General features: G+C 59.6%; 41 protein-coding genes and 3 tRNA genes (1 of these 44 running past the window's edge). 26 read left to right on the forward strand and 18 right to left on the reverse strand.

Annotation, left to right across the window (positions count from 1 at the left end; genetic code table 11):
- Positions 1–211 precede the first annotated feature (211 nt).
- The 3 genes from MWN76_RS13755 to MWN76_RS13765 all read right to left on the reverse strand — a co-directional run bounded on the left by MWN76_RS13755 (position 212) and on the right by MWN76_RS13765 (position 2011).
- A complete protein-coding gene (locus MWN76_RS13755; protein WP_250462049.1) occupies positions 212–550 on the reverse strand; it encodes a hypothetical protein in 339 nt (112 codons plus the stop codon).
- A 169-nt stretch (positions 551–719) separates the two neighbouring features.
- Positions 720–1298 (reverse strand): hypothetical protein, encoded by a 579-nt coding sequence (locus tag MWN76_RS13760; RefSeq protein WP_250462050.1) that lies wholly within the window; start codon positions 1296–1298, stop codon positions 720–722.
- The gene (locus MWN76_RS13765; RefSeq protein WP_250462052.1) at positions 1295–2011 is read right to left on the reverse strand and encodes an AHH domain-containing protein; all 717 of its coding nucleotides are present in this window, start codon (positions 2009–2011) and stop codon (positions 1295–1297) included. Before MWN76_RS13765 ends, MWN76_RS13760 begins: the two co-directional genes overlap by 4 nt.
- 659 nt (positions 2012–2670) lie before the next feature.
- Here MWN76_RS13765 and MWN76_RS13770 point away from each other — a divergent pair.
- From MWN76_RS13770 to MWN76_RS13785, 4 genes are all read left to right on the forward strand, one after another.
- Positions 2671–5052, forward strand: coding sequence for a TonB-dependent receptor (locus MWN76_RS13770; RefSeq protein ID WP_250462054.1), 2382 nt, complete (start codon positions 2671–2673; stop codon positions 5050–5052).
- A gap of 54 nt (positions 5053–5106) precedes the next feature.
- Positions 5107–5811: a response regulator transcription factor gene (locus MWN76_RS13775; protein WP_284500513.1), complete on the forward strand. Its 705-nt coding sequence runs from the start codon at positions 5107–5109 to the stop codon at positions 5809–5811.
- Positions 5811–7064, forward strand: a complete 1254-nt coding sequence (locus tag MWN76_RS13780) for a sensor histidine kinase (protein ID WP_250462056.1) — start codon at positions 5811–5813, stop codon at positions 7062–7064. The genes MWN76_RS13775 and MWN76_RS13780 overlap by 1 nt, the downstream gene beginning before the upstream one ends.
- A gap of 193 nt (positions 7065–7257) precedes the next feature.
- Complete coding sequence (locus MWN76_RS13785) at positions 7258–9633, forward strand: DNA polymerase II (protein ID WP_250462058.1); 2376 nt, start codon at positions 7258–7260, stop codon at positions 9631–9633.
- 175 nt (positions 9634–9808) lie between these two features.
- Here MWN76_RS13785 and MWN76_RS13790 read toward each other — a convergent pair whose 3' ends face one another.
- The 5 genes from MWN76_RS13790 to MWN76_RS13810 form a co-directional block, all read right to left on the reverse strand.
- The gene (locus tag MWN76_RS13790; RefSeq protein ID WP_250462060.1) at positions 9809–11065 is read right to left on the reverse strand and encodes an alpha/beta fold hydrolase; all 1257 of its coding nucleotides are present in this window, start codon (positions 11063–11065) and stop codon (positions 9809–9811) included.
- Between the two features lie 43 nt (positions 11066–11108).
- Positions 11109–11924: a MipA/OmpV family protein gene (locus tag MWN76_RS13795; RefSeq protein ID WP_250462062.1), complete on the reverse strand. Its 816-nt coding sequence runs from the start codon at positions 11922–11924 to the stop codon at positions 11109–11111.
- Positions 11921–15019, reverse strand: coding sequence for an efflux RND transporter permease subunit (locus tag MWN76_RS13800; RefSeq protein WP_250462063.1), 3099 nt, complete (start codon positions 15017–15019; stop codon positions 11921–11923). The genes MWN76_RS13795 and MWN76_RS13800 overlap by 4 nt, the downstream gene beginning before the upstream one ends.
- A complete protein-coding gene (locus tag MWN76_RS13805; protein ID WP_250462064.1) occupies positions 15016–16158 on the reverse strand; it encodes an efflux RND transporter periplasmic adaptor subunit in 1143 nt (380 codons plus the stop codon). The genes MWN76_RS13800 and MWN76_RS13805 overlap by 4 nt, the downstream gene beginning before the upstream one ends.
- Positions 16159–16222: 64 nt before the next feature.
- A complete protein-coding gene (locus MWN76_RS13810) occupies positions 16223–16810 on the reverse strand; it encodes a TetR/AcrR family transcriptional regulator (protein ID WP_250462066.1) in 588 nt (195 codons plus the stop codon).
- 286 nt (positions 16811–17096) lie between these two features.
- Here MWN76_RS13810 and MWN76_RS13815 point away from each other — a divergent pair, with 286 nt between their 5' ends.
- The 9 genes from MWN76_RS13815 to MWN76_RS13855 all read left to right on the forward strand — a co-directional run bounded on the left by MWN76_RS13815 (position 17097) and on the right by MWN76_RS13855 (position 28398).
- Positions 17097–18146, forward strand: a complete 1050-nt coding sequence (locus MWN76_RS13815) for an MBL fold metallo-hydrolase (protein ID WP_250462068.1) — start codon at positions 17097–17099, stop codon at positions 18144–18146.
- Between the two features lie 276 nt (positions 18147–18422).
- Positions 18423–19364, forward strand: a complete 942-nt coding sequence (locus MWN76_RS13820) for a M14 family metallopeptidase (RefSeq protein ID WP_250462070.1) — start codon at positions 18423–18425, stop codon at positions 19362–19364.
- Positions 19365–19402: 38 nt separating this feature from the next.
- A complete protein-coding gene (locus tag MWN76_RS13825; protein WP_250462072.1) occupies positions 19403–20248 on the forward strand; it encodes a PA4780 family RIO1-like protein kinase in 846 nt (281 codons plus the stop codon).
- 83 nt (positions 20249–20331) lie between these two features.
- Positions 20332–21528, forward strand: a complete 1197-nt coding sequence (gene purT / locus MWN76_RS13830; RefSeq protein WP_250462074.1) for a formate-dependent phosphoribosylglycinamide formyltransferase — start codon at positions 20332–20334, stop codon at positions 21526–21528.
- A gap of 383 nt (positions 21529–21911) precedes the next feature.
- Positions 21912–22544, forward strand: coding sequence for a YopT-type cysteine protease domain-containing protein (locus MWN76_RS13835; protein ID WP_250462076.1), 633 nt, complete (start codon positions 21912–21914; stop codon positions 22542–22544).
- Positions 22545–22868: 324 nt separating this feature from the next.
- Positions 22869–24281, forward strand: a complete 1413-nt coding sequence (gene dbpA / locus MWN76_RS13840) for an ATP-dependent RNA helicase DbpA (protein ID WP_250462078.1) — start codon at positions 22869–22871, stop codon at positions 24279–24281.
- A 137-nt stretch (positions 24282–24418) separates the two neighbouring features.
- On the forward strand, positions 24419–26962 hold the full coding sequence (locus tag MWN76_RS13845) for an NHL repeat-containing protein (RefSeq protein ID WP_250462079.1): 2544 nt from the start codon (positions 24419–24421) through the stop codon (positions 26960–26962).
- A gap of 115 nt (positions 26963–27077) precedes the next feature.
- Positions 27078–27551 carry a hypothetical protein gene (locus MWN76_RS13850; RefSeq protein ID WP_250462080.1) on the forward strand — a complete coding sequence of 158 codons (474 nt, stop codon included), beginning with the start codon at positions 27078–27080 and terminating at the stop codon, positions 27549–27551.
- Positions 27493–28398: a PQQ-binding-like beta-propeller repeat protein gene (locus tag MWN76_RS13855; RefSeq protein ID WP_250462081.1), complete on the forward strand. Its 906-nt coding sequence runs from the start codon at positions 27493–27495 to the stop codon at positions 28396–28398. Before MWN76_RS13850 ends, MWN76_RS13855 begins: the two co-directional genes overlap by 59 nt.
- Before the next feature lie 80 nt (positions 28399–28478).
- Here MWN76_RS13855 and MWN76_RS13860 read toward each other — a convergent pair whose 3' ends face one another.
- The 3 genes from MWN76_RS13860 to MWN76_RS13870 form a co-directional block, all read right to left on the reverse strand.
- On the reverse strand, positions 28479–30830 hold the full coding sequence (locus MWN76_RS13860) for an ATP-binding protein (protein WP_250462082.1): 2352 nt from the start codon (positions 30828–30830) through the stop codon (positions 28479–28481).
- 224 nt (positions 30831–31054) lie between these two features.
- Positions 31055–31684, reverse strand: a complete 630-nt coding sequence (locus MWN76_RS13865; protein ID WP_250462083.1) for a hypothetical protein — start codon at positions 31682–31684, stop codon at positions 31055–31057.
- Between the two features lie 419 nt (positions 31685–32103).
- Entirely contained in the window at positions 32104–37212 is a 5109-nt protein-coding gene (locus MWN76_RS13870; RefSeq protein ID WP_250462085.1) for a hypothetical protein, read from the reverse strand.
- A 339-nt stretch (positions 37213–37551) separates the two neighbouring features.
- Between MWN76_RS13870 and MWN76_RS13875 the strand changes: the two genes are divergently transcribed.
- Positions 37552–39036: a bifunctional 2-methylcitrate dehydratase/aconitate hydratase gene (locus MWN76_RS13875; RefSeq protein ID WP_250462086.1), complete on the forward strand. Its 1485-nt coding sequence runs from the start codon at positions 37552–37554 to the stop codon at positions 39034–39036.
- A gap of 179 nt (positions 39037–39215) precedes the next feature.
- Here MWN76_RS13875 and MWN76_RS13880 read toward each other — a convergent pair whose 3' ends face one another.
- Positions 39216–40151 (reverse strand): porin, encoded by a 936-nt coding sequence (locus MWN76_RS13880; protein WP_250462088.1) that lies wholly within the window; start codon positions 40149–40151, stop codon positions 39216–39218.
- A 295-nt stretch (positions 40152–40446) separates the two neighbouring features.
- On the opposite strand from MWN76_RS13880, the gene MWN76_RS13885 reads away from it, so the two are divergent.
- From MWN76_RS13885 to pgsA, 11 genes are all read left to right on the forward strand, one after another.
- Complete coding sequence (locus MWN76_RS13885; RefSeq protein WP_250462091.1) at positions 40447–43011, forward strand: DNA internalization-related competence protein ComEC/Rec2; 2565 nt, start codon at positions 40447–40449, stop codon at positions 43009–43011.
- Positions 43012–43059: 48 nt separating this feature from the next.
- Positions 43060–43680 (forward strand): MotA/TolQ/ExbB proton channel family protein, encoded by a 621-nt coding sequence (locus tag MWN76_RS13890; RefSeq protein WP_250462092.1) that lies wholly within the window; start codon positions 43060–43062, stop codon positions 43678–43680.
- A 14-nt stretch (positions 43681–43694) separates the two neighbouring features.
- Positions 43695–44114 (forward strand): ExbD/TolR family protein, encoded by a 420-nt coding sequence (locus MWN76_RS13895; RefSeq protein WP_250462094.1) that lies wholly within the window; start codon positions 43695–43697, stop codon positions 44112–44114.
- Positions 44115–44263: 149 nt separating this feature from the next.
- Positions 44264–46093 (forward strand): lipid A export permease/ATP-binding protein MsbA, encoded by a 1830-nt coding sequence (gene msbA, locus MWN76_RS13900; RefSeq protein ID WP_250462096.1) that lies wholly within the window; start codon positions 44264–44266, stop codon positions 46091–46093.
- 9 nt (positions 46094–46102) lie between these two features.
- Positions 46103–47134, forward strand: coding sequence for a tetraacyldisaccharide 4'-kinase (gene lpxK / locus MWN76_RS13905; protein WP_250462098.1), 1032 nt, complete (start codon positions 46103–46105; stop codon positions 47132–47134).
- The gene (gene kdsB, locus MWN76_RS13910; protein ID WP_250462099.1) at positions 47127–47897 is read left to right on the forward strand and encodes a 3-deoxy-manno-octulosonate cytidylyltransferase; all 771 of its coding nucleotides are present in this window, start codon (positions 47127–47129) and stop codon (positions 47895–47897) included. The genes lpxK and kdsB overlap by 8 nt, the downstream gene beginning before the upstream one ends.
- Positions 47890–48906: a UDP-N-acetylmuramate dehydrogenase gene (gene murB, locus MWN76_RS13915; RefSeq protein WP_250462102.1), complete on the forward strand. Its 1017-nt coding sequence runs from the start codon at positions 47890–47892 to the stop codon at positions 48904–48906. Before kdsB ends, murB begins: the two co-directional genes overlap by 8 nt.
- Before the next feature lie 7 nt (positions 48907–48913).
- Positions 48914–49546: an alpha-ketoglutarate-dependent dioxygenase AlkB family protein gene (locus tag MWN76_RS13920; RefSeq protein WP_250462104.1), complete on the forward strand. Its 633-nt coding sequence runs from the start codon at positions 48914–48916 to the stop codon at positions 49544–49546.
- Positions 49547–49895: 349 nt separating this feature from the next.
- Positions 49896–50549 (forward strand): UvrY/SirA/GacA family response regulator transcription factor, encoded by a 654-nt coding sequence (gene uvrY / locus MWN76_RS13925; protein ID WP_250462105.1) that lies wholly within the window; start codon positions 49896–49898, stop codon positions 50547–50549.
- A gap of 91 nt (positions 50550–50640) precedes the next feature.
- Positions 50641–52455: an excinuclease ABC subunit UvrC gene (uvrC, locus tag MWN76_RS13930; RefSeq protein ID WP_250462106.1), complete on the forward strand. Its 1815-nt coding sequence runs from the start codon at positions 50641–50643 to the stop codon at positions 52453–52455.
- A gap of 148 nt (positions 52456–52603) precedes the next feature.
- The gene (gene pgsA / locus MWN76_RS13935; RefSeq protein WP_250462108.1) at positions 52604–53173 is read left to right on the forward strand and encodes a CDP-diacylglycerol--glycerol-3-phosphate 3-phosphatidyltransferase; all 570 of its coding nucleotides are present in this window, start codon (positions 52604–52606) and stop codon (positions 53171–53173) included.
- 78 nt (positions 53174–53251) lie between these two features.
- Here the strand turns inward: pgsA and MWN76_RS13940 are convergent, their stop codons facing one another.
- The 6 genes from MWN76_RS13940 to MWN76_RS13965 all read right to left on the reverse strand — a co-directional run bounded on the left by MWN76_RS13940 (position 53252) and on the right by MWN76_RS13965 (position 57032).
- Positions 53252–53449, reverse strand: coding sequence for a hypothetical protein (locus MWN76_RS13940; protein WP_250462110.1), 198 nt, complete (start codon positions 53447–53449; stop codon positions 53252–53254).
- Positions 53450–53664: 215 nt separating this feature from the next.
- A tRNA-Leu gene (locus MWN76_RS13945) sits at positions 53665–53751 on the reverse strand.
- Positions 53752–53845: 94 nt separating this feature from the next.
- Positions 53846–53919 (reverse strand) — tRNA-Cys (locus tag MWN76_RS13950).
- A 607-nt stretch (positions 53920–54526) separates the two neighbouring features.
- Positions 54527–55750, reverse strand: a complete 1224-nt coding sequence (locus MWN76_RS13955) for a hypothetical protein (protein WP_250462111.1) — start codon at positions 55748–55750, stop codon at positions 54527–54529.
- A 197-nt stretch (positions 55751–55947) separates the two neighbouring features.
- Positions 55948–56024, reverse strand: a tRNA-Pro gene (locus MWN76_RS13960).
- Positions 56025–56192: 168 nt separating this feature from the next.
- Positions 56193–57032, reverse strand: coding sequence for an acyl-CoA thioesterase (locus tag MWN76_RS13965; RefSeq protein ID WP_250462112.1), 840 nt, complete (start codon positions 57030–57032; stop codon positions 56193–56195).
- A gap of 328 nt (positions 57033–57360) precedes the next feature.
- On the opposite strand from MWN76_RS13965, the gene MWN76_RS13970 reads away from it, so the two are divergent.
- A protein-coding gene (locus tag MWN76_RS13970) for a TetR/AcrR family transcriptional regulator (RefSeq protein WP_250462114.1) crosses the window boundary here: on the forward strand, positions 57361–57671 show its 5' end (the start). 370 nt of this gene lie beyond the right edge of the window; only the first 311 of its 681 coding nucleotides appear in the window; it begins with the start codon at positions 57361–57363; its stop codon lies beyond the right edge, outside the window.

The following is a 57671-nucleotide window of genomic DNA, read 5'->3' on the forward strand; positions in this document are numbered from 1 at the left end:
AGGGAAGACTGATCACTTACGTGGCGCTAACAGAAAAGTCGGTTCAGGCCGAGGGTGGGGAAGACTGATCACTTACGGAAATCAAAGCTTTAACATTCTCACTGAATGCGCTATTGAAAGCTCCTTGCGTATTCCGGCGAGCGTGAACAGCCATTCTGGAGCTTTCACACCTGCTGCGCGGACGCCGGAACTCGCTATCCTCCTGTAGATGCTACTCGAAACAGGCGGCCTTCTGGAGTTCAGGGGCTTCCTGCTTCAAACAGTTGACCAGGTCGACCAGCTGCCTGGCCGTCTTGCCTTCGATCCTATTCAGCCCAAAATGGGACTCGGTACCGTACCACTCCAATGAGCGGTTGAATTTGGAGAGGTCATCACCCTTAAGCCCGGCTGTGACCTGATCCATGTTTGCTAGGCCCGCTTCAGGATCGAGCTGAATAGTGGGGCTCTGGTCCGGGAGCGTGTTCTCGTAAATGGTGTAGAGCGGGCGCTCTTCCATGCTGCAAGCAGTGAGAAGCAGGCTGCAAATTGCCAGAACAATAACTTGCTTCATATCGTCCTCATGTCACCCAGCCAAAACCAGACATCGGATTCCCTGTGATGGCGGAACCCATTTATTGTTATATTTAGAAAAAATGTTGTTTTACTCAGCACCTGGGTTTTCCCGATATCTGATATCAAATAAAAGGGCGGAAGGTCATGTATTCTAATCCGATAAACGTTTAAAATGGACTTACCAAGTCTCCATCGAATCGCAAACCCTCCAAGCTGAATTCTTTACATAGAGCTTTGAATGAAGATGTACAATAAAGAGTGTTACAGCCTTTCATTTCTGATTTAAATACAAAACGCTGTGCCACGTCATCCTCATCGAAGGCAAGGTGCTCTAATCCAAAATCAGTTCCATTCACATATTTCTTTACCGTAAGCGACTTATCTTCTTTGCCGAACGCTTGGCAATTGAAGATGTGCATTTTTTCTCCATTGGCAGTAATAGGTAGAAACTCTCCCTCATGCTTTAAATACCGATTCAGTGCATTAAATGCTTTTTCATTCAGTACCAAACAGGTTGCATCCCAGAGCGAAATGTCTGGGATTTCAGTGCTGGTTAAAGAGAGCGGCTGAAAGTCATCGGATACTGAATCTTTCCAAATAGAAGAGAGTGGTTCATTTGATGCGGGGAATTGCATCAATGTATCGAGCAATTCTATATCTCCAAGCTGGTCGGCCAATTGAACGACATCTAATTGCAGTGCCATGAATCTTTCTGGAATTTGCTTCAGTTGGTACAGGGTATTCATGATTCTGCCGTCCATTCATAATCTTTTGGCATGGTGATCTTATCTGGGTAGCCGCCAAATTTTAGCATTGTTTTGACTTCTCTAAGGCGACTCGTGACGGTCAGCTCGGTTAAACCGGGCAATGAGAAGAGGTCAGTAATCCAGGTTTCATAGTTGTAGCGGTGAATCTCTTTGTGAGCAGGGGCTTGAGGGCATGCCCAGTGACCTTTGTGTTCGTACTTTCTGGGGAGCCATGCACCATTCTGCGGATCATTGATACCAATGCCATGAATATGCATGTTGAGCCGGGCACGCATCATTCTCGGTTTTCGGTGTCGACCAGTTCCCATTATGATGTGGTGGGCATCATGGTGTTCACTTGGTTTTGGCTCATGAACCGCTGTCAGGTGACTTGCGAGGACATTGGTTGGGTGATGTTTTTCCTTAAGCAGTTCATTTGCAGATTTCGATTTATTGGCCGTTCGATAGAGTTCGAGCTTTGCCTGTAAATCCGCGAGCACTTCTATGTGCCGCCTCTGTTGCTGCAAATGATCCCAGTCCCTTTTCCTGGCTTGCTCTCTCTCCAGAGCCTGTTCTGGAGTTTCATCGGCAGGTGCGCATTCTGCTAACTTGCGGTGGTGCGCTTTAGCTTTCTGCTCTAGCTCATAAATAGCTAGTTCCAGAGGAGATGGGGCTACGGGAGGGGCACCCGGGGCTCTTTCTTGCTTTGGCATACTATCTACCTATGCAGTCCGTTGCTAATGCCGGGAATTCTCTAGTGTCTGCACAGCAGGGTCAATATTGGCGCTGGCTTCATAGGTTGTACCATGATACCAATAAATGGTTCAAATCAACTTTAATGGCGCTAATCCAATTGAGAGTATGTAGGGCCAGAATATTGATCTGATCTTGATTGTTCAAAAGTTGAACGATTTCGCCGTGACGGGCGCCGCCTTGGAGCTTTATTTCGCCTTGGAATCAGGCAGTCGGCGCTTCAGCTACCGCTGGCCAGGCCTGCCCGCATACCCATCCAGCAGGATGGCATACGAAGCTTCCAGGGCTAGAAAGGTACCAATGGGGTGGCCTGGCACTCCTCGTATCAGCAGATAGACCAAATAGACCGTGGCAATCAGATTGCCCGCCAGGGCTGGTTCGCTCAAAATGCTAGATATAGACGACAGTCAGGAAAAATGAGGCGCAAGTGGCGTTTCAAAACGTCCCGCACGCCGCGTTACATAGCGTGGCGCCGGCATTGCCCTTGAGTTGGACCAGCTGTAGCCATCCAGGCTCTGATGCAGCTTTCACATCCCAGCGACTTTTTAGTCACATTGGCGTTGCTAACCTCCCAGCGTTTCATCAAATAAATACGGCAGATCGTTGGAGGGATAGCAACATGAGCAGGCAATTGAGACAGGTATCGTGGTTGACTCTATCGGCGCTCCTGGTTGGGTGTCCACTTTTTACCCACGCAGCAGAGGCGCCCGGTGCGCTGACTTTCATCGTCAGAGATCAGAACACTGACCGGCCACTCTCAGACGTGCAGGTAACGATTGAGGAACGGGATACCAATTCCACGCGATCTGTAGAAACCGACGCACAAGGTCGCATTGTCGTTGAACAGCTCGATCCCGGCCTTTACTCGGTGAGGGTGGCCAAAGGCGGGTTCAATGCATTGTTTGAGCCAAGCGTACGCGTGGTTACGCGCAAAAATATCAAGCTTGAATTCGAACTTGGAGAGCAGGCACTTGAGGAAGTGTCGGTTCTCGGGCAGCAGGCTGAAGTATTATCCGTTAACAGCACCTATCTCGATAGAGAAGCGTTGCGTAGTGCTGTTGGCGGTGGCGCAGATCCGCTCCTGTCGCTGGACGGTTTACCTGGCCTGGCATCCGCCAGCGAATTCGCGAGCTTTAGCGTACGCGGCCGTGGCCCCCGGGATAATTTACTGTTCGTTGATGAATTTCCCTTTGATAAGGCGATACACTTTGATGCGACACTGGGTGAAGAGGAAGATGTTGGTGGTGGCGGCCGTTTCTCGATTTTCGCACCGAACGTGATCAGTGGTGCAGAATTTTCACCGGGTGGGTGGAGTGCGGCTTATGGCGGCCGGGCGGCATCGTTACTCAAACTGGAAGTCGCTGATGGCAATCCAAGCCCTTCAGCAAGTCTGCGCCTCGACCTTGCGGGCTATGAAGTGGGTTACGACGGGCCTTCCGGTGTCACTGAAGACTCTACTTTGCTCGTTTCTGCTCGTCGATTGGACTTCGGCTCATTTTTTGAAACGATCGAGGAACTCGATATTGGAGCTCCTGTCCTGAGAGACGTCATCGTAAAGTCGGTCATGCCAATCAACCAGAACAATACCTTTGAAGTTCTTTTGATCGATACACATGAAGACTATTTTCGCGATGTGAATCATGTTTTTGCGTCGCCCAATTTCGAAGATGCTGCGCTTCAATATTCTGAACAGGATAGCGATTTGTACGGCTTCACATTGCGATCATTGATCGGTGACGAAGCTGTCTGGGCCAACAGGGTTTACTACCGCACAAGCGACAAGATCAGTTCTGAGGGAGAAGCATTTCCCGATCTCGTGCCGGAGGGATCGCCCGCGTCCAGTTTTCCCGTGCGAGAAGACATTATTACCATCGGTGAGGATGAGACAGAGACCGGCTGGCGAAGCGACTTCGAGACAGTGAATCAATGGGGCGCGTTCAGTGCCGGTGCTCGAGTAACGCAAATTGAACTGGACTATAATACCGTCCTTGATGGCGACTGGATCCGATTTGTCTACGACGGCGATGATTTTAGAGAAGACCCAGATCAGCGCTTTATTGTGCTGACTCCCGCGAGCATCAACTCTTCACTGCGTCAGAAAGAAACGAGCTACGCAGGTTACGCAGAACAGGTTTTTGAGCTCGGCGATTGGGATTTTCGCACAGGGGTGCGGTTGGAGCGGGACGGTTTTGCAGATGAGAGTTTCGCATCGCCCAGGTTCAGCATCAATTGGTGGCCGAATAAAACGGTTAGATATTTTGCGACCGCAGGGCTCTTTCATCAGTCGCCACGGTTTTTAGACCTTGCCGCTAACGAGTCGAATGACCTTGAGACCGAAGTAATTACGCACGGTAGTATCGGTTATGAATATTTCCCGAACAACAGCTGGTCGGTGTTGACTGAAGCCTATTATCAAAACCTCGACAACCTGGTGGTAGACCTTGACCGAGCAAGCGGAACCTTTGCAAACATCGGTGATGGTACATCGTACGGTGTCGATATCGTGGCCAACGGTACGATTCGTGAGGGCATTTACGCGACCGCAACCTACTCGTATAACGATGCCACGGTCGACCGGAAAGATGGTCGCGGTGCCGTTGCCGCCGAATTCAGTCGCGAGCATGTGGCGACCCTCGGCCTGACCTGGGAAATCAGCGACCGCTGGAAGGTGGCCGGGCGCTACAAATATCTGTCCGGCAGGCCGGACGACGTGTTTATTATTCACTCAGACGTATTGGGAGCTGGGCAACCTCTACGCTACGCGAAAGAGATCACTGAGCGCAATGTTGGTCGTAAAAGCGGTTCCGGCTTGTTGAACGTTCGCGTTGACTACCGGCGCGCATTCGGCCCCATCGATGTGACAGCCTTTCTCGATGTCATCAACGTAACGGCAGCGTCGTCGAGCGACGACACCGAGTTTGACTACCGCCGAGGTGTTGAAGTGGAAGACGATAGCGAAGCCGAGCCGCTTATTGGTCTGCGGCTGGATTACGCCTGGTGAATAGTGCCTGGTAAATCAGGCCTGGTAAATCGTGCCTGGTAAGGGGGGCAACAGATGGTACATGCGCTTGGTGCGGCGCCGATCAGAGTGTTGATTGTCGAAGACAACCGCGACATTTGCGAGAACATTGCCGCGTATCTTGAAAAGCATCGCTATGTTATGGATTTTGCCTATGACGGTGTAAGCGCGATGCACCTGGCGTTGACGAATCGGTTCGACGTCATTGTTCTGGACCTGATGCTTCCGAGAATGGATGGCCTGAGTTTCTGCCAAAAGCTACGAGCGGATGCCGCAGTGGAAACGCCCGTGCTTATGCTGACGGCGAGAGATACGCTTGATGACAAGCTCAAGGGGTTCGAGGCGGGCGCCGATGACTATCTGGTCAAGCCTTTCGCATTACAAGAGCTCCATGCGCGGCTGCAGGCGCTGTACAAGCGCAGTCACGGAAAGACCGCGAACCTGTTAACGGTAGGTGACCTGACGATGAATCGGTCCACGCTGGAAGTGCATCGCGCGGGGCGGCAGATCGATCTCACCCCTGCGGGCATGAGACTGCTTCAGCGATTGATGGAGACGGCGCCGTCTGTTGTGGCTCGCGATGATCTGGAAACTTTGTTGTGGGCTGACGAGCGCCCCGATGGTGATGCGCTTCGCTCGCATATGTATAAGCTGCGGCAGGCGATCGACAGGCCGTTTGATAGCCCGCTGATTCATACGGTGCATCGCATCGGGTACCGAATTGCAGAGGATGTTCAGTAATGTACCGGTACAGTTTACGCAAGCGTGTCGCCATTGCATTTGCGATGTGTGTTGCTGTACTCAGCGTGGCCTGGGGGTTCGCTTTCTTCTCTGCGATCAGGTTGAGCGAAGACCGTGTGCTGACGCGTCAGCTACAGCATGCCGCCGAAAGCTATCCCTCTCTGGCGATGAACCTTCGCGGATACGATGAGGTTGGTAGCTTGCCGGAATCACTCAGGGAGTGGGCGCAGACAAACCCCGATGAGGGGTTGTACGAATTCCAGGCCGAAGAGTTGCATGTTGCGGTAGTACCTGTCGACAACGAACAGCGAAATGCCTTTGTGGTTTTCGACGTTGCCGGGATTGAGGCTGCGTCATCAGAGGATTGGTGGTGGCTGCTCGTTATCATCGGAGTTGTGGGTACACTCGGTGCTCTTGGTTTCGGGCTGGGAGTTCTTGTGATGCGCAGAGCGGTCGCCCCTGTTGCACAACTCGCCAAAGTGGTCGCGGACATCGACCCGGAAAAACTATCGGCCGAAGATCATAAACGCATAGAGTCCAGCCGGTTTGGCGATGATGAGGTTGGCGTGCTCGCCAGGACTATTGAGAAGACGCTAGAGCGGGTCAGCGCATTTGTTGAAAGGGAGAGATACTTTACCGGTTCAGCCAGTCATGAGTTGCGGACGCCGATCACGGTGATAATAGGCGCGCTTGAGCTGTTGGAGCAAAGCGATCTGTCAGCTACCGATGCGAAAGTGGTTGATCGCGTGAGGCGTGCGACGTTCGAAATGAAAGCCACGATTGAAATGTTCCTGTGCCTCGCGCGTGAAACTGACGATGGCTTGTACGACGATCAGTTTTCAGTGATGCCGCTGGTAAGCCAGGCGATAGATCAACAGCGCCATCTGTTGAACGGCAAGCTCGTCGATGTTGAAATCGACTTGAACGATGTTGAGATTGATGATCTGGACAAGCCCATTGCCTGCGGACATTCACAGGCTTTTTCTATCGCGGTCAATAATCTGGTGCGAAATGCATTCGAGCACACGCTTGACGGGCAGGGACCGATCACGATTCACATCAAAGAGCACGCGCTATTCGTCACCAATCAGGTGAGTAGTGAAGTTGATGAGCGGCACACACCGGTCGAGGCGTCGTTGTCCCATGGGTATGGTCTGGGGCTGGGTATCGTTCAACGGCTGTGTGAACGCAATGGCTGGTCGTTTTCATTACAGGCTGATGAGGCGCGTGTAGCCGCCCGGCTTTCGTGGTGAGGACGGCAGACCTCAATACTGTTGTCTCCTGGGTTCTGCGGACAACTTAGGCTGCTTTCGCTGCGTTTTTCTCCGTTCGGCTTGGTAGGCCGACAGGGACCTCTCGGCCGGTTCTGGCCGTTGCTGATATCTGTGTATTTATCCAGTAGAATGACACAAATCTTCAGCCCAAGCCACAACCCGGAATAGCCTCTTGCCCCAAGGATTTCTCCTCAGCCGCCACAGCTTTGATCAGCGCGGCAGCACCTGTATCCACTACTGGCTGGCCACGCCCGAGGGCCCGGTCAAGCTGGTTATTGAGGGGGAGCGCCCTGTCTTTATGGTGAAGGTGGCGGACCGGGCCCAGGTGATCGAGGCTCTGGCCGGCGTGCCCTGTGATTGGCAACAGCTGGGCTTCCAGACTTTTGGCCGCGAGGAGGCGGCCATGCTGTATTTCCCCACGATCGACGCTCACCGCCGGGCCCAGGCCCTGTTGCAGAATCGCGGTATCGAGGTGCTGGAAGGGGACTTTCGTCTCCACGACCGCTACCTGATGGAACGCTTTGCTCGGGGTGGCCTCTATTTTGAAGGTGTGGCCCAGGCCAAAGACGGCTATACGGAATATCGGAAGGCGCGCCTCAGGGGCGCCGAGGTGCAGCCGGATTTCACAGTGGTTTCTCTGGACGTAGAGTGCTCCGGCCAGGGTGAGCTGTATTCCATCGGTCTCTACGGCGATGGCGTGGAGGAGGTGCTGATGGTGGGCCTGCCTGAAAGTGCTGAAACCACCATTCGCTGGGTGGATGACGAACGGGCCCTGCTTAAAGCCCTGGAGGACAGGTTCAAACAACTGGACCCGGACATCATCATCGGCTGGTCGGTGGTGGACTTCGACTTTCGGCTGCTGCTGAAGAGGGCCGCACGCCATGGCCTGCGCCTGAAGCTTGGCCGCGGCGGCGCTGATGCCCGCTGGCGGGATGGCCGGGAGGGCAGCCAGGGCTTCGTGACGCTGCCGGGCCGGGTGGTACTGGACGGCATCGACGGCCTGAAGAGCGCCACCTACAGCTTCGAAAGCTTCAGCCTGGAGTTCGTGGCACAAACCCTGCTGGGCCGGGGCAAGGACACCGAGGACGTGGACAACCGCCTGGGCGTGATTGAACACGACTTTCGCCACAACAAGCCCAAGCTGGCCGCCTACAACCTGGAAGACTGCCGCCTGGTCTGGGACATATTCCAGCACACCCGGCTGCTGGATTACCTGCGCCTGCGGGCCCAGCTCACCGGCCTGGAGCTCGACCGCAGCGGCGGCTCGGTGGCGGCCTTCACCAATCTCTACCTGCCCAAACTGCACCGCAGCCGCTATGTGGCCCCCAACCTGCCGGCAGACGGCGGCCTGGCGAGCCCGGGCGGCTATGTGATGGACTCCCGGCCGGGCCTGTACGACAACGTGCTGGTGCTGGATTTCAAGAGCCTTTACCCCAGCATTATCCGCACCTTCAAGATCGATCCCATGGGCTTGATTGAGGGATTGGCCGAGGAAGCGGGAGAGGGATCGGAGGAGGGCCGGGTAGATGAAAACAGCATCCCCGGTTTCCGCGGCGCGCGCTTTTCCCGTGACAAGCACTTCCTGCCGGACATCATTACCGATCTCTGGGCCCAGCGGGATATCGCCAAGCGGGAGCAGGATGCCGCCCGTTCCCAGGCCATCAAGATCATCATGAACTCCTTCTACGGCGTGCTGGGTTCCGGGGGCTGCCGTTTCTACGACACGCGCCTGGCCAGCTCCATCACCTTGCGCGGTCACGAGATCATGCAACAGACGGCCCGCTGGATAGAGGAGCTGGGTCACCAGGTCATCTACGGCGACACCGACTCCACCTTTGTCTGGTTGAGCGGCCAAACCAGCGTTGATGAGGCAGACGCGATCGGCAAGCACCTGGCCAGTGAGATCAACACGCGCTGGCGGCACAAGCTCAAGGAAGAGCTGGCGCTGGAGTGCGACCTGGAACTGGAATTCGAAACCCACTACCAGCGCTTTCTGATGCCTACCATTCGCGGCTCGGAGGCCGGCTCCAAGAAGCGCTATGCGGGCCTGGTGGTGAATGGGGATGAGGAAAAACTGGTATTCAAGGGCCTGGAAACCGTGCGCAGCGACTGGACGGCCCTGGCCAAGCAGTTCCAGACCCAGCTCTACGGGATGGTGTTTCACGGTGAAGATCCATCCGAGTATATCCGCGAGATGGTGGAGAAAACCCGGGCAGGGGAGATGGACGAGCAGCTGGTGTATCGCAAGCGGCTCAGGCGCAAGCTGGATCAATACATAAAAAACGTACCACCCCAAGTGCGCGCGGCGCGGCTGGCCGACGATATACGTCGCCAGCAGGGGCTGCCACCCCGGTACCAGAACAAGGGCTGGATTCGGTACCTGATCACCCTCAATGGCCCGGAGCCCGTGGATTACCGCCAGTCACCGATCGATTACCAGCGCTATATCGACAAGCAGCTCAAACCGGTGGCCGATGCCATATTGCCCTTTATCGAGCTGGATTTTGATAGTCTGGTTGATGGTCAACTGGGCCTGTTCGGCGTGTAGAATACTTCCCTTGCTAATCACTGGAGAATATCGGCAGCGGTGTGTTTGATGACGTTGGTCTATGACTCCTGGATGATACGATAAGTGACGAGGGCGAGCCTGGCAGGCAAAACCTCGAGCTCGCCATGGGCTTCATCGTCCACGATGGCTGCGACCTGCCGGGCCTTCTCGAGTTCTAGAGTGCCTGCATTGCAGTTTTTTCGGAATCTCTTGGCTCGATACCGAGTACCTCCAGCATCACCGAAGTCTGCCACTGGAAATAGGGGTTGAAGGTCAGGCGCGCATGTACCTTGCCTTCCTCGCTGTAACCCCAACCAGAAAACCAGACGTCGGCACCGTCTTGGCAGGCTTTTCGTTCATCGCCATCCATGCCGTTCAGGCAGATACGCAAGCTACCTTCGCGGCCGTAGAGCGGGTTTTCTGGAGAAAAGAGCACACCCATATGTGAGAACTGGCTGATGCGGTGTTCCGGGAGGTGATCTTCCCGGATCAATACTCTTTTGTTCTCGGTCAGTTGCTCTGGCTTGTCGCCGTACCAGATCAACCGGCTTTTTGGGTGTGTAAAACGGTCTTGGAAAATATCCAGCAGATAATCCGTATTGAGTACCGAGTCGTGTTCCGCGACGACCATAAATACGGGTTTTTCATAGTTTTGCTCGAGAAGTTTTCGCGCCGCAACGCTCGTGCGGTAAAACTGTGCGTAGCCGTTAGTGGGAACGTTCAAATAGCGTACAGGGGTCTGCGTGGGGATACCCTCGCCGGGTGTGATAATCCAGGGGCGCACTTTCGAGACCAGTGGTGCCAGCCAGTCGAAGGGCATACTCTTGAAACCTGGGGAGAAGAGTACCAGCCCGGCGACTTCGGGGTGTTGGTAGGCGTAATCCAGAATCAGGTTGGCTCCGGTGGAGAACCCGCCCAGATATACTTCACCTTCCACGTCAGATGCCAATGCATGGGCCTGTTGGTAGACCACTTTTTGCCACTGTTCCGCGGTTGCCTCAATCATGTCTGCGGGATCGGTGCCATGGCCTGGTAGCAGGACGGTCCGCACCAGAAACCCCTGCGCGGCCAGCTCTTGACCTACATCATGAAAAGACCAGGGAGAATCCCCAAGTCCGTGCACCAGCAGGATACCACGCTTGGGCTTGTGACCCGGTGCTACTGCCGATGGTTGCCATTCCCGCGGGGCATTCCACCACAACTCGGAGTCATGGCCAGAGTTCTGATAGCGGCGTGCATCGCGCATTTTCTCCAGGGTTTCACTCTGGTATTCGCTGAAGCTCACTCGATAAACCGGGCCTTCAATTTTTCCCATGGGGGAGCAGGCCCCTACGAGCAAGCTTCCGGTAACCACAAGAAAAACAATAACGGAAATAGCGATAAGGCGCCGGCGTATCGACTTGCGGCGTGATCGTTGTACGTATGAATCCATAGATTTTTCCTGCCTGCGAATACTGTGCTGACAAAACTGTCGCTCAGAAGCGGTAAGTGACAAATAGCCCGTAGGAGTATTGGTTTTGCTCGAACACGGCGGGACTGTCCTCGGCGTCATCCGGGAGGTACGTTGTGGTAATACTGGCGCCCAGCCCCCAACGCGGCGTCAATATATAGCGGGTGCCCAGCGAAAGGCGCATCTGTGATGTGCCCGCATCCACTTCGTAGGGAGCATAGCCCGAGTTGATCGCCTGTTGTTCGTTGACACCAAAGAATATCTGCATGTATTCGTCATTCGCCCAGGTAATTTCCGGACTCGCGGTCAGGTGGAAACGGGGGGTGACCTTGTAGGTCGCTGTTGCCCCAAGATTGACCTGGGTGCCCTGGCCGTTGTCACCCACATCTGTGAGTACACTGGCGTTCAGTGACAGCCAATCGGCGGTATAGCTTCCAAACACACCCGCACGGGTAGTGGCCTCGATATCGCCAAGTCCGCGCAGGCGTGCATCATCGGATTCTTCCCGGGGGCCGATCACATCCGGTGACACCACGGCACCCAGGTCCCAGTTATCATTTTCAAAAAGGTAGAAACCGAGCCCACCCTGAATACCGGGCGCACCGCCGAGAAAGAAGCGTTTGTAACGCACATTGATGATCGGGAGTACACGGGTTTGCTGGTCATCGCTGCCCTCAAATTCAGGCATGGATAAAACACCGGCGCCCAGAAAGACCCGCCATGGGCTTTCTTCCGGTGTTGCTTCCTGGTTTTCTGCTTCAGCTCGGGCCTCGAAAGAACACAGCGCGAGCAGCGCGGCCGAGCAGGTAAACCGGCGCGACGTCAGTGGTGTGAGCGTCATGAGGTTATCTCCGTATAGTCATTTTTTGAAGGGTTAAGGGATTTTTCCTGGGTGCGGCGGAAGGTATTTTTCAGCCTGCGTTCAAGGCCGCTCACATAGGTGAATACCACGGGCACTACCAGCAGGCTGAGCGCCGTGGAGGTGAGCAGCCCGCCGATAACGGCCATGGACATGGGGCGGCGGAAACTGGCATCGGAGCCAAAGCCAAGTGCGATGGGCAGCATGCCGGCGATCATGGCGATGGTGGTCATCACGATCGGACGTGCACGCTTATGGCAGGCGTCAAGTAATGCTTCGTGCAACGGCAGCCCGCGCTCGCGCATACCGAGTACGGCGTATTCCACCAGCAGAATGGAGTTCTTGGTGACAATGCCCATCAGCATGACCAGTCCGATCATCGAAGGAACATTGAGCTCGCTATTGGCAACGAGCAGTGCGACAAAGGCGCCACCGATGGAAAGTGGAACCGCCGAGAGAATGGTGATCGGCTGGAAAAAATGCTTGAATAGCAACACCAGCACCGAGAACACACAGAAGAGGCCCATGAGAATGGACATGCCGAACCCCATGGCGAACTCTGCAGCGATTTCCGCATCGCCGGTCTGAATTAGCGCAACACTGGATGGCAAGTTCTGGACGCTCGGCAGTGCCATGGCGGCAGACTGTGCTTCACTGAGTGGTGTGCCACCCAGGTCCGCGGTGACGGTCACGTAGCGTTGGCGATCATAGCGGTCAATCTGCGACGGGCCGCTCTCCACAGACAGGTCTGCAACACTCGACAGAGGCACAAGACCACTGTGTCCGGGCACCTGCAGGTTTGCCAGGGTGTTGATGTCTTCGCGCAGATGGTCGGCCATGCGCGCGCGGATATAAACCTGTCGGTTATCCAGATTCAGGCGCGGTACCTGAGCATCGAAGTCGCCACTGGTGGCAACACGCACCACTTCCGCAATGGCGGCGGTGGTGACGCCGAGTTCCGATGCGCGCTGCACATCCGGGCGCACGACAATTTCCTGGCGCTCAAGGCTGGCGGTGGAGGTGATGTTCGACAGCCTGCCGACGCCACGGAGCTCCCGCTCCAGGGATTGCGCACTGGCTTTCAGCGCCGGTGCATTGTCGCTGGCGAGCAGCAGCTGCAGTTTCTCTCCAGGGCCGCCGCCGCTCATGCTGAACCTCGCACCGGGTACTGCTTCAAGCTCTTTGCGCACCGCATTCTCGATGGCAACCTGCGGTTCCCGCTGATCGCGTGGAGAAAGAATCAGTGTGAGCGTGCCGTTGCGCGTATCGCCGGGCTGGGTTGAACCGGGGCCCGCCTGTTGTGGCTCGCCTACGGTGGTAAACACACGCTCAACACCGGCAACATCGGTCACTGCGGATCGCGCCGCTTCCGCGATAGAAAGGGTATTGCGCAGGGAGCTGCCCGGGGGCAATTCAATATTGACGTTGGTGTAACCACTGTCCGAGGCGGGCACAAAACCCGAAGGGATCATCGGCACCAAGGCAAGGGACCCGACAAAGAAAATCGTCGCACCGAACAGGGTGGTGCGCCGGTGCGTCAGGCACCAGTGTGCCGCCGTCATATACCAGCGCATGATGGCACCATCTTCGTGGGGCTTGGCCGGTGCCCCCTTGAGCATATACACGGCCATCATCGGGGTTAGCAGGCGGGCCACCAGCAGCGATGCGAGAACGGCAATGACGGCGGTCCAGCCAAATTGCCGGAACATCATGCCGGGAATACCAGACATCATTGCGGTGGGCATAAATACGGCCACCAGACACATGGTGGTGGCGATGACTGCGAGCGCAATTTCATTGACCGCATCTTCCGCCGCCTGGCGAATCGGCTTGCCCATCTGTCGGTGCCGCTCGATATTTTCCACCTCCACAATCGCGTCATCCACGAGCAAGCCGATGATCACGGCGAGTGCGAGCAGGGTGACGGTATTGAGGGAATAGCCGAGCAATGCCATGGCGGCAAACGCCGGCAGGATCGACAGAGGCAGTGCGGTGGCCGAGATGATCGTTGCGCGCCAGTTGCGCAGGAAAAACCACACTACCAGGATCGCCAGAATGGCGCCTTCGTAGAGCATGGTCATCGAGCCCTGGTACTGCTCCAGGGTGTGATCGACCGAACCGGAAATAAATGTCAGCTCAAGGGTCGGGTCTTCTTTCTGGAGTTGCGTCAGCGCTTCGCGTACGCCTTCGGCGATGCGCACTTCGTCGAACCCGCGGGCGCGGTACACACTGAACCCCACCACCGGTTTGCCATCGAGCAGGGCGGCCTGGGTGTGTTCGGCGGTACCGTCGGTGACGGTGGCCACCTGGTCCAGGCGCAGGCTGCGCCCACCGGACAGGGAAATGCGCATAGCGGCCAACTGCGATGCCTGTTCCACCGTGGCAATGACACGGACGGACTGCTCCTCGCCGCCGAGCTGGCTGCGGCCTCCCGACGACTGCTGCTGCACCTGACGCAGGGCCCGGGAAACATCCGCTGCGGTTACTCCGAGCGCGGCCATGCGCACCGGGTCGACTTCGATCTGTACTTCGCGCTGGACACCGCCCACGCGATCAAACCGGCCGACACCGGGCACCGACAGCACGGTTTTCGCCAATGTATTATCGATGTACCAGGACAGCGCTTCCTCATCCAGACGGGATGAGGCCACGGCGTAAGTCAGTACTGCATCGCCGACACTGCTGCGGGCGCTCACGGTGGGTTCCTGCAATTCGGTGGGTAAATCCGAGCGGATGCTGTCCACCGCGTTCTTGGTTTCAATCAATGCATCGGAGAGGTTTTTTTCCAGATTGAATTCCACCTGTACCGACACCAACCCATCGGTGACCGAGGTGCGCAGGTGGCGCAGACCGTTTAAGGGCGCGAGGGCATCTTCCACCTTGCGCGCGACTTCGGTTTCGAGCTGTGCCGGAGCGGCACCGGGCTGCATCAGCGCCACGGTGACCATGGGCAAGTCGAGATCTGGCAGATCCTGCGTCGGCAGGCTGCGGAAGCCCCACAGACCGGCAAAGGTCAGCAGGACAAACAGCAGAATGGCAGGGATCGGGTTGCGGATGGACCAGGTGGCAAAATTCATAATTGCGCTGCTCCCCCGGCCGGTGCGTTCGGGGCTACCCGTACCACATCGCCGTCAGACAGAAAGCCCGCACCATCGACCACCACATGTCTGTCGGCATCGAGCCCTTCCGTGATTTCCACTTCCTGGCCGTAGCGGCGCCCGACAGCGATCGGTTGCAAGGCCACTTGCGGAGTATCGTCCTGCGCCGACAGGGTAAGCACATAGCTGCGCCCGTCGCGGATCACTACACTTTTCGCCGGTACCACCAGCGCTCTGGTGTTCCCGAGTTGGATTTTGCCCGCCACGTACATTCCGGCCCGCGCACTGCTGCCCGGCTGGATATCCGCATAGACGGTGGCGAGGCGCGAGGCTTGGTCGAACAGGGGAGAGGCCTGGCGAATGGTCGCGCTCGCCAGCGTGTTATCGGGCAACTGCAGGGTGACATCCTGCCCGGACTCGATCTGTGCAAGTTGCGTTGCAGTGACTTCACCGCGCCACTCCTGACGGCCCTGGCGAATCATCCGGAAGAGTTCCTGCCCCAGCGGTATGGTGGCGCCGAGGGTTGCTGTGCGCGCACTGATGACGCCGTCATCTGGAGCGAGCACCTCGGTGTACTTCACTTGCAATTGATTTTTTGCGAGCGCCGCGTCAGCCACTTTGGACTGGGTGACCGCCTGCAGGACATCCTGCTTGCTGATGGCATTGCTGCTCTGCAGTGCCCGGGCGCGATCGCGGTTGGCCGCTGCCTGGTCGGCGCTGGCCTGGAGTTCGGCCTGCTCGGCCAGCAGCAATGCGGGGTCAAAGCGCGCAAGGACCTGCCCCTTCTTGACCGGGTCACCCACATTGACCAGCACATCGACGAGCTGGTAACCGCCGATCTGTGCACCGATGCTGGCCTCTTCCCAGGGGGCAATCGTGCCATAGGCTTCCAGAGTGACAGGCCAGGTTACCTCCCGTGGGCGGGCACTGGTTACCGTCAGCGCCGCGGCGGCTGTCGCCGGCGGAACGATGTCCGCGGTCGCGGCGCTGTCCGGCTCGCGGAGTGTAAAAAGCAGCACCGTGGCGATCACGGAGATACCGCCGAGGGCATATCCGGCTCGCTTGATCCAGGCTGGGCGACGAACGGAGGCGTCAGTGTGCGTGGCGTCAGAGTTCATTGAATACCTCGATATTACCGGTGCGAGCAGCGCGCGTTATTGCTTCGTACCGACCGGATTGCGGCTATTGACCGGCGATGGAAAACGCCTTCTTCACGATGGGGCGGAGCTTGGATTTGCCTCCGCCCTCGTACCATTCATCCAGTGCGGCCTGCCACGCGATCAATGCTGTGCCGACGATGATCCTGGCCTTCAGCGGCGTGATTTTGTTTTTGCCTTCCCGTTCAATCAGTGCCGCCGCGAGGGCCTGTTCCCGGGTCAGCCTTTTCTCGAATCCTTTGCCCATCAATTCCGGGTTTTCGTTGAGCAGGCAGACCAGTGACCAGGCCCAATCGGGATTGACGTCGTACAGGTCCAGTTGCGTAGAGAGGGCTTTGCACACGGCCTCATAGGGCGATTCGTCCTTTGGCCGGTTCTTCAGTTCGCGGACCAGGGTGGGGGTCTTGTCTTCGTAAAAGTCGAAGACCAGGTCCTCTTTCGCCTTGAAGTAGCGAAAGAAGGTGCGCTTGGCGATCCCCAGGGGTTCGACTATCTGGTCAACCGTGGTGTTGGCGAAGCCATTCTCAAAAAACAGCAACAAACCCATGCGGATGAGCTCATTGCGGGTGGCGGCTTTTTGCTGCTCACGGAGGCTGGGTGATTTTTCTGTCATGGGAGTTTCAATAAAGCTTTACTTGCGAATTGGGTGGCACTGAGTGTATAAGTGGCACTCGATGACAATGTGTCACCTGGTGACATATTTAGCCCTAAGCAACAGGGTCAGTCAAGGTCATTTGCTGATTTTTATCCGGTTCAAGATGGTAAGAGCGGAATCCAGAGACAGGCCGAGTGTGACAACGGTGAAGGTTGTAAGCCAGGCCTCGAGAGGAATGTATTTGCCGCCGTCGATTTGTCTAATGACCAAGAAGTCATTTTATGGCACAACCTGGGAGTAGAGCGTGATAAACGGTATGCGAAAAATGATGATGCAGGCACTTGGCCTGCTACCCATGACCGGTTGTGATTCCTCCGCGGAGCGCAAGGTTTCGGATCACTTTGATGGCAAGAAGTTTTTTAATCCAACTCTCCGGAATCAGTTCTCGCCGAGCTTTTCGGATATCGTCCGGATGATACGGGAGGGCCGGGTCAAGTGGCCTGAGTCGGTTGATAACAGCAGCGTTCCAAGGCTGAATGAATCGCTTGGCCCCGATGACATCAGTCTCACGTTTGTAAATCACGCCACGTTTCTGGTGCAGCTGCCAGGGCTTAATATTCTCACCGACCCGGTGTGGTCCGAGCGTGCGAGCCCTTTTAGGTGGATCGGACCAAAACGCGTACGCGCACCAGGGTTGGCGCTGGATGAGCTTCCAGAAATTGATGTGGTAATCATCAGTCACAATCATTATGACCATCTGGACACCGATACATTAAAAAAAATCATTGCACGTTTTTCGCCTCTGGTGCTGGTTCCGTTGGGTGACAAAGCGTTGGTCGAATCCATCGGGGCGACAAATGTGCGTGAGCTCGATTGGTGGGAGGGCGTTGCAATCGATGTGGATACACAGGTTACGTTTACTCCTACACAACACTCTTCGGCGCGTGGGCTCTTTGATCGGGACAGGAGCCTGTGGGGAAGTTACTTCATTCGATACAGGGGCCGCAGCGTCTACTTTGGCGGCGACGCCGGCTACTCAGCGCACTTCGCAGAAACGAAAAAACGCCTTGGTCCTCCTGAGATCGCATTGCTTGGCATAGGCGCTTACGCGCCTCGATTCTTTATGAAGCCAATACATATGGCGCCGGATGAGGCGGTGCTGGCGCACAGGGATCTTGGTGCAAAGCTGAGTGTGGGTATGCATTTTGGTACCTTCCAGCTCGCCTCAGAAGGGTTTGATCAACCTTTGGAAGATCTCAAAATCGCTATGGAAAAACAAAACGTTTCGCAGAGTGAATTCATCACCTTATTGGAAGGGGAGGAAAGGTTGTTTCGAGATACCTGGTTGCAGTAGCTGGAGTAGGCTAGTGGGCCGTTTGTAAAGTTCGGTAACAAGGGAGCACAGCCAAATCGTCCAGATCAAGGCGAGAAAGCGCTGGAATAGCAGCGTTATTTCAAGCTCTCTCTATGTAGAGCTGGGCGCTTTGGCGCAGCGAACTGTTTGCGAACTTCCCGTACTGCACACGAAGGGTGCCGCGGTCTAAAGCCCGACCTGATTGTGAGCTCCGCAATATCATCGCCAGGTGCTAGAATGCCCGCCTGTCTCGGTCATCTCTGGAGAACAATTGCTATGAACACGGCCCCTGCAGCCTATCCAATCGGTACCCCCGGAACACCCTGGGGCGACGCGGAGCGCGCCGAGTGGCTGTCGCGCCAGGCCCGTCAACGCAGCTACGAGTCCGAGGTATTGAGCGCGATTGAGCGCCTGCGCCCGCGCTTCGATGTGGAGGAGTACGGCCGCCTGGATTATGGCCCCGAGAGCTATCCGCGATTGGCGATCCGCAGCCGCGACTGGCGCGATGACCTGCCTGTCGTACTGGTGACGGGCGGTGTGCACGGCTACGAAACCAGCGGCGTACACGGTGCGCTGGAGTTCGTCGATCAGCATGCCGCGGATTACGCCGGCCGCGTCAACCTGCTGGTCGCGCCCTGTGTCAGCCCCTGGGGCTACGAACGCATCCATCGCTGGAATCCGCACGCGATCGACCCGAACCGCTCCTTTCGCGAGGACAGCCCGGCTGGGGAGTCGGCGGCGCTGATGCGGCTGGTGGCGCCCATCCGCGATCGTGCGCTAATGCATATCGACCTGCACGAGATCACCGATACCGACGAAACCGAGTTCCGCCCCGCGCTGGCCGCCCGCGATGGCAAGCCGTTCGAGCCGGGCGGGATTCCCGATGGCTTCTACCTGGTGGACGACAGCGAGAGCCCGCAGCCGGAATTCCAGCAGGCGGTGATCGCGGCGGTGGAGAAAGTCACCCATATCGCCCCGGCGGATGACAACAACGAGATCATCGGCTCGCCGGTGGTCGCGCACGGCGTGATACAGTACCCGCTCAAGCAGCTCGCGCTTTGCGCGGGCATCACCAGCGCTCCCTACAAGACCACCACCGAGGTCTACCCCGACAGCCCCCGCGCGACGCCGGAGCAGTGCAATACCGCGCAGGCCGTCGCGGTGTGTGCGGCGATCGACTACGCGCTGGTACACCGGGAAGAGCGGCAGCTATCTTGAAAACTCCAGAGGCGCGAGAGGGCTGATTACCAGGAATCATGAAAGTACCCAAGAGATTACAACCGCTGGTCGACGACGGCCTGATCGACGAGGTTATCGCCCAGTTGATGAGCGGCAAGGAAGCGCAGGTGTATGTGGTGCGCTGCGGAGATAGTCTGCGCTGTGCCAAGGTCTTCAAGGAGGCCAAACAGCGCAGCTTCAAGCAGGCGGTGCAATACCAGGAAGGCCGCAAGATGCGCAACAGCCGCCGCGCCCGGGCCATGTCAAAGAAGACCCGCTACGGGCAGAAAGAGCAGGAACAGGCCTGGCTGAGCGCCGAGGTCGATGCCCTGTACCGGCTGGCATCGGCCGGCGTGCGCGTGCCCCAGCCACACGGCTTTGTCGATGGCGTGCTGCTGATGGAGCTGGTGGCGGACGATGAGGGCTACGCCGCCCCGCGGCTGGACGATGTCACGCTGACCGCGGAGCAGGCCCGCGATTACCACGGCCAGGTGATGGCCGATGTCGTGCGCATGTTGTGTGCCGGGCTGGTCCATGGCGACCTCTCCGAGTTCAACGTGCTGCTGGACCGCCACGGCCCGGTGATCATCGATTTGCCCCAGGCGGTGGATGCGGCCGGCAACAACAACGCGGCCGCGATGCTGGAGCGCGATGTCAACAATATGCGCGCTTATTTTGGCCGCTTCGCGCCGGAGCTCCTGACCACCGATTACGGCAAGGAAATCTGGGCGCTTTATGAGGCGGCTGAGCTGCATCCGGACAGCGCCCTTACCGGAGTTTTCGAGCATGACACATCCAGCGTTGACGTTGGCGACTTGATGGCCGTTATCGATGACGTCCGTGAAGAGCAGGCCGAGCGCATGGCGCCGGACTGGGACGAGTAGGGCGATGAATTGTGGCCAGTTCGAGCGGATATTCGGCCGCTGAAGGTATTCCCGCGCAACATTCACAAAAAGGCAGAAATTCTATGGCTACCCTGGGTACCCCTTTTTCTTCCACCGCCACCCGCGTCCTGCTCTGTGGCGCCGGTGAATTGGGCAAGGAAGTTGTGATCGAGCTGCAGCGTCTCGGTTGCGAAGTCATCGCGGTGGACCGCTATGCCAACGCCCCGGCGATGCAGGTGGCCGACCGCAGCCATGTGGTCAATATGCTCGACGGCGACGCCCTGCGGGGGGTGATCGCGCAGGAGCAGCCGCAATTGGTGGTGCCGGAGATCGAGGCTATCGCCACCGATACCCTGGCGGAGCTGGAAGGGGAGGGGGTCAATATTGTCCCCACCGCGCGGGCCACCCAACTGACCATGAATCGCGAGGGCATTCGTCGCCTGGCGGCGGAAACCCTGGGGCTCCCTACCTCCCGCTACCGTTTTGCCGCCGGCGAGACGGAATTCAAGGCGGCTATCGACGAGATCGGTCTTCCCTGCCTGGTCAAACCGATCATGAGCTCCTCGGGCAAGGGCCAGAGCCTGGTGCGCGATGCCTCACAGGTTGGGCAGGCCTGGGCCTACGCACAGGAGGGCGGCCGCGCCGGCAAGGGCAAGGTGATTGTCGAGGGCTTTGTCGACTTCGATTACGAAATCACCCTGCTCACCATTCGCCACAACGACGGCAGTGGCAACACCGTCACCAGCTTCTGTGCGCCCATTGGTCACCGCCAGGCGGATGGGGATTACCAGGAGTCTTGGCAGCCGCAGGCCATGTCGGCAGCGGCGCTGAGTCGCGCGCAGGAGATAGCCAGGGCGGTGACCGACAACCTCGGCGGTCGCGGCCTGTTCGGTGTGGAACTGTTTATCAAGGGCGACGATGCGATCTTCAGCGAGGTCTCGCCGCGGCCCCACGATACCGGCCTGGTGACCCTGGTCTCCCAGGATCTCTCCGAGTTCGCCCTGCACGCCCGCGCTATTCTCGGGCTGCCGATTCCCAATATCCAGTTGCACCGCGCTTCGGCCTCGTCGGTGCTGTTGGTGGAGGGCAACTCCACCCGGATGCAGTTTGGCAACCTCAGCGCCGCACTCTCCCGCCCCGATACCCAGCTGCGCCTGTTCGGCAAACCGGAAGTCGCCGGCAAGCGCCGCCTGGGTGTCGCCCTGGCGCGGGCCGATGATGTCGAAAGTGCGCGCGATATTGCCAATGCAGTGATTGCCGATATCGAGGTGACACTGTAGAGGCCATTCCCGGCCATCCCATCATCCCGGATCCAGTGAAAGTGCCCCGGCGGTCTGTATTCCGAGGTAAGCCCGGAATGACGATTGTGGTTGTGCTCCTTTGTCGCAGGACTTCATGCTCGGTCCGCTAGCAGCCGGAACCGTCCATGCCTACCCGACATCTGTCGGGTGGCGAATCCATAGCTTTACATATAATGTCTCACGGTCAGGTTGGTCAGAGCTGTTTTTGAAAGCAACGGCGTGATCGAGAGGCTGCCACGGCATTGGCTTCGCGTTACTTGGCCGGCTACCCGATTTGGCTATCCAGCGTCGCGCCCTCGAAGTGATTCGGTGCCCCAAAACACAGGGGATCGATATGTAGAAATGAGTATGGAGATTCAATAATGGCTGATTCGCATTATGCAGCACATATCAAAGTGCTGAATGCCGCCACCAAAAATAACGGAAAACTTGGCTGGCGTTTTCATCAGAACATGCCTGAATGTCGACCAATCGTTGGGAGGGGCGTCTGCTGGGCGATCTCGCTCGAGTATTTGAAGCTTATTCGAAGGGGGTTTGACCCGGGCCAGTACTATGGCGTGCATACGAGCAGGCGAAACGGCCGGTATGTCTATCGTACCGTCAATACTGATGCATTGAGGACCCTGGTCAATCGAAACCGCAGTTTGAATACTGAGGTGAATTATTTTGATCAGGAGTTACAGAGTCAGGTAGATTTTATCGTTCTCAGTCGTCAGTACGATGTTGATTTGAACCCTGTCGAGATACTCTCCCACGGCAATCGAATGGCAAACGGCGACATCAATCGTAATGTTTTGGTGTATATATTTGGGCCAAATGGCGGGCACGCAATGGCTTACCGGGTGTTTTCCGGTCGGGTTCGTTTCTTTGATCCGAATTTTGGTGAGTACCTGTTTAACTCGCCAGCGAATTTTATGGATTTCTTCACCTACTTTTTGCCGACCATGTACGAAGATGACTACGATACTTTTTCGTATGTTGATCTGTCCGCTTGAAGTGCATTCTCAAATGCATTGCGTTGGTCGGGTTTAAGGTGCCAAGTGGCTGCTTCTTGGCGAATAACTGCGGCGTAGGGCCCCACAGCTTGGAGCCAGCACCTGGAATGATGATGACAGTTTCAGTTTTCCCAGGTTTATCAATTTCAATAGCGGTTCTTCCAAGCCATAATGTCACCTGAGACTGCTACGCAAGGGTGGCTGGACAGCCACCTCTGCGCGACGCCTGCTTGTGGTGATCGATATGGCTATTGGTTGTTTCAATAGGAAATTGGCCCGAACTTACCTACAATAGGCCGGTTTTTCTACGATCGAGCCCCCGCTGTGACCACTTCCGATGCCCCCGATACCCATACCCCGCGCGATTTCCAGTCTCTGCCTCTTCGGCAGCCCCTGCTCAGGAACCTTGAGGACCTCGGCTACACCCGCCTGACAGAAATCCAGGCCGCCGCACTGCCGGCGATTGTGGCCGGGAAGGATGTTATCGGCCAGGCCAAAACCGGCTCCGGCAAGACGGTAGCCTTTGGTCTTGGCCTGCTGCACAAGCTGCGGGTAGGGCAGTTCCGGGTGCAGTCGCTGGTGTTGTGTCCTACCCGGGAGTTGGCGGACCAGGTGGCGCGGGAGCTGCGCAAGCTGGCGCGGGCGATTCATAACATCAAGATCCTGACACTGTGCGGGGGTATGCCGTTCGGCCCGCAAATTGGCTCGCTCAAACACGGTGCGCACATTGTGGTAGGTACCCCGGGCCGTATTGAAGATCACCTGCGCAAGGGCAATCTCGACCTGGGCACTGTGGAGACCCTGGTGTTGGATGAGGCTGACCGCATGCTGGATATGGGATTCCAGGCGGTGCTGGACCAGATCCTGGCGGAGCTGCCCCGGCAGCGGCAGACACTGTTGTTCTCCGCCACCTACCCCCAAACCATCGATGCCCTAGCAGACCGGGTGCTGCGCGATCCGGTGAAGGTGGAGGTGGCTGCGGCGCACACCCGGAATACCATCGAGCAGCGTTACTATCGGGTGGAAAACAACGAGGCGAGGCCCGCGGCGCTCTACCAGCTGTTGGCCGATTGCGACGCTTCCTCTGCACTGGTCTTCTGCAATACCAGAAAGGAGACCGAGGAGGCTGCCCAGACGCTGAAGCGCGCCGGCTTTGCTGCACTGGCGCTCCACGGCGATATGGAACAGAAAGACCGCGATCGTACGCTGGCCCTGTTCGCCAACGGCAGCGCCTCCATCCTGGTAGCGACGGATGTGGCAGCGCGCGGGCTGGATATCGAAGAGCTGCCGCTGGTGGTGAACTACCACCTGTCCCGCGATCCGGAGGTGCATGTACACCGGATCGGCCGCACCGGGCGGGCAGGGCAGAAGGGCGCGGCGCTGTCTCTGGTCGGCAAGAAAGAGATCTACAAACTGGAGCGGCTGGAAGCGTTGATGCAGCAGCCGATTACGCTACGGGAGGTTCCGTCCCTACCTGGCGGTTTTGCTCCTCCTCGCCCTGTGATGACGACCCTGCAGATCGACGGCGGCAAGAAGCAGAAGGTCCGTGCCGGTGATGTGGTGGGCGCGTTGACCGGGGAGGGCGGTATCGATGGATCGCAGATCGGCAAGATCCAGTTGTTCGATTTTTCCACCTTTGTCGCGGTAGAGCGGGTGGTGGCCAAAAAGGCCCTGGGTAAGCTCGCCCATGGAAAGTTGAAAGGCCGAAAGTTCCGCGCGCGCATTGTGGGTGTCTGAGCGCGGGTCAGGTTCCCAACAATACAACCCGACATCTGTCGGGTACCCGAAAGTCTGTGTAATCCGTAGAGTTCGCCCGATAACTTGCATTGTAATTGGGCAACAGGATGAGAATGTCACAGGGGACTCTTGGAGAGATGGCGCGCAGGCTGCTTGCAGCTTGCCTGGTGATACTGTTACTTGGGACCCTGACCGCCTGCGGTGGCGGTAGCAGTAGCGAAAACACTGAGCAACCCTCTGATGAGGTACCGTCTGATACACCTCCGGAAACTGAAGATCCGCCGGAAACCGAAGAACCGCCCGGGCCTGACACTGCGCCGGATGCATTCTCTTTCGAGGCGCAGTCGGATGTCGCATTCAGCGAAGTGATCGATTCCAACGTTATTGTTGTTACTGGTACCGATTCGTCGGCGCCGATCAGTGTGGTGGGCGGTGAATATGCCATTGACGGTGGCGACTTCACCAGTGCTGAAGGCACCGTGGAACCCGCTCAAAGCGTACAGCTGAGGCTGCTCTCTGGCGACTCATTCGGTGTAGTCACCACCATGACACTGACCATCGGTGGTATTAGCGCTGAATTTACGGTAACCACTTTGCCGGATTCTGTAGCTCCGCAAGCCAGTGTGCATTTCCCGCTGCCGATCTCTTCCACTACCAGCCAGACCATCATCGTGCGTGGAACCGCCGTGGACGAGGAAGAGAGTGAAATTGTCAGCGTTCTGGTCGAAGACGTTGCTGCAACCAGTGACGACGGCTTCGCCACCTGGCAGGCCGAAGTGCCTGTGCCGCTGGGGAGAACGACCCTGCATGTCAGCACCGAAGACAGTGCCGGCAATATTGATGAGGATGCAGCCCATTTCCAGCTGACATCCGGGACCCAGGCCGGTGCCTTTGCCTCGCCGACAGCGATTGAGTTTGATGCGGAAAACAACCGCGCCCTTGTCGTTGATGCCGGGTTGGATGCGTTGATTGCCGTGGACCTCACCACCCGCGTACGCACGATTATCTCTGCTGAAAATGTCGGCAGTGGTCAACCTTTCAGTCAGCCGGAATCGCTGGCATTTGATGCGATCAACAACCGTGTTCTGGTGATCGACAAGGCCGCTGGCGGTGTCTTGTTCTCTGTGAATCCGGCCACGGGTGATCGCACTGTGCTTTCCAGCAGCACGGTGGGCGGCGGCGATGTGAGTTTCAGTTTTCCGTCTGCGGTAGCCCTGGACACTGACCGCAACCGCGTCCTGGTACTAAACAACCAGTTTGAAAACGCCAGCCAGTGGACTGTGTACGCGGTGGATCTGGAAACCGGTTTTCGCAGCCGTGTAGACACCGGTGGCGTGCTGTTTGGAGACCCGGAAGATATTACCGTTGATGCGTTCAATAGCCGCGCGCTGATCGTGGACTCCGGCAGGCGCTCGGTGATCGCCATTGATTTTGCCACCGGTGCGCGCACCAACCTGTCCGGGTATACCCAGGGCGGAAGCCTTATCGCCGGGGGGGACAACATCTTCGATTCGCCGGTGTCCATCAGTATGGATGCGGCCAACAACCGGGCGCTGGTAATGGACGCCACTGTTGATGACAACGGGGCCCTGTTCGGTGTGGACCTGACCTCCGGTTTTCGTAAAGTGCTCGCCGGTCCCCGTACAGGTGGCGGTTTTGTCGGCTCCAATAGTCCCGCGTTTAAAACGCCGGTTTCAGTGGTGCTCAATAGCAATAGCAGCCGTGCCCTGATTCTGGATGATGACACCGACATTATTCTCAATGTAGCCACAGACGGGAGCGGAACACGTCGCCTGATCGGCAATCCGGGGACCAACGCACTGATTCAGAATGCGACTGGTATGGGCATCAACGCCGAGCAGCGTGCCGTGTATATCGCCGATATGACCCGCGGCGCCCTGATCGCAGTGAACCTGCGTACCGGTGCGAAAACCTTCGTGTCCATCGGTACGCTGGAGAGCCAGGGGCCGGCATTCGACTTGCCCTCGGGTGTCGTGATCGATGACGAAAATAATCGTGCCCTGGTCTCCGATGTCGCCATGGGCGTTCTGGCGGTGGATCTGGACAGTGGTCTGAGAACCCGTCTTGCGGGTGGCGGCGCTGGTTCCGGGGCTGCGCTGGAGCAGCCTACGTCCATCGCCCTGGACGCGGTCAATGGGCGTGCCCTGGTGGGAACCTCCTCACTGGATCCGCTTATTGCTTTCATGGATCTGTCGACTGGCCATCGCACGCGGCTAACCGGCAACGGCGCTGGCAGTGGTGTGGAACTCAATGGGGCACGCGACATTATTCTGGATGCGGAAAATCACCGGGCCCTGGTGATGGACCGCGACAGCTCTATCCTCGCCGTTGACCTGACCACTGGTGAGCGCACCACTCTCTCCGGCAACGGGGTGGGTGAAGGCGCGGCTCTCGATGGGCTACAGAGCGCCGTGCTCGATAAAACGAATAACCGGTTGCTCGTGGCGGACTTCATCGCAGAAACCGTCGTTGCGGTGGACCTGGTCAGCGGTGACAGGACCGTGCTTTCCGGTGCTGGCGTTGGCAGTGGTGCCAGTCTGGACTTCCCCACTGGCATTCAATTACTGGATAACGACATCGCGGTGGTGCTGGATCCCACTGTTCATGAAGTGTTTGCCGTGGACCTGATCACGGGAACGCGCACAACCGTGACGCCCTGAGCCGGGTAACCGGAAAAGGGCTTGGCTACCGGGTGCCCGACCTTGTCGGGTGCCCGTTTGTCTGTGTAATTCATAAGGTCGACGCAATAAATTGCATTGCAGTAAGGGCAGCAGGATGGGTATTTCCGTAGAGATAGGGCGCTGGTTGTTGGCAGCCAGTCTGGTGGTTTGGTTGACCGGTTGCGGTGGCGGTTCCGGAGGTTCTGGTGATCCCGTAGCAGAGAACCCGGTGCCTTCCGAGCCGGCCCCCTCCACGCCGGAAGAAGACGACGATTCCACACCACCCGAAGAAGCGGCGAATGAGCCGCCGGTAGCCTCCATTCAATTCCCGCTTTCCGGCAGCCGGACCACCGGCGCATCCATCGGTGTGCGCGGCACGGCCAGTGATCCGGATGGTGATGCCATTACTTCCGTCACGGTGAATGGTGTGTTGGCCGACACCGACGACGGCTTTGCCAGCTGGCGGGTTCCCAGCCTTTCTCTGCCGGCAGGTACCGACGCGCTGGAAGGTCTCGTCCAGGATGCTCGCGGTGACGCCCGGCAGCACTCTTGGCGACCGCGTGCTGCTGTCTGGCTTCGATGCGGATAACCCCAACCAGATTCGCGGTTCCGGTCCGGAATTGAGCTCGCCGGAAGATCTGCTGGTAGAGGCGGACGGGCGCATGCTCGTACTGGATGATGAAACGGCGATCGTGGCAGTGGATGCGCAAAGCGGCGACCGCTCGATCCTGTCCGGTGAGAATGCGGTCGGGGACCTTATCGGCGCTGGGCCCGCATTCAATGGTATTCAATCCCTGGCGCTGGACGCTGCCAACAATCGGCTGTTCGCTGTCCAGTATAACGCGCTGTTGGCGGTGGATCTGGACACCGGAGACCGCACCCTGATCTCGGCGGGAGCCGGCGAGGATCCGGCAACGGATATCGGTTCGGGGCCGGCATTGACTGACCCGCTCTCGTTGGCGCTGGATGCGGATAACAATCGCCTGCTGTTGCTGAACGGCTCTTATTATCCGGGCAGCGGGAAACTGATGAGTGTGGATCTGGCGACTGGCAACCGTTCGGTAATTGCCGACCCGGATACTGGCGCCGGCGATATGCCGCAGAACCCGGTGACGGTTTCTCTGGATGCGGCCAATAACCGCGCCCTGGTGTTGGACGCATTGTCCGGCAAACCCGGCATTGTTGCCGTGGATCTCGATACTGGCAACCGCAGCGTGATTTCCGGCTACGACCTGGGCCCGGATGGAGAGCGCAACAGTGGCGATGAGCAACTGTTTGGCAGCGGCAGTCCTTTTAACACCGAAGCGGACCTGACCGATGCGGTACTGGATGCCGGGCGGCGGATACTGTACGTCACCGACAATGCCTGCGGCAGCCTGATCGCAGTGGATATCGACAGCGGCGACCGGGTGCTGGTATCCGGGTTCGCGTTCTGATCCAAGACCGACACCTGCAGAGCGCGGGTGTCGATGAAGTGAACCCCGGGGTGAAACGTATTTTCAATCACCGGGCCCAGTCATGATACCGGTACTGATACTGGTATATCTGGGCTCAGGTTCATGGTGGCTCCCTGTTGCCGCAGTGCGGTGTTGAGCAGGGCCCGAAGCTGGGCGGCAGGAGGGTTGGCTGGCAGCCTTATCCATGATGCAGGAAGAGGTTGCATGCCATCGCCGACAGAGGCGCAAACCAGTCGTCCGGTCAGTTGCGCCTGTGTATCGGCACACAGTGACGTCTGTGCCAGGAAGCGGGGCTCGCAGAGCAGCAGCGATAACGGCTCGGAACTTTCGCTGGCCGCCGCCAGTGAGCGAAATGATACCACCTTGCAGGACCATTTCCGAAAGCGGGTCGACAGGCGGGCTTGCAGTGTTTCATCGTCAATCACCAGGGCGATAACGGTCGGTTTCTGCCGTGACGGCTCGAGGGCTTCCGGGCTGGCGACAGCCTGGCCTCGTCTGGGAAGGGTAACGGTAAAGCAGCTGCCCCGGTCAGGAATGGATGCGACCGTTACCGGGTGCTCCAGTAATTCGGCAATATGTCGGACGATGGACAGGCCAATACCGGCTCCTGGTGTTGTTGCAGCGTTTGTTCCCGAGCGCTGATAAATATCAAAAATCTGCTCCCGGGCGGTGTCATCAATGCCGCAACCGGTATCCAACACCTGAATGGCCACGTGGCTGCCGCGTCGCCGACAACCGACCAGGACCGAGCCTTCGTTGGTGTATTTCACGGCGTTGGAAATCAGGTTCCTCAGCATGCGGCTGAGTAGAACCGGGTCGCTGGATACGCTAAGAGAAGAGAGCTGGAAGCGGATTTTTATACCCTTCTCTTTCGCCAGTACCTGGTATTCGTTCTGCAGGCGGGAAAACATGTCGCTGATAGAGACAGCCTGGTATTCCGGCGTGATGGCGCCCGATTCCAGCTTTCCAAGATCCATGATGGCTTGGAAAGAGTCCCTCATCTGCCGATGGGTGCTCTTCATGCGGTGAAAGATTTTCTTGCCATCCTGGTTGTGGATGTGCGGCTGCAAATGCTCCAGGAAAATACTCATGGAGTTCAGTGGCTGGCTCAAATCGTGACTGCTGTGGGCAATGAACTGGGATTTGGCCAGGCTCATGAACTCGGCCTTCAGCTTTTCCTCACGCAGGGAGCGAAGGCGAAGAATCAGGGCTGCAGCGTGCAGAAACAAGTGAACAATATGGATATAAAGCACATGGATCATCTTGTGGGATTCGGTCACGACCTGCGTATTTTGTGCTGGCCCGTGGATGACCACAAGTACCTGGATCAGGGAGAGCACCATCGGAAACCAGCCAAGCAGATAAATGATGTAATAACTGCCTTCACTGCGAACCCTGGAAATACCGGAACCAAGAATGCAAACGGAGATAAGCAGATAATTCACTGCAAATACGCGTGCAGTGGTAGCGAGGGTAAGCAGTGGACTGAGAAACAATATGGTGACAGAGGTGGCTGCGGCGACAATGAAGAAATAAAACCAGAATCTGTCGCGACGTTGAATCTTCAGGAAGCTGGCGGCAAAGGCCAGTTGCCCGAGACAGGTTGCGGATGCCAGCATCCAGAAAGGCGGGCCTATATGGTAATCCCATTGCCAGAGAATGACAGGAATGCTGCTGTGTTCCAGGTAGTAGAGTAGCATCAGCAACGCAGCGAGAGAGGCCCAGAAAAAGGGGGCTTCGCGAGTGATCGTCCAGCAAATCAGGCCCAGTAGAATAAAGCCGAGCGTAATGCCAATAGCGAGGTTATAGGTAAGGCTGAGCCACCTTGCCCAGCTGTCGTATTCCTGGGCGCTCATCAGGGCCATGTAGGGGAGCCAGGTGTTGTGACTTGCTTTCACCTCTGCTACCAGCAGAAAAGATTCCCCGGGTTGCAGGTTGATGGCGGTTGCTCGCCCGATCGGGTTGACATCGGTTCCGTCAACAAAACCGGTATTTTTCAGTGTATGGACAATCCGCCCATGGTCGCCCTGAATCATTACCCTGGGCTGTTGAAAGCCAAAGTTGCTGATGTGGAAAACCCAATTGCTGTTTTTCGTATGATTAACGACGCGGGTATAGAGCCAGTAGCGCTCGTGCTGCCTGAAATCCGGTTTCAGTGAAGCGGAGGACACTCGGGGGATATGCTCTGCCGCCTGCTCCAGAGTCATGCCGTGTGGGGCGGGGATGAAACCGGGTGAATGTTCCAGTGATACCAGAGGGTAGCGGGTAGCGGTATCTGCGAGGAGAATGGGAGGGAGGCCATTGTCTGCTTGCGCGGTGTGCATCCCCATCAATAATGTCATCATCAGGCAGCTGTGGATTATACCGCTGATCCCGGTCCACTTCGTCAGGCGCCATCGTTGATGTTTCATGCTGTTTCCCGCTGCTTATGGGCAGCTGTCCCCTTCTATGAGCCGGGCATCGTGCCGGGCACCCCGAATGAAGTCAATGATGCCACTGAATCCGCTTTGAGTGTACCGCGACATCTGCCGGGTGCACGCGGTCCCGGCCAGAAATTATGGTAGTGGTATTATCCAGGGCAACGGGAAAGTATGATGATGCTTCAAAAAGAGTTCTCGATTTGCAGGCAGCCGGGCTAACTGAAAAGTGCTTCGTCAATCAGGCCCTGTGATCCCCCCAGGCCAAACGAACTCTGTTGTGTATCGTATTGTAACCAGTTCGCTAAAGGTGCATAGGGGCAGGCGACAACACCATGGTAAGGGTCGAGAAAAACGATCTCGGGGCGGAAAGGGCGTTTGCCCAGGCAGAGGGCCACGTGCTTACCCCCATTGTGATTCCAGTCGATTGAAACGATTGCAGGCCTCTGCGGCGTACAGCTCGCGAGCTGTAAAGGGATGGCGGCTGACCCAGGACCGGGCATCATCCAGAGCCAGCGATGTTGCGGCAAGTTCCGTCGCAAGGAATAGAAAACCTCTCCGACAGAAGCGCCGCCGCGACCACCACCCCAGCGCCATGCATTGTTGTGCACTGCGGGTCTCTGAAGCGGTAGTCCATTTGCGTACCTTATGATGTCGGCGTCCCCCAATTGCTGGGATTGCCTGATCCAGAGTTGCGCTATTCCTTGCGCAAGGTTCCTGTCAAGGACATATTTAACCAGCATGATCATGCAGGAGACAGTGCAGTCATTGGGAAGGTTCTGTCGATAGACGTCGTAAGTATAGTTTTGACCGTTGTAGGCAAGATTGGAGTTTTGGACCCAGGCCATGATTCCTGCTCCCTGGAAAGAGAATTGAACGAAAACGGATTTTCCTGAATGTATGCCCGATTTTTCCCGTGCCTCCCGGAGGGGCCGGGCAAGAACTTTTAACCGGAGATTGACATTAGATCAGGTGGTAAATGCAAACAACCCGACAAATGTCGGGGGTGTGTCTGGTGCAGCTTATTTGCCAGGACAGGCGGCTGAAGAGGGTTTTTTCGCCAAATGTTGTCGTTGTTAGAGGGGATGACGGCCTTTGGCTTTTGCCGATTTTCCGGGGTCAGACGTTTTCTGTGCCGGAGCGTTCCATGCTTTCGCTGTTCGCAGCGGCAGCTCGCTATACCTGCATTGCCACGCACCGGCCCCGGGTTCAGCTGCGGGCTTCAGGCCGGTGCGCAGAGGCTTCTATACCGTTTACGGATACCCCTCTAGAACTTCCTGAAATGGTCCTCCACATCCCCCAGTATCCAAAGATCCCCAGGCAGATAGGCGGAATCCTTTTCCAGCTTGAGTACTTTGGCACCCGGAAAGAGCAGGTTGCTCACCGCAAATAGCGACAGGCTGCCAAGATCGACGGTAACGGTGGGCAACTTATCGAGAATCTTGTGCTTCATTTTTTCACCTTCCTGATCGAGGTCGATCAACCGTGCGATAATTTCACCAAACTTTCTCCAGGAAGACGACTCGGTATAGGTTATCTCCGGTCTCAGCTGCAGTTGCGGGATCCTCAGGGAGGGCTTTCCGTTGATGTGGGTGACTTGCAGTTTGCTGCGCGCATTCAGGTTGAGCTGGAAATCCACTTTGGCAACATCCGCAGCTCCAAAACCCTGGTTGTTGTAGTAGGCGAACTCCTGGGGCCAGTCCTGTCGCCATTCAATCAGCAGGTCCTGCATGACCCCTTTCACTGAGAAGCCATTCATGGGGACAATGGTGTCGCGTTTTTTATGATCCCACAGCCAATCGCTTGCTGTTTGCTCGATAAATATTTCACCGGTTCCCACAAGGTGTACGGCCTTGCCGTCTGTCAATGCCGGTACAATGGCTGCCGTATGGCCTCCTTCGGAACCTCCCCACTGTTTCTGCAGTTGTGGATAGATGAGGTCATTGAATATCACGTGGCTGGATATGATCAGCGATGCGGTGGTGTCCCTGGCCAGCAGCTGGTCATTGTCCAGGTCGATGTCTTTGCGCGCGGGGGGTTCGCTGGAAGAGGAGTCGGTATTGATGAGCAGGATCAATACGCCTTTCGGGTTTTCCGGTGTGGAGCCGTCGAAAACACGAGTGGTAAACTCAAACTTTTTGGGCCTGAGCGGTTTTGGTGTGTTGGGGAGATCCCACTTGGCAACACCGAGGCAGTAGTCATACTGCGATTCCAGCGCGGCGAAGTACTTTTTGAGCTCGCTGGTGACAATGGCCGCGATGGGGCCGTCCATGGCGACACTGGTTTCAAAGGTCCCTTCACCCAACTGCACGACGATCCGATGGTCGGACTCTGAAATATTCAGGGCCGGGTTGGCCTTGCCGCGCAATTTGGTCAGGTTGACGTCGCAGCGTATGGCATTTTTCCCGCGTTCTATCGTTTGTTCGCGGTCTTTGGTGACCTCCCATTCGCCCCACGCGTCGTCCTCTGACTGGCGCTCGCGCTCGTAGCGCCGTTTGCGAATCTTTCCGTCGAGCACGTCCATATAGACAGAGGCGCGAATCGAGCCGTCGCCCAGTAGCTGGAACTTTGGCGGGCCGACCTGCATGGAGACATCCGCGCGGTTCTCTTCCTCCTCCAGTGGGAAATGGTCGCTGGTGTAGACAAACTGTGGCAGGGTGATTTCCCTGACCATGGTTTGGTCGCCGCTCTCCATTTCCTGCTGATAGCGCTCGGCAAAGAGATTATTGATTTTGGCGATATCCAGGATGCAGGCTGCATCCCAGTTGTTGGTGACGCTTCGACCATTCATTTCACCCATCAACTCGGCTTTACCGGGCCTGCTGGCGGCACTGGCCAGCAGGGCTTTGCGCTGTATCGGGCCGTTCTCTGCCTTGAGGCTTGGCCCGGTGCGGTAGCCGGAGTAGATGGCGTTGACGTAGAACTCGAGCCTGATATCGCAGGTCTCTGCATCAAATTCGATGCCCGCGTTGTCCCCTCCCTCTGGCAGGGTCAGCGTCCACCGGGTAAAGGGTGTCATGCTGTTGTAGTTGCCTTCCTGGTCCGGGGAGATGCGGTTGGTTGTATGGGGAATATCCTTTTTGACGTCGTGTACATAATTGAAAACAAATGGCACTGATTCAAAATCCAGTGCCTCGCGGTTCAGGCCGCGGTCGTAGAAGGGGCTGTTTTGGCTTATCAGCCTGCCGAAGTAGCGGCCGGTCTTCGGGCTGCGCAGGCCCGAGATATGGATGCGGATCTCCAGTGTGCGCACCCGGCCGTAACCGGAAAACGCCGGGTGATTGAGGCCCAGCTCGAAGCTCAATCCCTCTGCGGACAGCAGCTCTGCAACCGAGGAGCGCGGCAGTGTGACCAGAAGCGGCTCTTTTACGTCGGTGGGGCGGTATTCCGCGGGTGAGAATCCCCGCAGGGCCGCCGAGGCGCGGTCTATCATGGCCTTGCGCAGCGAGGTGAGGTCGTAGCGTGTCACCGGTTGGGCCCTATACAGATAGTAATACTGCAGTGCCGCGTCATGCTCGGCGAGGGTACGGGCGAGGCTCAGGCGCAGCGTGCTGGATTGCCCTTCGAGATAGGCGCTGATACCGAACAGGTCGATGTTGGCTCTTTCGCGCTCGTCCAGGGTTTTGGTCTTCATGGTTTTGGCGAGTGCGTCCATGCGCTCCCGGTGCTTGTCCGAAACCTCCTGTTTCCATTTGAGGCGCGTTACCTCGAGCCCGATCTCGGTTATTTTCCCGCGTGTGGAGGAAATGGCCTTGGCCGCATTCGACATGCGCTTGGCCTCGGCGATCAGTTTGGCTTTTTCGGTGGCGACGTCTGATGGCAGGCCACTGGTCACTACGCCCAGCTCGATTTCGAAGTCCGACCAGTCGTCGTTGGTGGGGATGACCGATTTGCCATCTCTCATGGCATAGGCTTCGACGATGGTATGCAGCTCGCTGTAGTCGGCGTTCACGAGTCCATTGATATCCCGGCAGTCCTCGATAATGTCCATCAAGGACTTGAAAACTTTGATAAAGCTTTCGATCTTTTGCAGTATATTGACAATTTTCTTGAACTTGTCCGGCGCATCCCTGACGGTTTTTGCCAGTTTTCCGGAAAAATCGGCCATGCCGCCCAGGTTGACCATCAGCGATCCGACACCGACACTCAGGTCGATGATCGTCATCACCATCTGCTCGACGGCGTAGCGCTCGAGCGCGTCCTTCAGCGTTTGCTGTGCTTCGGCGAAGGCTTCCTGCTTGAGTTTCAGGGTCTCCAGCTGTTCAGGCAACCGTTTGTTCAGCTTGGTCAGCGTCTCCTGCTTCTCTTCTTCCAGCTTGGTGAGCTCTGCACTGACATCCGCCTCGCGCTCGCCCAGGGATTCGGTCTGCCGCGCGAGAAAATCGCCGATCGCACGCAGGTTCTCGTTCATCGTGACTTCCGAGGCCCTTCTCTCCTGGGCGTCGAGCTCGGCGCGAATGGCCTGGTCGACGGCCTGTTTCCGCTGCTCGTAGTCGGCGATCACGGCGAGCAGTGCCTGGATCTTGGGCCTGTAGGCGGAAAAGGAAAAGGGCGGTACAAATAGCGGGCTATCGGCCTGGTCGTTCAGGACCGCGGTTTGCGCCCGCAGTTGCAGCGACTTGTAGGCGGGGTCCAGGGGAGTGTCGAGGCCCTGCGCATCGAGGGACAGGATGCGGCTTATCCATGTGGCGTAGGCCCGCGCCACCTGTCGCGGCTCACCCGAGGCGAAGCCGAGAATGGTCTCCGCCGACAGCAGCCCGAACTCCAGGCCCTCGAGCAGGTTGTCGGCGTGCCAGTTGTCACCGGCCTTGAGCAGTGTTGCCGGCAGGGGGTCGTCGATACGGCCGCTCACCTGCACCGAGACAGTCTCTCCGTCGCCTGTGGTTTCCACGATCTCGCCGTCTGCCAGAGTTTTGTGGCGCGGCTGCTCCCGATTGAAAACAGACAGGGTTCCGGTCATCTCGCCCGCATGCAGTGTGAGCCCGCTGTAGGCCTGTGCCGATAATCGCAGGCTGGGCGCGGTATTGCCCTCGTTGCCGCAGACGAGCCGGTGGCAGATCAGGGTGATATTCCGGCCCGGGAGGGCCAGGTTTTTCCGGTTCACCTGGATGACATCGGCAACGACGATCAGGTCTTCCACTGCATCGCGATAAAGGGGGAACTCGGACTCGAGCGTATCGAGATTGATATAGGGTCTTTTTACCGACATTTTCGCCGTGCAGGCCCGGCTGACCGGCGCTGGCTGGAAGTCCCGGTAGATCGCCGCGTAGTCCGGCCAGGATTTCTTGTCGAACTGGGGCGCGCCGTCGGGGCCGTAGCGGTGGAAGCGGGCATTGGCTTCGGACAGCCAGCCCTGTGCGGCGACCTTTGCCGGGTGGGGCGTGTCTTTCCCGGCGGGCACCGCGACAGGGGCGCTCGCAGTAAGCGGGGCTACCAGGGCGGCGAGGTCGAGTTGGTTGCCGACCGTTAGCGGCGGCCGTATCTGATCGACGATGGGGACCAGATCGAAACCCGTCGAGGTAATCGACTCGATGTCGTAGAGGGCTCTGCTGAGGTCCGCTTTTCGGCTGACCTGGAAAATGCTTTCCGCGAGCAGGTTGACGGGGTCGTCACTGGCCGCGGCAATCTCCCCCAGGGCCGGATCTTCACTGGCGAGCCACAGGCGGCCGGCTTCCCTGACATGGCCGGAGTGATGTTTCTCATCGCGCAGCTGGGTAAAGTTGCGGAAGAAACCGGATTCCTCGCCGCTGCGCTGGTCTTCCGGGAAATTGCCGGCAACTTCCTCGAAGTGCTTTTTGTCATAGACGAAAACCTGGCCGAGTATATCGCCCCAGGTGATACGGCCCAGCACATGGGTGCCGTTGCGGTTGAAATAGTCCAGCATCGCCTTGTGGCTGCCCGCGCACCCGGCGATCGCGTCCAGTAGTGCTTCGCTGCCCTGCAACGGGCCGGACGGCACCTGGACAAGCGTTTCCTTGCGTTTGCGAACCAGCGCAAAGCCACAGCCGCTGTCGTCGTGGGCGACTTGCTCAGACAGGCCGAGCCACTGGATAAAATTCGCGGTAGCGGCGGAATCGGGGCGCTGCAGTGCATAGACATGGGCGCTGCCTCTGCCGCCCGTGGTCATATCGGAGAAGAAAGCCCGGACAAATGCGCTCCAGTTCTCGCACAGGGTAACCTGCTGGTATTTCTCCCAGCGGCTGTGTTCCAGCGGCGGTACCTCTTCCGTGGAGATCTGCTGGCCGTCCAGCGGGGCAATGGCGGGAGACTGGCTGGAACCAGCCCACCAGGAGGGCAGCAGGCCCTCGATCAGGTTGCATTGCTGGCCGACCCGACAGCGGGATTTCACTTTAACCTTGACTGCTTCAGTAAACATAAATGGGGCTTTCCTTATCCGTTTTCCGATGGTGGTCGATGCGCTCACTGGTCGGGCGCCATTGCGTCCGGGTGTTTTGCCGAAGATTGCCCCGCTTTGGTTGGAACCGGGAGCGGAGTGGCACTTACGTGCTATATGTTTCTTGCGCCTGTTCTGAAAGCTATCAATGCCGGCCGATTTGCACTACCACCTAAATAGGGAATAAAGGTCCCGGCGTCGCTTCCCATCGGGCGCCCGCGCGGCGGTTGGTTTACCCTGAAAGCCGGGGTTGCGTCTCGGTCGCGCTGTTCGGGATGTGGGGCGGGGGCGTCCTGCGGGAATACTGGAGAGGATCGGGTTATGAACGACAATGTCGAGCAGAATATCCGCCCGGATTACGACCGGGTAATCCAGGATATCGCCGATTATGTGCTGGATTGCGAAATAGAATCCCCCGAAGCCTGGGACACGGCACGCAATTGCCTGATGGATACCCTGGGCTGCGGCCTGCTGGCGCTGCGTTTTCCGGAATGTACCAAGCACCTGGGGCCGATCGTGGAGGGTACGTTGGTGCCAAACGGTGCGCGGGTGCCGGGGACGCGGTTTCGGCTGGACCCGGTCAAGGCCGCCTGGGATATCGGCTGTATCGTGCGCTGGCTGGACTACAACGACACCTGGCTGGCGGCGGAGTGGGGGCATCCGTCCGACAACCTCGGCGCGATCCTGGCGGTGGCCGACCACCTGTCGCAGAAGAGTCTCGCACAGGGCAGGGCGCCGCTGGTGATGCGCGATGTGCTGGAGGCGATGATCCGCGCCCACGAGATCCAGGGCGTACTGGCGCTGGAGAACAGCTTCAATCGCGTGGGGCTGGATCACGTGTTGCTGGTGCGCGTGGCCTCGACGGCAGTGGCGGCGAAACTGATGGGCGCGGATCGGGCGCAATTGATGGCGGCGATTTCCCATGCCTGGGTGGATGGCAGCGCGCTGCGCGCCTATCGCCACGCGCCGAATGCCGGCTCGCGCAAGTCCTGGGCAGCGGGGGACGCCACCTCTCGCGGTGTGCGCCTGGCGGATATCGCCATGCGCGGCGAGATGGGCATTCCGGGTGCGCTGACCGCAGGGCAATGGGGTTTCTACGACGTCTGTTTCAGTGTGACCAACGCGGATCTGAAACTGAAACCGGAGGGCGAGCGCGCGTTCCGGTTTCCGCGGCCCTATGGCAGCTATGTGATGGAAAATATCCTGTTCAAGATCTCCTTTCCGGCCGAGTTCCACGCACAGACCGCCTGCGAGGCGGCGGTGACGCTGCACCCACAGGTAAAGGGGCGTATCGGGGAGATCGACAGGGTGGTGATCACCACGCACGAGTCGGCGATCCGTATCATTTCCAAGCAGGGCCCGCTGGCCAATGCGGCGGACCGGGATCACTGCCTGCAGTATATGGCCGCGGTCTCGCTGTTGTTCGGTGAACTGTCGGCAGAGCATTACGAGGACGCATTTCACAGGGCGCACCCGGAGATCGACGAGCTGCGCCGCAAAATGGAAGTGGTCGAAGACCAACGCTACTCGCGCGAGTACCTGGACCCGGACAGACGCTCCATTGCCAATGCGTTGCAGGTGTTTTTTACGGACGGCTCATCGACCGACAGGGTCGAGGTCGAGTATCCGATCGGGCATCGCCGGCGGCGGGGGGAGGGGATTCCCCTGTTGGAAGAAAAATTCCGATCCAACCTGGCGACGCGGTTTCCGGCCGCGCGCTGCGAGGGAATCTACGCGTTGTGCAAAGACCGGAAAAGGCTGGAACAGATGCCGGTATGCGAATTTATGGATCTGTGGGTGATTTGAGTGCGATCGAGGCCACGGGCCGCTCCTGCGATATGGGCCGCCAGGGTGCGCCAACAAATAGGGCGTAGCCTGGATGGAGCGCAGCGGAATCCGGGTTTCCCGCTCCCGGCAATCCCCGGATTCCGGCGCTGCGCGCCTGCATCCGGGCTACGCCCCGTGGGCCGAGTGCGGCGGCTCCCTCAGAACTTGAACTCGGTACCCACACCCACATAGCTGCGCTCGTAACCATCCGCCGCGGTTTCGTCGGTGTAGAAACTGAACACCCTGGCTGCGCTGGACAGCTTGTAGTCCAGGCCCAGGCTGTAGGTTTCGGCATCGGTCACCACTATATCGGACTGGCCGTACTGGGCTTTCATGGTCCAGCGGTTGATCGTGTAGGCGGCGGAGGTCATCCAGCCGTCCTGGGTCGTGCCGTCGTCTTTCTCCTGTTCTTCATACAGGGCGCCGAGCTGGAACGGGCCGACATTGTACTGGCCCGCCAGCCGCTGCACCTGCCAGTCGTGGGCCTCGACACCCTGGTCAAAGCCGTAGGCCAGGTAGATGCCGTTGCGGTCGTAGGCCAGGGACACCGAGGTGCCGTTGTCGCGGGTGATTTCCTCGCCGAACTGGTCTTCGCCGATCACTTCGTCGCTGTGGCTGATATGTGCGGCGGTGGCGGTAAAGCCGGCGAAAGATGGCGTGGTGTACTGCACGCTGCTGGATTCGCGGTTTTCACTCTTGGTGATGACACTGCCGATATCGCCTTCCAGGTCGTTGAACAGGTCCACCTTCTTCTGTGCGAGTCGCAGGGGGGTATCGAAGCGGCCGCCGATGACCTGGCCGAAACCGCCTTCGAGCCCGGCATACACATTGCGCCGCTTGAGCGTCTCTTCCGAATCGCCGTCGATATCGACCCCGTACTCCATCTTGTAGATACCCTTGACGCCGTTGTCGAACGGCAGCTCGCCCTTGACGCCGAGGCGCGAGGCGTTGCTCTGGATATCGGTCACGGCCCCATCGCCTTCGTCGGCGGACTGGAAATCGACATTGGCCTTGCCGTAGAACTCAAAGGCATCGGCATTCGCCAGGGTGGGCAGTACGGCGGCAATCGCCAGTGAGATAGCAGTCTTTTTCATCGAAGGTCTCGCACAGTTATCGTGTCGCAGCAGCCCGGAATTGGCTTGGGCTGCACCTCAAGTTGGTGCGAATTCTGGCGTCCAAATATTACAAACAGGTTAAACCTTTCATTTTTCTTACTAAATTGTGACTGGCAAGTGCCGGCTTATACAGTTAAGGCATATTTGGGAGTGTTGGGTCGGTGATAAATTGGTCACTGCTGTCAGGTTGTCGCTATCCCGCCTTTACAGCTGGCGGTGGCGTCTGGCACAAGAGTGATTGAAATCGCGGTTGGCCGGGGAGGGTGAGGCAGGGATGCTGGAGGGCACGTTCGATGGCGTTTCGCGGCGCCGCTCAGCCCTGCGCCGTGCGGGTCTCCTTTCCGCGGGCCTGCAACCGCTGCTGTGGTGCTACTGCGGCGGTATTGTTGTCGCTGGCTGCCTGCCGGCGCTGCCGACGCTGGAACTCACCGGGATATTGGCCGCGATGCTGCTACCCGCCGCCGCCGTGGCCCCGGCGCGACGGTCGTTGCTGCCGTTGTGCCTGGCGTTGTTATTGGGCTTTTCCTGGGCCCTCTGGCAGAACACCGTCGCGCTGTCGGAGCGGTTGCCACTGGCGCGGCACGGCGCCGATATCCATTTGCCGCTGCAGGTCACTTCGCTGCCGGAAAGACGCCCCAGCCGCGCGCGCTACGGTGAGTCGACGGAGGCCGTGGATATCCGTTTCAGCGCCCGGATCCTGGAGCCCCGGGGCACGCCGCAACCACCGGGCTGGACCGGGCAAAAACTCTACCTCACCTGGTACCGGGCGCCGCAAGCCGCGGCGGCAGACCTGCGCGCGGGCAGCCGCTGGTTGCTGCCGGTGCGGCTCAAGCGCCCGCGCGGCAGCGTCAATCCGCACGGTTTCGATTACGAGGGCTGGTTGCTGCGGCGCGGTGTCTTCGCCACTGGCTATGTGCGCCCCGGGGACGGGGAAGTGCAGTTGCTGGGGCAGGGGATGGGGCTGCCGGCATTGAGGCACTGGCTGCGGGATCGCCTGTCCGCCAGCTCGCCGCCGAGGCCGGAGCTGCTGAACGCCCTGTTGCTGGGCGACAGATCGGGGCTTTCGCGCGCGGACAAGGCGTTGTTGCGGGATACCGGCACCGCGCACCTGCTGGCCATCTCCGGCCTGCACGTGGGCATGGTGGCCGGTTTCTGCCTGCTGCTCGGCGGGCTCTTGGGCCGCGCTGTCGGTGCCCTCGCCGGTGTCGCGTTGCCTTCACTGGCGACGCTGCTGGCCCTGGCGGGCACGGCGACCTACACATTGCTCGCCGGAGCGCCGCTGTCGGCCCAGCGGGCGCTGGTGATGACCTGGGTGCTGTTGCTGGCGTGGCGCTGGCGGCGCCGGGTATCCGCGGCGTTTGCCTTTGCCCTGGCAATGGCCGCGGTGTTGACCCTGCAGCCGCTGGCTTTTTACGGCGCGGGTTTCTGGTTGTCGTTTGTCGCCGTCGCGGCGCTGCTGCTCGGTTTCAGCCAGCGCCTGCGCCTGGGGCGTCGCGATCCGGCGGGGGGCGAAGGCCCGGATTCGTCTGCGACCGGCGGGTGGCGGCTGCTGCCGTGGTTCGCGGGCCTGCTGCGCAGCCAGTGGATCATCTGCCTGGCGCTGTTGCTGCCATCGCTGTTCTTTTTCTCCGGGTTCAGTATCGGCGGCTTCCTGTTGAACCTGGTGGCCATTCCCTGGATGGGACTGGGGATACTGCCGACGCTGATGGCCGGGGCCCTGCTGAGCGGTACCGCGGTCGGCCAATGGTGCCTGCAACTGGCCGGCTGGCAGCTGCAGCAACTGATGCATTTGCTGGAGGTGGCGCGCGGGCTGCTGGCGGCCTGGCAGCCGATGGGCGCGCCGCCGGGTATCGGGGGCCTGGTGCTGGCCGGCGCCTGCCTGGGCGTGTTGCTACTGCCCGCCGGGCTGCCGGGCCGGCGTCTGTGCTGGCTGGTGCTATTGCCGCTGTCGTTGCCTTTCTGGCCGCAGGGCTGGGCCGGGCCGCCACCCGGCGACGAGTCGCTGCGGGTGACGGTGCTCGACGTGGGGCAGGGGCTTGCGGTGGCGGTGCGCTCGCCCGGGTACCAGTTCGTCTACGACACGGGGCCGCTGTCGGCGTCGGGCTGGAGTGCCGGCAGCCAGATAGTGGCACCCTACCTGCTGGGGGAAGGGGTGCGTCGCCTGGACAGTGTTGTCGTCAGCCACGGCGACAGCGATCACGCCGGCGGCCTGCAGGGATTGCTGGAATCGCTGCAGGTTGCCGAACTGGCGGCGCCGGGAACGCTTTCCCGGCGGCTGGCACCCGCTGCGGGTATCGATACCGCCGCCTGTGTCGCCGGCCGGTCGCGGCGGTGGGGCGAACTGGAGCTGCAGTGGCTGTGGCCGGACGGCACCGCATTGGACGGCGGGGAAAACGATCATAGCTGCGTTGCGTTGCTGCGCTGGCGGGGCCGCCGGATCCTGCTGACGGGGGATATTTCCAGTGCCGTGGAGCAGAGCCTGGTGGAGCGCTTTGCGGATATCGGACCGGTGGACCTGCTGGTGGCGCCGCATCACGGTTCGCGCTCGTCGTCTTCGCCGGCGTTTATCCGCTGGGCGCGGCCGCAGCGGGTGGTGTTCAGCGCCGGCTTCCGCCATCACTTTGGCCACCCGGACCCGCAGGTGGTGGCACGCTATGTCCACAGTGGTGCACGGGTGTTCAATACGGCCACCAGCGGTGCGCTGGAATTTACCTGGCGCGCCGACGGCCGCCCGCCCGCGATCTCCCGGGCCCGGGAGGCGCCGCGGTTTTGGTATGCGGATCACAATGATGAAACAGACGCCGGCAGGAGACTTAGCCGCCGCGGCCAGCTGTGGTAGAGTCTGTCCCCGATTGAACACCCCTTCCGCAGTCTGGGATCTAGAAACGTGTTAGAGATAATAAAATCCGGCGGCTGGCTGATGCTGCCGATCCTGCTTTGTTCTGTCGCCGTTATCGCCATCTGCATCGAGCGCCTGTGGACCCTGAATCCGCGCCGCATCGCGCCGCGCACGCTGCTGGGCGAAGTCTGGAACTGGCTTAAAAACAACCAGATCGACGGCGAGAAAATCAAGGAACTGCGCGATTCCTCCCACCTGGGCCGCATTTTTGCCGCCGGCCTGTCCAACTCGCGCCACGGTCGCGACGTCATGAAGGACAGCATCGAAGAGGCCGCCAGCCAGGTGATCCACGAACTGGAACGCTTTCTCGGCGCGCTGGGCACCATTGCCGCGGTGGCGCCGTTGATTGGCCTGCTGGGCACCGTTGTCGGCATGATCCAGGTGTTCACCGCCATCATGCTCGAGGGCACCGGCAACGCCGGCGTGCTGGCGGGCGGCATCAGCCAGGCGCTGATCACCACGGCCGCGGGCCTGACCGTGGCGATCCCGGCCCTGCTGGCGCACCGCTACTTCCAGCGCCGGTTGGACGGTATCGTCGTCACCATGGAGCAGGAGGCGGTGAAGCTGGTAGACGCGTTGCACAGTGACCGCCGTATCGAAGCGGCCTGAGCGGAGAGCGTAAGATGCAATTTCGCCGCCAGGCCAAAGAGCAGGACGGGGTCAACCTGACGCCGCTGATCGATGTGGTGTTCCTGCTGCTGATCTTTTTTATGGTCTCCACCACCTTCACCAAGGAGAGCCACCTGAAGCTGAACTTGCCGGAAGCGGCGGGGCCCGAGGCGCAGGAGGAACCGCGCGCGGTGGAGGTGTTGATCAACGCGGACGGCTCCTATTCCGTGGACGGCCGCGCCCTGATCAACAAAAAACTGACTACCCTGAAATCGGCGCTGTCGGAAGTTTCCGCAGGCGAGTACAATCGCCCCCTGGTCATTACCGCCGACGCCACTGCCCAACACCAGGCTGTGGTGCGCGCCATGGATGCCGCCGGGCAGCTGGGGTTCGTCAACCTCAGCATTACCACGCGGCAGCCGGAAGAAAACTAACCGCTTGCGATGCCCGCACGGTTCCCCTGGCAACCGTAGGATGGGCAAAGGAGCGAAGCGACGTGCCCATCGCGGTATGCCCGGTGGACACTCTGCGCTTGGCCCGTCCTGCCGCCGGTTTTGCAGGGTGGGCACAGATATGAATTTGTATGGATAGAGTCGATACGCCCCCGAGCAAACCGCAGCGCGGGGCGAAAACCTACCGCCGCCTGCTTTCCTACGCCCTGCCACACTGGCCGATCTTCGCCCTCGCGGTGTTCGGTTTCCTGTTGTTCTCGGTCATGGGCGTCAGCCTGATTGCGGTGACCGAGCTGCTGCTCGACACCGTCGGCTCGGGTATCCAGGAAAGCCGCGGTTTTCTCGCCAAGTATGTGGCCGCCTGGTTCCCCGGCGGGGTCATGCCGCAGGAGACCGCGCGCTGGCTGATACCGCTGGCGATGCTGGTGATCATCGTCCTGCGCGCCTGCGGCAATTTTATCGGCAGTTACGGTCTCGCCTATGTGGCGCGCTCGGTGATTCACAGCCTGCGCACGGAACTGTTTGCGAAAATCGGCCAGTTGCCCAGCGCCTATTTCGATCGCTACACCGGCGCCTACCTGATTTCCAAGGTGTCCTACAATATCGAGCAGGTCACCAACTCCATCACCAAGGCGGTAAGGACCCTGATCCGGGAATCCTTTACCACCATCGGGCTGCTGGTTTACCTGCTGCTGGTCAACTGGAAACTCACACTGACGTTTTTCGTGTTTGCGCCCATTATCGCTTTTATTGTCCGTACCGTGGGCAAGCGATTCCGCAAGCTGAGCCACCGTATCCAGAACACCATGGGCGATGTTACCCATGTGACCCAGGAGGCGATCAACGGCTACCAGGTGGTGCGCATGTACGGCGGGCAGAAGTACGAGAACGATCGCTTCCGCTCCGCCAGCGACAACAACCGCCAGCAGTTCATGAAACTGGTGGTCGCGAACAACGGCAGTGTTTCCGTGATCCAGATCCTGGTGGGGCTCTCCACCGCCACCATCGTCTGGCTGGCGCTGGCGCCGGGCATGGTGGAGTCGATGACCGCCGGTGTCTTCGCCGCCTATATCGGTGCCGCCGCCTCGCTGGCCAAACCGGTGCGCAGCCTGTCGGAAGTGTTTGCCGATATCCAGAAAGGTATCGCCGCGGCGGAGAGTATTTTCGAGGTGTTCGACGCCCCCGGCGAACCGGAGGGCGGCACTGCCGAGTTGCCGCAGCCGGTGCGCGGCGCGGTGACTTTCGAGAACCTGGGTTTCCGCTACGACGAGTCGGCACCGGCGGTGCTGTCGGATATCAACTTCGCGGTGGAGCCGGGGCAGACGGTGGCCCTGGTGGGCGCCTCCGGTTCCGGCAAGAGTACGCTGGTGAGCCTGCTGGCGCGCTTCTACGAGCCGACCGGCGGCCGTATCCTGCTCGACGGCGTGGATATCGGCGAGGTTTCACTGTTGTCGCTGCGCCACCAGATCAGCATGGTGTCGCAGAACATCGTGTTGTTTAACGATACCGTCTACCGCAATATCGCCTACGGTGAGCTGGAAGAGTCCACGCCGGAGCAGGTGCGGCGGGCCATCGAGCTGGCCCATGCCGGCGATTTCGTCGGCGAGTTGCCAAACGGCCTGGACACGGTGCTCGGCGACAATGCGCAGATGCTGTCGGGCGGCCAGCGCCAGCGGCTGGCGATTGCGCGGGCGCTGTTGAAGGACGCCCCGATACTGATTCTTGACGAGGCCACTTCGGCGCTGGACAACGAATCCGAACGCGCCATCCAGGCCGCGCTGACCGAGGTGATGAAAAACCGCACCACTTTCGTGATCGCCCACCGCCTCAGCACCATCGAGAGCGCCGACCGCATCCTGGTGATGGAGCAGGGCAGTATTATCGAGAGTGGCAACCACACCGAGCTGCTCGAACAGGGCGGCCGCTACGCGACTCTGTTACAACAGCAAACCACGGGATAGGCCGTCGCGATGTCACTGGAAGACTGGTTCAACCGCCGCTGGTACCCCGAGGGGCACAGGCGATCCTCGCTGCCACTGCTGGCCCCCTTGTCGTCGCTGTACCGCTGGGTCAGTGGCCGGCGCCGCCGACAGAGCCGGGAGAATCCGCCGGCGCCGCTGCCGGTGCCGGTGATTGTTATCGGCAATATCACGGTCGGCGGTGCCGGCAAGACCCCGCTGGTCGCGGAGCTGGCGCGCTGGCTCCGGGAGCGCGGGATGAACCCCGGTATCGTCAGCCGCGGTTACGGCGGCCGCGCCAGGCATTATCCCTACCAGGTTACCGCCCAGTCCCACCCGCTGGAATCCGGTGACGAGCCGCTGATGCTGCACCTGATTACCGGCCTGCCGGTGATGGTGTCACCGGACCGCAGCGAGGCGGCGCGGGCGCTGATCGACTATCACAACTGTGACGTGATCATCTCCGACGACGGGCTCCAGCACTACGCACTCTGGCGCAGCCTGGAAATCTGCGTGGTCGATGGCCACCGCGGCCTGGGCAATGGCCGCATGCTGCCGCGGGGCCCGCTGCGGGAACCGGCGGAACGCCTCGACAGTGTCGACCTGGTGGTCGTCAACGGCGAGCCGCAACCGCAGGTGCGGGAGCAGTGCGGCGATCGCCTGGAATTCACCATGACCCTGGAACCGTCCAGCTGGCACCAGTTCAACCTGGACCAGACCTCGACGGTGAAGCTGGAGTCGGGGCCGGAGCCTGGCCCCTGTCACGGCGTCGCGGCCATCGGCAATCCCCAGCGTTTCTTCCGCGAACTGCGGCAGCTCGGCTTCGAGGTGACGGAGCAGGCCTATGCCGACCACCACCAGTACTGCCAGCAGGAGCTGCAGTTCGACGGCGAGACACCGGTGATCATGACCATGAAAGACGCGGTCAAGTGCCGCGATTTCTGGCAGGGCCACTGGTGGGCGCTGGAAGTGCGCGCCAAGCTGCCGGACCTGTTTTACCAGAGTGTCCATCAACATCTGCACAAGTCATCCGAACATGCCTGAAACCACAAGCTTCGATGTGATCATCCCCGCCCGCTATGCCTCCAGCCGCCTGCCGGGCAAGCCGCTGGCGGATATCGGCGGCCGGCCGATGGTGCAGCGCGTCTACGAGCGCGCGCGCCAGAGCAGTGCCGAGCGGGTGATCGTGGCCACCGACGATATGCGTGTGGCCGAGGCGGTTGGCGCTTTCGGCGGCGAGGTGTGCATGACCTCCGCCGAGCACGCCTCCGGTACCGACCGGTTGCAGGAGGTGGCCGCCAACCTGGGGCTGGCCGCCGATCGTATCCTGGTCAATGTGCAGGGCGACGAGCCGCTGATTCCGCCGGCGGTCATCGACCAGGTGGCCGGCAACCTGGCCGCGACACCGGCCGCGGGGGTGGCCACGCTGGCGGAGCCGATCCGCAACTTGGCGGATTTCCGCAACCCGAATATCGTCAAGGTGGTGGCGGCGGAGTCCGGCCTGGCCCGCTACTTTTCCCGCGCCCCGATCCCCTGGCCGCGGGACGCCTTTGCCGCGGAGCTGGATTCCCTGCCCGCGGGGCTGGAACCCCGCCGGCATATCGGTATCTATGCTTACCGGGTGGCGCTGCTGGACCGCTTCGTCGGCTGGCCGGTGGCGCCGCTGGAACAGTTTGAATCACTGGAGCAGCTGCGCTTCCTCTACCACGACGAGCACATCCACGTGGCGGATGCCACTGAAGAGGTGCCGGGCGGCGTGGATACCGAGGCCGACCTGCATCGCATGCGCGAGTTGTTGAATGATTGAAACCCATGTCGACCTGCAGCCACTCAATACCCTCGCCATTGCGGCGCGGGCCGAGTTCTTTGCGCGGGTGGAAAACCTCGAGCAGCTGCGCGAGGCACTGCAGTTTGCGCGGAACAGGAAACTGCCAATCCTGCCGCTGGGCGGCGGCAGCAATATCGTACTGACCGGCCATTACCCCGGCCTGGTAATTCACCAGGACATGCGCGGCCTGGAACTGGAGCGGCTCGGCGGCGCCACGCAGCTGACCGCGGCGGCCGGCGAGAACTGGCACCGCCTCGTCATGCACACCGTCGAGCGGGATCTCGGCGGGCTGGAAAACCTGGCCCTGATTCCCGGACGCATCGGCGCCGCGCCGATCCAGAATATCGGCGCCTACGGCGTGGAGCTGCGCGATACCTTCCACGATCTGCAGGCGGTGCATATCCCCACCGGCGAGCTGCGCGAATTCTCCGCGGACGACTGTCGTTTCGGCTACCGCGACAGCGTGTTCAAGGGGGCGGCGCGGGACCAGTACATCATCACCCGTGTGCGCCTGCGGCTGCCGGACGACTGGCGTGCGCGGGTGGACTATCCGGCGCTGAAACAGTACCTGGACGAGCATCACGAGGGGGCGGGGGGCCTGACCCCGGCGGAAATTGCCCGGGCGGTGATCGCGGTGCGCAACAGCAAACTGCCGGACCCGCAGCAGATCCCCAATGCCGGCAGCTTTTTCAAGAACCCGCTGGTGGATGCGGAAACCTACCGCAGGCTCAAGGGCGAGCACCCGGAACTGGTGGCATTCGCGGTCGGCGACAACTGGAAACTGGCCGCCGGCTGGTTGATAGACCGCGCCGGCTGGCGTGGCCGCCGCTGCGACGGGGTGGGGGTGCACGATCGCCAGGCGCTGGTGCTGGTCAACCCCGGCCGCGGCACCGGTGCCCAGGTCACCGGTCTGGCGCGGCAGATCGCCGACGATATCCGCACCAGGTTTGGTGTGGAGCTGGAGCCGGAACCGCGCTACTACCCGTGACCGGGCCATGAACGAAAGCACCTTCACCGATAGCGCCACCGCGCTGGCCGCACCCTTTCCCCGGGCCGAGTGGCCGGATCTGTCCCCCGGCCGTGCACTGCTGGTGCCCGCTTGGCTGACGGCGGAGGAATCCCGTGCGTTGCTGCGCGACTGCCTCGACCGGCTCCCCTGGGAGACTCCCAGAATCCGACTGTTCGGCAGGGAACACCCGATTCCGCGCCGCCACGCGTTTGTCGGCGATCCGGATGTGACCTATCGCTGGTCGGGCCTGGAGCAGCAGCCATCCCCCTGGACCCGGGCCCTGGAGACGCTGCGCCAGCGTTTGTCGGCATCGGGTTTTGAATTCAACTCCGCGCTGGTGAACCACTACCGCGGCGGCGCCGACAGTATGGGGTGGCACGCCGACAACGAGCGGGAGCTGGGCGACAATCCGGTCGTGGCAACCCTAAGCCTGGGGCAGGAACGCAAGCTCGCCTTCAAGCGGCGCGATGGGGAAGGGCGCCTGTCGCTGCCACTGCCGGATGGCTCGCTGTTGCTGACATCCGGTGCGGTGCAGTACCACTGGCTGCACCAGGTCGCCAAAAGCGCCCGCCAACTGGAGCAGAGGATCAGCCTAACTTTTCGTTATATATACCCCTGAAAGTCCACAATTTCTGTCTTGTTGGCCAGCTTTGCACATTGGGGTTTGTCTGGTATGTTCCTTCAAGGCTCTGTGGATGGATCTTGCGAGGTGTCACCTCGCGGGTCTGGATAGTGTAGGTTTCCGGAGGTCGTACCGGGATTTTTGTAGATTGCGTACAGGCGGCTGCAGCTGTAGCCGAAAAAATATACCCAATATGCAGAAATCGGGCTGATTTGCGACCCGGGGTGCGATATCCGGGCTCAGGCAATAACAAGAATTGCAGTTAACAGTGCAACGTAATAGCGCTGATGCGCGCGGTCCGGGAAACCGCGATGCAGCCACTGCATTATCCGTAGTTGGGGCAAATTTGATCAAAGTCTTAGTGGTGGACGATCACGACCTGGTGCGCATGGGTATTTCACGCATGCTGGGTGACGTCAGTGGTATGCAAGTCGTGGGTGAGGCCAACAGCGGCGAAGAGGCATTGGCCTTTGCGCGCCAGTCGGAAGTCGATGTCATCCTGATGGATGTCAAGATGCCGGGCATGGGAGGGCTGGAAGCGACGCGCAAATTGCTCGCTCGCTGCCCCCAGGTCAAGGTGGTCGCCGTCAGCGCGCTCGATGACGACCTCTTCCCGGGCCGCCTGATGCAGGCCGGCGCCAGCGGCTATGTCACCAAGGGTGCGGACCTGGAGGAGATGGTCAAGGCCATCCGTACCGTTGTGGCCGGCGATGTCTATATCAGCAGTTCCATGGCCACCAAGATGGCGTTGCGCAATGTCAGCGGCAAGACCGACAAGGCCTCCCCATTCGATGACCTTTCCGAGCGCGAGCTGCAGACGGCGGTGATGATCGTCAACGGCAGCAAGGTGGCGGAAATTGCCGACACCCTGTCGGTGAGTCCCAAGACGGTCAACAGCTATCGCTACCGTATCTTCGAGAAATTGGATATCCACAGCGATGTCGAACTGACGCTTTTGGCGGTAAAATACCAGCTTCTGGACCCCGAGGCCGCCTTGTAGGGGACCGGACCGCCGGGTGGGCAAAGCGCAGCGTGCCCATCACTTGCCTCTGATGGGCGCGCTGCGCTTTGCCCATCCCAGCAGTTTATCGATGTTCGACAGCAAGCGTTTCCTGCCCACCGTTACCCGAAAGCCCGGTGTCTACCAGATGTTTGACGCCGATGGCAGGATTCTCTATGTCGGCAAGGCCAAGAATCTCCGCAACCGTCTCTCGAGTTATTTCCGCGCTTCGGGCCTGACCGCCAAGACCATGGCGCTGGTGCAGCGCATCCACGAGATCGAGGTGACGGTCACCCGCAGCGAGACCGAGGCGCTGGTGCTGGAGCAGGGCCTGATCAAATCCCAGCGGCCGCCCTACAATGTCATGCTCAAGGATGACAAGGGGTATCCGTATATTTTCCTGTCCAGCCGCGATACCTTTCCGCGCATTGCATTCCACCGCGGTGCCAAGCGCAGGAAGGGGCAGTATTTCGGGCCTTTTCCCAATGCGTCCTCGGTGCGCGACAGCCTCAACTTCCTGCAGAAGACGTTCCGTATTCGCTCCTGTGAAGACAGCGTTTTCCGCAACCGCTCGCGGCCCTGCCTGCAGTACCAGATCCAGCGCTGCACCGCGCCCTGTGTCGACTTTATCAGCGAGGAGGATTACGGCCAGGATGTCCGCCACGCGGAGATGTTCCTGTCCGGCAAAAGCGACACCATCCTGCGCGAACTGGCGGACGAGATGGACCGGGCCTCAAAGGCGCTGGAATTCGAGCGGGCCGCCCACCTGCGCGACCAGATTTCGGCACTGCGCCGGCTGCAGGCGGACCAGGTGGCGGAGCGCTCCAGCGGCGATGTGGATGTGCTCGGTGTCGCCAGTATCGGCGGTTCCAGCTGTGTGCATATCCTGTTTATCCGCCAGGGGCGGATTCTCGGCAGCCGCAGTTATTTCCCCGACGAACGGCTGGGGTTGTCCAGTGCGGAACTGCTGTCGGCCTTCATTCCCCAGTTCTACCTCGGCAGCCAGCGCGAGGTGCCGCGGGAGATACTGACTTCCGAGCCCATCGACGATATGGCGGTGTTGCAGCAAGCGTTGAAGGAGCAGTGCGGGCGCGAGGTGTCTGTGGTCCACCGCCTGCGCGGCAACCGAGCCACCTGGGTCACCATGGCCCAGCAGGCCGCGGAGCAGAATCTGGGCAGCCGCACCGCTGCCCAACAGAAACTGCAGAACCGTTTCGAGGCCCTGCAGGAAGTACTGGAAATGGAGCAACTGCCGGAGCGCCTGGAGTGCTTCGATATCAGCCATTCCAGCGGCGAGGCGACGGTGGCCTCCTGCGTGGTCTTCGATACCGGCGGGCCGGTCAAGTCCGATTACCGGCGCTTCAATATCGAGAATATCCAGGCCGGCGACGACTACGCGGCCATGGGCCAGGCGCTGAAGCGCCGCTATACGCGGCTGTCGAGCGGTGAGGGCAAGTTTCCCAATATCCTGCTGATCGACGGCGGCAAGGGGCAGGTGCGCCAGGCGGTGGAGAGCCTGAACGAGCTGGGCGTGGTCGGTGTGCAGATCATCGGTGTCGCCAAGGGGACGACACGCAAGGCGGGCTTCGAAGTGTTGCACGTGGTATCCAGCAACAGGGAGCTGGTACTGGCTGCGGACTCCCCGGCGCTGCACCTGATTCAGCAGGTGCGCGACGAGGCGCACCGCTTCGCGATCACCGGCCACCGCCAGCGGCGCGACAAGAAGCGCCGCGAATCGCCGTTGGAGGGGATTGCCGGCGTCGGCCCGGCCCGCCGGCGCGCGCTACTGCGCCATTTCGGTGGCCTGCAGGAAATCCGGCGCGCATCGGTGGACGACCTGGCCGGTGTGGAAGGGGTCAGCCGCAAGTTGGCACAGGATATCTATTCGACGCTGCACAGCGAATAGTTTCCTGCCGGCAGCGAGCCTGACCCGTCGGCGCGTCCGGGAACGGCTGTTTCGCGCCGTTTCAATGTTTCATTTTTCCCGGTAGCTTGCTAAGTTACGCCCAGATGTAGGAGCCTGCACGCAGGCGAAAAAAGGACCCGCACTCCGCATGACACTAGCCAATCAATTGACCCTCCTCCGAGTCGCGCTGATCCCTGTATTCGTGCTGGTCTTCTACCTTCCCTACCAATGGAGCTACATGGCCTCCGCGATCATTTTCGCGGCGGCCGCCGCCACCGACTGGCTGGATGGCTACCTGGCGCGCAAACTCAACCAGAGCACACCGTTCGGCGCCTTTCTCGATCCCGTTGCCGACAAACTGATGGTGGCCACCGCGCTGGTGCTGTTGGTGGGGCTGCACAAGAGCGCCTGGTTTACCATCGCTGCGGCCGTCATCATCGGCCGTGAAATTGCCGTGTCGGCACTGCGGGAATGGATGGCGGAACTGGGCAAGCGCGGCAGCGTGGCCGTCTCCTACATCGGCAAAATCAAAACCACCGCGCAGATAGCGGCAATCATCGTGTTGCTGGCGTTCGATGTGCGGGAGTATCCACTGATGGAAACCGTCGGCTATATTCTGCTTTATATCGCCGCGGCATTGACCCTGTGGAGCATGGTGATGTACCTGCGCGCCGCCTGGCCCACGCTGATGGGTGAAGAGGGCAGCGGCAAGTCCTGAAGTCGATGGCGGGCGCTGGGGAATTGCGGCGCTGCCGGTTCCCCGCTGATTTCTGGAAAGACGCCGGCCGGCTGCGCCTCAGAGAGTATCCTCAATCCGCAGTGGATACATTTTCCCTTCGCAATACTCCGCGGCGCAGCGAAACAGTTGTTCGCCGTTGTCAAAGTTTTCCCTCAGTTGGCGGATAAGCGCTTTTGCCGCAATGTCATCCCCGACATCAATCGGCTTGTGACTCTCGCTGCCGCACTTCAGGCACGCCCAGGTGATAGTCGCCATAGTTTCCCACTCCGGTTCCCACGCATTCCGGTTACAGCTGCAGGGGCTGATATTTCGAGTATAGGAGCCGGGGGCGCTGCCTAAAAAATATCCGGCAGTAGGATCTTCATGCGCTGGGCCGGGTGAGCTGCGAGCCATTGATTAACAGTCAATGCGTCTTTAATGCAGTGAGGACGTGTCAAATGCGGGCAGGGAATGGATCGGGTTTGGAATGGTGGTGCCCGGGGCCGGACTTGAACCGGCACGGCCGTAAGGCCGGGAGATTTTAAGTCTCCTGTGTCTACCGATTCCACCACCCGGGCAGGGAGGTGAGCGGGGCCATTCTGGATGAGCCCGGTGCCGGGCTTGGCCTCGCTGGTCGTCGACTTCACAGGGGCAAGCCGGCGATGGGGAAAATGGAGGCTAGGGTCGGAATCGAACCGGCGTACACGGAGTTGCAGTCCGCTGCATAACCACTCTGCCACCTAGCCTTAACATCAAATTCAGAGCTTTCGCTCCGCCGGTTCGATGTCACCGGCACTTTATCTTCCGTATCATGCGGAAGTGAAAACGCCGCGGAGTTTAGCGGATTGGAACGAAAAATCCCAGCGTTTTCTTATACTTACGTACCCCGAGGCGTGTAAGAAGGCGCTATTCTAGGGGCTCGCCGGGATTAGTCAAGCGTTGTGAGGTTCGCCGTTGCGAGTTGTTGGTGAGGGGTACCTGTGTGGCCAGGTCGTGATCAATAAAAGTGCAGGGTGCGGTCGCTTGTTCGATGGCGCTGTTTTTTTGTACAGACGAAGGCAACTAATAACTTTTTGCTTTAGTTGGGCTCAAACTATTTCCAATTGTTCTAAATTTCCGCTGGTGGCCGGCTGGAAATCTCCCGGGCGTGTTCGATACTTCTCTGTAACTGGCTAACACATCTCCCCCAAGCGTGTTTAGTAATGCCGGTAGGGCGCTCCGCTAAGGTACTCGCCCGCTGTGTAGTAAGGATGAAATCCTCCAAGTTTCACTCCTAATGGTCTTGGCCCTGACGCTCTCCCCCCCCCGTCGTCAGGGCTTTTTTTTGCCTGTCTGCTTTGTGCGCGCTCCCGGTCAGCCGGGTTCGTCGCCGAGGTTGTCCCTGTCCAGGGCTTTTACCGGACCGCCGGCGGCTTGCTCGGCCAGCCGGCGAAACTTGGCCAGTGTGACCTCTCCCCGGTCTTCCGCAAGGCCGCGGGCCACATTGTCGATATTGGCCTTGCCGCCACTGGCATCCCGGATCTCCTCGTCGACCTGCCGCATGATGCCCACGGCGCGCGCGGTGATGGGGCCGGAGGAGCGGCGTTCGAACAGGTTCGGTGCCTCGCGGCCCCATTCGGCCAGTTCATCCATGGCCTGGTCGTAGCGCCGCTGGCTGATGCCGCCGGAACGGCGCAGTGTCTCCAGGGAGTAGAACTCGGCGATACCCTCCACGATCCAGTCGCTCTCGTCATCGCCGTGGATGCCGGTGGCCACGTGCACCAGCTCGTGGATCATGCTGCTGGTGCGGTTGCCGCTGATCAGGGGGCGGTCGGCGTGCATGAACAGGGAGCGGGTACCGGACAGGCCGCCGCGCCACATCGGGTCGCCGGCGCTGACCACCAGCAACTGGTCCGGGAAATCGGGGAAGACTTTCTTGAGTTCCGGCAGGTTCCAGCCCAGGAAGGCGAGGGTGTCCTGGCGGTGTATATCTTCACCCAGCGGTGCGGCGATCTTCGCATCGACGTCGGCGATGAAATCCTGGCGGCTGCCGATACGCCCGACGATCATCCAGCCCTTGGGGCGGACAAAGCGGCGGCCGGGATCTTTCAGCCGGTAGTGGTGGTCCTGTCCCAGCTCCGCATAGGGCAGGGCGGAAGACCAGCCCTCCGGCAGCTCCAGGTGAAGCTCGGCTTCCGAGCGCAGTCCCCGCTCTGCCGTCACCGATATGGGCGGGATCAGCTTGTCGCTGCGCAGGATGGCCCAGTCGTCGGTGATGCGGGAGTCGTAGCTTCCGCTGCCTTTTTGCTCGTCGATCTCAAACAGGTAGCTGAGGCTGGCGCTAGGGGCCGAGGGTTGCCAGATGGCCCGGTCGCCATCGAGCTCCAGTGGCTGTTCGCTTTCCAGTTGGGTGTAGCGGCCGGACGACAGGTTGAGATCCAGTTCGCTGGGGAGGGTGTCGCCCTCCAGGCGGATTTCGACCCGGGCCTTGCCGGTATCCGGGTCGATCGCCGCGCGGTAGAGGAGGTCATAGGTCTCGGCGGCAGCCGTCAGGGGCAGCGCCAGGGTCAGCAGGGCAGTGAAAACCAATCGCAACATAGAAACGCCGTATCCGATTTGTTGAATTCGTTGGACAGCGCGAAATCCTAAGGGTGCCCCGAGTGTCGATTCAAGCTCGAGCGCGGCGGATGGTCCGGTTTGGGATGGAGTCTGCGAAAATGTGGTGGAGCGGGATCAATTCAGGCGGCTGCTTGAGCCCGGGAATGTCTGAATTATAAAGAGGGCAGATAAGAAAATGGTCGGTGAGAGAGGATTCGAACCTCCGACCCCTTCCTCCCGAAGGAAGTGCGCTACCAGGCTGCGCTACTCACCGACTTGTGTGCTTCTCGTCGAAAGCGGGGCGCATTATAACAGTGAATTTCCCTCTGTAAACCACTGATTTACATGAAGAAGCAGAAAATTTGCCGCGGCCGTGTGCGGGGGCCGGAATATCGGTGCCGGGCCCCGTGGTTGCTTGCATCGACGCCCGCGGCAAATATCTTCAGATTTTGCGGATCAGGCCTTCCTGGGTTGTGGAAGCCACCAGTACGCCGTCCCGGGTAAAGACCTGTCCGCGGCAGTAGCCGCGTGCGCCACTGGCCGAGGGGCTGTCGGTCACGTACAGCAGCCATTCGTCGGCGCGGAAGTCGCGGTGGAACCACATGGCGTGATCCAGGCTCGCCGGCATGATATGCGGGTCGAACAGGGAGGTCGGGTGCGGTTGCAGGCTGGTGCCCAGCAGCCCCATGTCCGAGGCGTAGGAGAGAGCGCAGCGGTGTTCCACCGGATCGTCGCCCAGCTCACCTTCCACACGCAGCCACATCATGCTGTGGGGCGGGTGCACCTTGTTGTCGTAGTGGCTCTCCGGATCCACCGGGCGAAAATCCACCATGTAGCGGCGCTGGTCGTGCTGTGGCGTGTTGAGGCCGGCCTCCTCGGCCAACTGCTGGGTGCTCTTGAGGCTCTCCGGCGCCGGGATGTCGCCGGTGGGCCTATCGCACTGGTGGTCGAAGCCCGGTTCCCGGATCTGGAAGGAGGCGGACATATTGAAGATGGCGCGGCCGCGCTGCTTGGCCACTACGCGGCGGGTGGTGAAGCTGCCGCCATCGCGGATCGGGTCCACGTCGTAGATCACCGGCATTTCGCTGCTGCCGGGGCGCAGGAAGTAGGCGTGCAGGGAGTGTGGCAACCGGTCTTCGACGGTGCGGGTGGCGGCCATCAGCGCCTGCCCCAGCACCTGGCCGCCGAACAGGATCTTGCGGTAGTTCTCCACGTGCTGCCGGCTGCGGAACAGATTGCTGTCGAGTTCCTCGACATCCAGAAGTTTGCTCAACTTGTCCATATTAAAGGTTACTGCCTGTCACTACAGAATGAGTATGTTCTATCGCGGCGGGACCTGCCGCATGCGAGCGCGGATGATATCAGTCACGGCGCCGCCGGGCATTGTCCGGACGCCTGTAGCGGGGTGATACAAGCCGCCAGCGGGGCGCCGGAGTCCGCGAGCGGGGCAGATGATCCCCCAGATTGGGCAGCTGTGGCCGGAAAACACGCATCAGACCGCTCATCCACTTTCCCAAGTTGGACGAATTGCCTATCATTCATGAATGAATAGTCAATTTCAGTCTCCCAATCCCGGGCAGGCAAACAGACGGGCAGAGAAGGTCGGAAGTATGGACAAGGCAAAAGAGAAGGTGCAGCGCTTCCGCGCGCGCGAGCAGCGGATCCTGGATGCCGCTCTGGAGCTGCTGCTGGAGCACGGTGAGGAGAAGGTCACCGTAGAGCAGATCGCCGAGCGCGTGGATATCGGCAAAGGGACTATCTACAAGCACTTCATCTCCAAAACAGAGATTTACATGCGCCTGTTGATGGACTATGAGAAGTCCCTGACCGAGCGCCTGAAAACCGCAGTGGCCGCCGCCGAACAGGGCGATATCACCGCGCCGGCGCGGGCCTACTTCGAGTCGCGGATGGCCGATCCGTC

It is taken from the genome of Microbulbifer litoralis, from assembly GCF_023634065.1.
Taxonomy (GTDB): domain Bacteria; phylum Pseudomonadota; class Gammaproteobacteria; order Pseudomonadales; family Cellvibrionaceae; genus Microbulbifer; species Microbulbifer litoralis.

Coding starts and splice junctions, on each gene's coding strand:
- MWN76_RS13755 (WP_250462049.1), bottom strand. CDS start 550: ATGAAGCAAGTTATTGTTCTGGCAATTTGCAGCCTGCTTCTCACTGCT.
- MWN76_RS13760 (WP_250462050.1), bottom strand. CDS start 1,298: ATGAATACCCTGTACCAACTGAAGCAAATTCCAGAAAGATTCATGGCA.
- MWN76_RS13765 (WP_250462052.1), bottom strand. CDS start 2,011: ATGCCAAAGCAAGAAAGAGCCCCGGGTGCCCCTCCCGTAGCCCCATCT.
- MWN76_RS13770 (WP_250462054.1), top strand. CDS start 2,671: ATGAGCAGGCAATTGAGACAGGTATCGTGGTTGACTCTATCGGCGCTC.
- MWN76_RS13775 (WP_284500513.1), top strand. CDS start 5,107: ATGGTACATGCGCTTGGTGCGGCGCCGATCAGAGTGTTGATTGTCGAA.
- MWN76_RS13780 (WP_250462056.1), top strand. CDS start 5,811: ATGTACCGGTACAGTTTACGCAAGCGTGTCGCCATTGCATTTGCGATG.
- MWN76_RS13790 (WP_250462060.1), bottom strand. CDS start 11,065: ATGGATTCATACGTACAACGATCACGCCGCAAGTCGATACGCCGGCGC.
- MWN76_RS13795 (WP_250462062.1), bottom strand. CDS start 11,924: ATGACGCTCACACCACTGACGTCGCGCCGGTTTACCTGCTCGGCCGCG.
- MWN76_RS13800 (WP_250462063.1), bottom strand. CDS start 15,019: ATGAATTTTGCCACCTGGTCCATCCGCAACCCGATCCCTGCCATTCTG.
- MWN76_RS13805 (WP_250462064.1), bottom strand. CDS start 16,158: ATGAACTCTGACGCCACGCACACTGACGCCTCCGTTCGTCGCCCAGCC.
- MWN76_RS13810 (WP_250462066.1), bottom strand. CDS start 16,810: ATGACAGAAAAATCACCCAGCCTCCGTGAGCAGCAAAAAGCCGCCACC.
- MWN76_RS13820 (WP_250462070.1), top strand. CDS start 18,423: ATGAACACGGCCCCTGCAGCCTATCCAATCGGTACCCCCGGAACACCC.
- MWN76_RS13825 (WP_250462072.1), top strand. CDS start 19,403: ATGAAAGTACCCAAGAGATTACAACCGCTGGTCGACGACGGCCTGATC.
- purT (WP_250462074.1), top strand. CDS start 20,332: ATGGCTACCCTGGGTACCCCTTTTTCTTCCACCGCCACCCGCGTCCTG.
- MWN76_RS13835 (WP_250462076.1), top strand. CDS start 21,912: ATGGCTGATTCGCATTATGCAGCACATATCAAAGTGCTGAATGCCGCC.
- MWN76_RS13845 (WP_250462079.1), top strand. CDS start 24,419: ATGGCGCGCAGGCTGCTTGCAGCTTGCCTGGTGATACTGTTACTTGGG.
- MWN76_RS13850 (WP_250462080.1), top strand. CDS start 27,078: ATGGGTATTTCCGTAGAGATAGGGCGCTGGTTGTTGGCAGCCAGTCTG.
- MWN76_RS13860 (WP_250462082.1), bottom strand. CDS start 30,830: ATGAAACATCAACGATGGCGCCTGACGAAGTGGACCGGGATCAGCGGT.
- MWN76_RS13865 (WP_250462083.1), bottom strand. CDS start 31,684: ATGGCCTGGGTCCAAAACTCCAATCTTGCCTACAACGGTCAAAACTAT.
- MWN76_RS13870 (WP_250462085.1), bottom strand. CDS start 37,212: ATGTTTACTGAAGCAGTCAAGGTTAAAGTGAAATCCCGCTGTCGGGTC.
- MWN76_RS13875 (WP_250462086.1), top strand. CDS start 37,552: ATGAACGACAATGTCGAGCAGAATATCCGCCCGGATTACGACCGGGTA.
- MWN76_RS13880 (WP_250462088.1), bottom strand. CDS start 40,151: ATGAAAAAGACTGCTATCTCACTGGCGATTGCCGCCGTACTGCCCACC.
- MWN76_RS13885 (WP_250462091.1), top strand. CDS start 40,447: ATGCTGGAGGGCACGTTCGATGGCGTTTCGCGGCGCCGCTCAGCCCTG.
- MWN76_RS13895 (WP_250462094.1), top strand. CDS start 43,695: ATGCAATTTCGCCGCCAGGCCAAAGAGCAGGACGGGGTCAACCTGACG.
- msbA (WP_250462096.1), top strand. CDS start 44,264: ATGGATAGAGTCGATACGCCCCCGAGCAAACCGCAGCGCGGGGCGAAA.
- lpxK (WP_250462098.1), top strand. CDS start 46,103: ATGTCACTGGAAGACTGGTTCAACCGCCGCTGGTACCCCGAGGGGCAC.
- kdsB (WP_250462099.1), top strand. CDS start 47,127: ATGCCTGAAACCACAAGCTTCGATGTGATCATCCCCGCCCGCTATGCC.
- murB (WP_250462102.1), top strand. CDS start 47,890: ATGATTGAAACCCATGTCGACCTGCAGCCACTCAATACCCTCGCCATT.
- MWN76_RS13920 (WP_250462104.1), top strand. CDS start 48,914: ATGAACGAAAGCACCTTCACCGATAGCGCCACCGCGCTGGCCGCACCC.
- uvrC (WP_250462106.1), top strand. CDS start 50,641: ATGTTCGACAGCAAGCGTTTCCTGCCCACCGTTACCCGAAAGCCCGGT.
- pgsA (WP_250462108.1), top strand. CDS start 52,604: ATGACACTAGCCAATCAATTGACCCTCCTCCGAGTCGCGCTGATCCCT.
- MWN76_RS13940 (WP_250462110.1), bottom strand. CDS start 53,449: ATGGCGACTATCACCTGGGCGTGCCTGAAGTGCGGCAGCGAGAGTCAC.
- MWN76_RS13955 (WP_250462111.1), bottom strand. CDS start 55,750: ATGTTGCGATTGGTTTTCACTGCCCTGCTGACCCTGGCGCTGCCCCTG.
- MWN76_RS13965 (WP_250462112.1), bottom strand. CDS start 57,032: ATGGACAAGTTGAGCAAACTTCTGGATGTCGAGGAACTCGACAGCAAT.